Here is a 50326-nt window from a genome sequence, read left to right as displayed (position 1 = left end):
GGGGCCGTCGGGGGGGCGGCCGGTTTTTTTACCCACCCCCCCCGGCCTCGGCCCCCCCCCCCCCCCCGGGCCCCCCCCCCAACCCCCCCCCCCCCCCCGCCCCCCCCCCCGGCCCCCCCCCCCGCCACCCCACCCTCCCGAAAGCCCTCCCCCACCGAGCTCCCCCGCAAAGCCCGCTCCAGATCCCGCAGAGCCTGCCCCACCAACCGAACCCCCGCCCGCACCACATCCCGCTGCACCCCCGCCGGCGCCCCCGCCAACTCCCCCTCCAACCGCGCCTGCGCCTCCCGCACCGCCCCGAACTCCACCGGCTGCCCCGTCAGCAGCGCCGCCGCCGCCAGCGCCGTCGCCAGCCGCAGCTCCTCCGCGTACTCCCCCGTCCCCGGCACCGGTTCCGCGTCCCCCGCCGGCAGATGGGCCTCCAGCAGCACCGCCGCCCGCCCGAGGGCCCCGACCGCCGCCCTGGCCCGGTCGATCTGCCGCCGGCTCACCCCGGCCAGCCCCGACTCGTGCCGCCCCGGCTCCGCGTCGGCCCGCTGCATCGCCTGGAGCAGCTCCGACCGCGCCTCCCGCGAGTCCAGCAGCGCGCTCCGCACCGCCCGTCCGCGCGGCGCCGCCGGCTTCTCGTAGCAGGCGATCACCGCCCCCGCGTACCGTCCGGCCGCCGCCAGCCACTCGGCGAGCCGTTCGCCCAGCCTGGCGGTCTGCCAGGTCGGGAACAGCGCGTACGTGACGAGCGCGATCGACCCGCCGAGCAGTGTGAGCCCGACCCGCTCGAACGCCGTCACCAGCGGGTTCCCCTCCTGCAGCCCGAGCAGGAACACCACGTACGTGGAGATCCCGACGGTGGTCAGCGCGTACCCGGTGCGGAAGGCCAGGTACGACCCGCCGATGCAGAGCACCGCCAGCCCGGCCAGCACCCACTCCCCGGGATGGGCCAGTTGCACCACCAGCGTCGAGACGGCGACCCCGACCACCGTCCCCGCCAGCCGGGCCACGCCCCGGCTGTAGGTCTGGGCGAAGTCCGGCCGCATCACCATCGCGGCGGTCATCGGCGCCCAGTACCCGTGGTGGAACCCGACGAGCCTGGCCAGCAGGTAGGCGGCGGTGACCACGCCGGTGAGCCGGACGGCGTGCTGGAAGATCGCCGAGCGCGGCCGCAGCTGGCGCCGGACGGCCCGCGCCGCGACCGGCAGCATCCGGGCGATGGTCGGCTTGCGCAGCGACCCGCCGGCGCCGACCACGGGCGTGGTGATGGTGTCCTCGTCGTTGCGGTCCAGGGTGTCCGCGGCCTTCCGCAGCAGCCCGCCGAGCCGCCGGGCGGAACGCCTGGCCGCCCCCTGGAGCCGCGGCCCGTCGTCGGAGCCGACCAGGGTGAGCGAGGGCGCGGAGCGGGGGAGCCGGACCGGGTCGCCGGTGCGGACCGCCCGGGCGAGGGCGTCCATGACCTCGGCGGAGGCCGCCAGCACCTCCCGGGCCCGGTCCCGCCCTGGGCCTTCCTCGGGGGCGCCCACCTTGGGGTCGGCGAGCGCGGCGAGGGTGGGCCTGATCCGCTCGGCGATGCCGCGCAGGCCGCGCAGCTCGGGCGGCCGGTGCCGGTCCTGCCAGGGCGTGAGGGCGGCCGCGTGGCGGGCCGTCATGAACGGCTCCGGGTCCACGTGCGCGGTCGGGTCCTGCCGCAACCGCCGTGCGTAGTCGGCGAGTTCGGCGTAGGTGTCGGCGAGGGCCTCCCGCTGGGCGGTCCAACTCCCGATCGGCCAGACGGTGATGACGACGGCCTGGGCGACCCCGCCGAGGGCGGCGACCAGCCCGTGGCCGAGCGCGGTGGCCGTACTGACCGGGAGCTGTACGACGATCAGCATCACCGAGACGGTGTTGGTGGCGACCACTCCGGCGGTGGGCCCGATCGCCCAGGACAGTCCGGCCCCGAAGGCCCAGACCGCGAGCAGCACCGGGAACAGTCCGGGGACCCCGGCGGCCACGTAGCCGAGGAAGGTGCTGATGCCGAGTCCGGCCCCGGCCGCGACGGCCAGGCTGGCCCGGGGCCTGAAGCTCCGCTGGAAGGTGGCCGAGCCGGCGATGAAGGCGCCCATCGCGGCCGAGGTGGCGAGCGCGGGCCCGCCGAGGGCGAGGGTCGGGAAGAGCACCAGCGCCACCGCGACCGCCCCGCGCACCGCCCGCTTGGGGTCGGTGAGCGCCCGGTCCAGGGTGAGCCCGGTCCGCGCGGTGTCACGAAGTGCGGCGAACCAGGACATAGCGACATCCTAGGGGCCCCAGGCCGCCGACCGCCGCCGGATCCCGCTCAGCCGCGCCGCCGCCCACAGCAGCGCCCCGGTCGGCAGGAACACCGCGTCCGCCGCGATCATCGCCAGCGAGAACACCGGCAGCCCGAGCACCACCGCGACCCCCGCGTGCTCCAGCATCATGACGGCCACCAGCACGTTCTTGACCCGCCGGTTGAGCAGCGTGAACGGGAAGGCCACCTGGAGGATCACGGTCCCGTACGAGATCAGGAAGACCGGCAGCAGCGCCGAACCGACCAGCGCGGACAGTCCCGGCCAGGGGGCGAAGTAGTCCAGGTGCAGCGGGTAGTACAGCGCGGTACCGTCCTGCCAGCGCGAGCCCTGCACCTTGTACCAGCCCGCCGTGGCGTAGATCAGCACCACCTCGGCGGCGATCACCAGCATCGCGCAGTTGTGCACCATGTTCGCCAGCGCGTCGAGCACCGCCCGCACCTCGCCGTCCGGCCGGAGCCGGCCGAGCGTCCACCAGAGCCCGGCCACCGCCCAGAGCCCCCAGAACAGCGGCGACCAGCCGACGTACGGGAAGGTCCGGTCGGTCCAGGTCAGGCTGCCCCCGGCGAAGCCGCCGAACTGGCAGACCGCCAGGACGGCCCCGAGCACCACCCAGAGCACCACCCCGGTCCACCCGGGCCGCGGTCCGGCGGGGGGCGCCGCCCGGCCGGAGGCTCGGCGGGCATCCAGCGACCAGACCTCGGCGCAGCGGGTGAAGACCAGGTAGACCGCCATCAGGTGGACCACGTTGTCGCCGCCGTCGCCGAGGAAGACGTCGCGGTTCTGCAGCGACAGCACGGTGACCAGGAACAGCACCGTGGCCGCCCTGGTCCGCCAGCCCAGCAGCACCGCGAGGGCCGCCGGCAGCGCCAGCAGGTAGACCAGTTCGAACCAGGGCCGCCCGCCGAACCAGGGCAGCACGGTGAACGCCCCGCTGTCGTTCAGCAGCCGCTCGGCGAGATCCATCGACCAGGGGGAGCGGTCGCCGTACAGCACCCGCCGGTTGGGCCACTCACGCAGCAGGTGGGCCAGCCAGACCAGCCCGAAGCCGATCCGCACCACGGCCGCCTGGTGCCGGCCGAGCGCCCGTCCGGTGAAGGCCTCCATCGCCCGGCCGAGCGGTGCCCCCGCCCGGCGCGCCGTCACCGGCGCCCCGGCACCCGCCTGCCGCGGCACGCCGCCCGACGGCCCCACCACGTCCGGCAGCGCGGCCCGCACCGCCGCCTCGTCGTTCATCCGAGCAGCCCCCGGTAGTCCTCGTCCGCCACCGGCCACCACGGCAGTTCCCGCACCCGGGGCGCCGGCGGGGCGGTCTCGCCGCTCCAGGACGGCGGCGGGACGGTGGCCGCGGTCGACCGGAACTGGATCTCCAGGACCCGGTCGCCGTCCGCCTCCCGGCCGATCCGCTGGAGCGCGATCCGCTTGAGGTACTGCTCGGCGAGCTTGCCGCGCGGGGAGTTCGGCGTCTCGTCCTGCGGGTTGTGCGAGCCGTCGTAGAAGTCCCAGGCCCGCCGCAGCAGGTTCTGCTCGACGTGACTGGGCGCCGGGTTGCCCCGTATCGCGGCGATGTCCTGGGCGGTCAGCCCGATCCAGTCGTGGGTGCGGGTCGCCCCGCCGGGCGCGACGGTGCGGACCCGGGCGTCCACGCCCACGTTCTGCTGGAGCGGGTTGGGCGCGAACAGCTTCCAGTTCTGCTCGAACTCCGGGTACACCACGCCGTCGACCTCGTCCCGGTACTGCCGGGACACCGTGTTGGCGGGCGCGACGTGCAGGAACACCGCGGCGAGGAACAGACCGGTGCCGCCGGCCAGCAGCGCCCCGGCGAGGCCGAGGACCGACTGCGCGGGCCGCGACCAGACCCGCCCGCCGGCCGGCCGGTCCGCCGTCTCCGTCATGCCCTCCCCCGCCCCGTCCGCGGGCGCCGCCGGCCCGCTGCCGACGCGCTCGCGCGCGCCCATCCTGCCCTACCGGGCAACGGGCGCCGGGCCGGTCCTCAGAGGACGAAGGCCTCCTGGCCGGTGCTGCTCACCATCGGACGGCCCGCACCCTGCCAGGCGTGCATCCCGCCGTCCACGTTCACCGCGTCCCGGCCCTGCTGCACCAGGTACTGGACGACCTGCGCGGAGCGGCCGCCGACCCGGCAGAGCACGTACAGCTTCTCCTCCGGCAGCTCGCCGAGGCGGGCGATGACCTCGCCGATCGGGATGTGCAGCGCGCCGTCCACGTGGCCGGCGTCCCACTCGTCCTGCTCGCGCACGTCCAGCAGGGCGGCGTCGGCGGGCACGGCGGCGGCGTCGGCGGAGGGGATCTGCGGGAACATCGTGTGGCTCTCCTGATGGGGGTGCCTCCCAGCCGAAGGCCGGGGGACGGTCGGATGCGTGTCATTGTCGCCCACCGGCGCCCGGCCGCGGGCCCCGGTGGCCCGGCCGTCCGCCGGAGCCGGGCCGTCACCGAACAGCCGCTCCAGCTCGGCCTGCCGCTCGGCCGCCTTGGCCAGCAGCTCTTCGGCGAGCTGCTCCAGCAGCCGGTCCGGGTCCTGCGGGGCGAGGGCGAGCAACTGGCCCATCGGGGTCTGCTCCAGCCGGACCTGCTCGGTGGCGGTCTCGCCGATCTTGGCGGTCAGCCAGTCCAGCCGGCGGCGCAGCCAGTCCGACCGGTCGGGGGCGTCGGCGGCGGGCGCGGCCTCCGGCGCGGTGGACCACTCGGCGGCCAGGCCCTCCAGAGCGGCGGCGTCCCCGTACGCGTAGGCCTCGTTGACCCGGGCCAGGAAGGCGGCCCGGCGCTGCTGCTCGGCGGGTTCCGTGGTCAGGTCCGGGTGGGCACGGCGGACCAGCTCGCGGTAGATCCGCTGGGCCTCCTTGCCCGGCCGCACCCGTTCCGGCGCGGCGGGCGACGGCGGGGCCGCCTCCCCGTCCCGGCCGGACTGCTCGCGCACCGAGTCGAACAGCGCGTCCAGGTCCGGCAGTTCCTCGACCTGCCGACGCGCCTCGGCGGCCCGGCGCAGGTCCTCCGGCAGGCCGGTGCGGGCCGCGACGGCCTCGGCGACCAGCGCGTCCAGCTCGTCCAGCCGGGCGTAGAGCGGGCCGAGCAGCTGATGGTGGATCAGCGCGAAGTTGTCGATCTCGACCCGCAGCGTCTGCACGTCCACGTCCATGCTGAGCCAGGCCAGCTCGGCGGCGGCGACCCGCTCCTCCAGCTGCTGCTGCTCCGGGTCGGTCCAGCGGGCGGGGCTCTGCGCGCTCACTTCTCGCCTCTGTCTCGTCCGGCCGGCTGCGTCCTGCGGGACCACCCGTACGGGCGGTCCGGCCTGCCACCCTACCGCCGTGGCCACCGGCCCCGTCCGGATGAACCGGGGGTGCGGACCGGCGCGCGGCGCGTGACACGCAACCGATCCTGAGGAATCTCCCCGTTTCGGTGTCGGGTCCGGCCCGGTCCGTGCTTCGCTGGTACCCACACAGCGTGCCTTCCTCCGGAGAGACGGCCGCCCCCGGGCGCGGTGGCCAGGCGGGAGCAGAGCGGATCCATGGTGGCCGAGTCCAACCCCACACCGCGGCAGGCGGGCGACGGAACCACGCCGGGCGACCACCCGGCGGGCGTGGCCGCCCTGGTCCGGCTCGCCCCCGTCCTGGTCGACCGGTCCGGCCGGATCGCCCAGTGGGGGCGGGCCGCCGAGGAACTGTTCGGCCACCGCGCCGAGGTCGCCCACGACCGGCCGGCCGCCGGACTGCTGCCCGCCGTGGAGTCCCGGGTGCTCGACCGGTGTTCCGTCCGCCGCCACTGCGACGCCTTCGACACCCTCGCCGAGCGGACCGCCGACGGCCGCCCCTGGATCGGCCGGCTGACCGTCACCGACCGCGAGGAGCACCAGCGCGACGTGCTCTGGTGGGCCTACCCGCTGCCCGGCCCGTCCGGCGGACTGCTCGCGCTGGCCGCCGACGCCCGGCCGCTGCGCACCGCGGGGCCCCGGCTCGCGCTCGGCGAGCGGCTGCTCCCCTTCGCCGCCGCCCCCGGCACCAGGGGCGGCTTCCACACCGTGGCCCCCGCGCTCACCCCGGCCGGCCGGCCGGTGCCCGACCCACTGGCCCGGCTGCTGCCCGCCGCCCACCGCGCGGCGCTGCTGGCCGCCCTGGAGCGGGGCGGGCTGCCCGCCCTGCGGCTGGACCCGGCCACCGTGCTGCCGGTGCTGCCCTCCGAGGCCCAGACCGGTACGGCGCAGGCGGCCGCCGGCCTCGGCCGCCGCTACCCGACGCCCCAGCAGCGCGCCGCCAGGGTCGGCCCGCCGCCGCAGCCCGAGCAGGGCGCGCCCGGCCGCCGGGCGCCCGGACCGCTGCCGGTCCAGCGCGAGCCCGCCGAGCGTCCCGCCGCCGCCCGGCCCCCCGCGGCCCAGCCGGTGGCCGCCGGCGGCGCGCCCGTCCCGCCCCCGGCCGCCGGCCCCGAGGTGCCCCCACCCAGCGCAGGAGCCGTCGCCATCGAGCCGTCCGCCGTCGAGCCCGCCGCCAACGGCCACCCCCCGCTGTGCCCCGGCCAGGCCCCGCCCGCCGCCGTCCCCGTCCCGGTCCCGATCCCCGCCCCCGCGGGCGGCGACAACGCCTCCCGCGGACGGCTGGGCCCGTTCCTCACCAACGGGCAGGCCGGCGAGCAGCTGGCCCTGCTGAACGAGGTCGGCGGCAAGGTCGGCACCACGCTGGACCTCGGCTTCACCGCCCACGAGCTCTGCCAGGTGCTGGTCCCCCGGGTCGCCGACTTCGCCTGCGTGGACCTGGTGGACGGGCTGATCTCGGACTCCGAACTCCCGGCCGCCCGCCCGGACGACGACACCATGCTGCGCCGGGTCGCCCTGGTCTACAACGAGACCGGCGGCGCCTGGGACCACGTGCTCTCCGAGGGCTCGCTGGTCAGCATGCCCCGCCGCACCCCGCCCGGGATGGCCCTGCAACTGAACCAGCCGGTGCTGGTCCCCGTGGTCAGCCCGGACGTCGCGGTCGACTACGCGATCGCGCTCGGCGGCGCCCGGCTGGTCCCGGTGGTATCCGGCCGCTCGATGCTGGTCGTCCCGCTCTCAGCCCGCGGCACCGTGCTGGGCATCCTCAAGCTGCTCAGGCTGCCGGACCGCGCCCCCTTCGACGAGAGCGACGCGGCGACCCTCAAGGAGCTGGCCGTCCGCGCCGCGCTGTCGCTGGACAACGCCCGGCTGCACCGCGCCGAGGCGAGGGTCGCCACCACCCTGCAGCGCTCGATGATCCCGACCCGCCCGCCGCAGATCCCCGGCGTGCAGATCGCCCACCGCTACCTGCCGGGCGATCCCAAGGCCGAGGTCGGCGGCGACTGGTTCGACGCGATCCAGCTGCCCGGCAGCCGGGTCGCCCTGGTGGTCGGCGACGTGATGGGCCACGGCCTGCACTCGGCGGCCGCGATGGGCCGCTTCCGCACCGCCATGCAGACCCTCGCCGCCCTGGACCTGCCGCCCGGCCAGCTGCTGCGCCACCTGGACAACCTGGCCCACAAGCTCGGCGACGACCACCTCGCGACCTGCCTGTACGCGGTCTACGACCCGATCAACCGGACCTGCGAACTGGCCAGCGCCGGCCACGTCCCGCCCGTCCTGGTGCACCCGGACGGCACCGGCGAACTGCTGGAGATCCCGGCCGGCGCGCCGATCGGCGTCGGCGGGGTGCCGTTCGTCGCCAAGACCATCGACGTCTCGGACGGCTCGATGCTGGTGCTCTGCACCGACGGCCTGGTCGAGGTCAGGGGCGGGGACATAGGAGCCGGCCTGGCCGCGCTCTGCGGCAACCTGATCGACCCGCGGCAGAGCCCCGAGCAGGCCTGCGACGAGGTGCTGCGCCGGCTGCACACCGACGACCGCAAGGACGACGTCGCCCTGCTGGTGGCCCGCTTCGACGGGGTCGCCCCGTCCGAGGTGGCCACCTGGGACCTCACGGTGGACCACCGCGAGGTCCGCCGGGCCCGCTCGCTGGTCCGCGAGCAGCTGGCCGGCTGGCACCTGGAGGCGCTCAGCGACACCACCGAGCTACTGGTCAGCGAGCTGGTGACGAACGCCGTCCGGGTCGCCAGGGACACCGTGAAGCTCCAGCTGATCCGGGTGGACAAGCTGCTGGTCGAGGTCAGCGACGACAACCACAACCTGCCCTCGCTGGAGCCGGCCGAGCAGTTCGGCGAGACCGGCCGCGGCCTCACCCTGGTCACCAAGCTCGCCGAACGCTGGGGCACCGCCCGCAAGGCGGTGGGCAAGGTCGTCTGGTTCGAACTCCCGCTCCCGCACGCCTGACCGCCGGCCGGACGCCCCGGCACGCCGCCGCACGCCGAACGGCCGGGTACGGACACCCGTACCCGGCCGCCGAGGCGTGATCGTCACCCGTCAGGGGATGACGGCCCCCGCCGAACGGCGCCGCCGGGCCTCCGCCGCGACCTCCATGGAGGCGGCCGCGGCCACCGAGGCGGCGGCGCCGACCCCGGCCAGCACCCTCGGCCAGAAGTCCCCGAAGACCTCGACCGAGACCGCGATCAGCAGCGCGGTGATCACCGCGACCACGTGTTCCAGGCCTGCCAGGTTCGGCAGCACGACGGCCTCGCCGATCATCACCGCCACCACCAGGCCGCCGGTGAACCAGGCCCGGCAGCGGAACGCGATGCAGATCGCCAGCGCCACCACCGCGGCCGACGGCCCGGTGTCCCGCACGTAGGCGACCCACTTCGGGAAGCCGAACAGGTGGTGCGGCCCGATCGCCACGCCGACCCGGGCGAACAGCGTGCCCGCCAGGGTGCAGGTGTAGGCGACCACCAGGGTCAGCCGTCGGCCGAGCACGATCTCGGCGATCGCGAAGACCACGAACACCTGGGCCAGCGCCCCCCAGACCGGAAGGTCCAGCGCCGGTACGTACAGGGAGAGCGGAGTCCGCAGCAGCGAGACATCCAGCGGCAGCGCCGCCCGCACCACCCCGATGTTGTTGACGAAACGCTCGCCGCCCGGCAGGTGCTGGACGATGCTGAACAGCAGGATCAGAAACGTCGCCACGGTGGCCAGCGGAACGGCGGCGAACTTCTTTCGCACCACCGATTCCCTGACCGTCGCGAACAACGTTCCCCACTCCGCGACAGCGGCCGATCCGGCAATTGCCAGTGGCCCCTTTCGCACGCCCCCCGCGTGGGTCCTGTGAATCACAACCGGTTCTCCGAATCCCCGAACTCTCGACTACTCCAACACTAGAAGCCCGCCGACAGAGCCACATCGGTATGAATGGGGACCGGGGTCATCCTCAGGGGGGAGGGTGATCCCCCCGGTGGACCCCCGATCGGCCGACCGGCCCCCTCCGCCCCCCGACGGAGGGCTACCCCTTCCCGTCCCGTGCCGCCACCGGAACGCGGGGCGCCACCACGGCGGCCCCGGCGTGCCGGCGACGGAACAGGGCGGGCAGGCTCGGCGCGACGATGAAACCCTCGGCGCGCGCGCTCGCGAGGCCGATCCGCGGAATCTCGCTGCTCTTCTCGAAGAGCAGGTACCGCGGTTCCCAGATCGGCCGGTACTTGGCATTGGCCCGGTACAGCGATTCGATCTGCCACCAGCGCGAGAAGAACCCCAGGGTCGAACGCCACAGCCGCAGCACCGGCCCCGCGCCGAGACGCGAACCGCGCTCGAAGACCGAACGGAACATCGCGAAGTTCAGCGACACCCGCTTCAGCCCGATCTCCTCGGCGCGCTGCAACAGCTCGATGACCATGAACTCCATCAGGCCGTTCTCGGTGTCCCTGGCCCGGCGCATCAGGTCCAGCGAGAGCCCGTCCGGGCCCCACGGCACGAAGCTCAGCAGCGCCTTGAGCTCGCCGTCCCCGTCGTGGCACTCCAGCATCACGCAGCGGCCGTCCCCCGGGTCGCCGAGCCGGCCGAGCGCCATCGAGAAGCCGCGCTCGGTCGCCCCGTCGCGCCACTCGTCGGCCTTGGCCACCAGCTCGGCCATCTCCGCCTCCGAGATGTCCTCGTGGCGGCGGATCCGCACCGTGTACCCGGCCCGCTTGACCCGGTTGTAGGCCTGCCGGACCACCCGCATCGCGCGGCCGTCCAGCGAGAACTCGTCCAGCTCGACGATCGCCTCGTCGCCCAGCTCCAGCGCGTCCAGCCCGTGCCGGGCGTAGATCACCCCGGCCTCCTCGGAGGCACCCATCACGGCCGGCGCCCAGGCGTGCTCCCTGGCCTCGGACAGCCAGGCGTCGATCGCGCCCGGCCAGGCCTCCGGGTCGCCGATCGGGTCGCCCGAGGCGAGCGAGACGCCGCCGATCACCCGGTAGGTGACCGCCGCCTTGCCGCTGGGGGAGAAGACCACCGCCTTGTCCCGGCGCAGCGCGAAGTAGCCGAGCGAGTCCCGCTCGCCCTGCCTGTCCAGCAGGCAGCGCAGCTTCGCCTCGTCCTCCGGCGTCAGCAGCTCCTTGCCGCGCGGGCTGCGGAAGGCCACGTACAGCACCAGCAGGAAGAGCACCGCGCCCATCGCGTTGATCGCCGCGTTCACCCAGGTCGGGGCGGTGATCACCGAGCGCAGGTGCTCGGACGGGGTGATGGTGATCATCCGGCCGACCGAGTACCGGAAGAGGTCCCAGAAGCCCGCGCCGGACAGCTCGTTGGTCAGCCAGACCAGCAGGGCGCCGACCCCGCCGCCGAACACCAGGCCGCCGACGAAGGTGGCCGCCGCGGTCTTCGGGTTGGAGCTGTCGCCCTTGGAGGTGAACTCCCTCCGCCCGATCAGCAGCGCCAGCACGAACAGGCAGGTCAGGATGGTGGAGAAGTAGTTGAGCGGGTGGGTGTCGAAGCGCTCGCCCGGCACCAGCATGACCGCCGGGTACAGCAGCGCGAACATGCCGCCGAGCGCCGTGTTGAAGATCCACGCGGCCCGCTTGCGCCTGCGCATCGCGATCGCGAGGAACACCGACAGCACCGCGCTGGCCAGGCCCGCGGTCATCAGGTACGGGGTGAAGTACTCACCCTCGTTGTGCTCGCTGACCTGGACGCGGAAGGGCACCAGCAGCACCGTCGCCACGTTCAGCAGCGCGATCAGCCGCAGGTACCAGACGGAGGCCGCGGCGGCCCTCGGGCCCCAGCGGTCGAGCACGCCGCCGGGACGGGGCCCGGTGGACGTGGCGGACGGCTCCGGCTTCACAGTGGACGACACAGCTCAATTCCAAACGATCAGATGGTGGGGCGCATCCGCGAACGGCCCGGCGCCGGACGCCCGCACGGGCCCGACGGACTGACCGGCACACCTTCGCCCGGCCGGCCACCCGAAGGGAGAAGCGGCCGGAAAAGGGTCAGCCAACTCCATGGTTCCCCACCGAAGCTGAGAATTGCGTGAACCGGGTAGCCGATTCCCACCCCCGCCGAACGGCGGGGGTGAGCACCCCCCACGCGTTCGGCGCCCCACTCCCGCTGGCCCTACTCTCGAAACGACTCACGCGGACCGCCCCGACCCGGCCGCCCGAACCGAGGAGGCACCATCACCACCACCCGCGTGCTGATCGTCGACGACGAGATCCTGGTCCGCTCCGGCCTCGGCCTGATCGTCGGCTCCGCCGCCGACCTGGAGGTGGTCGGCGACTGCTCCGGCGGGCAGGCCGAGGACCACGTCCGACGACTGCGCCCGCACGTGGTGCTGCTCGACATCCGGATGCCCGACCTCGACGGCATCTCCGTGCTGCGCCGGCTGCGCGCCCTGCCCGACCCGCCCGCCGTGGCGATGCTCACCACCTTCGACACCGACGAGTACATCGGCACCGCGCTGCGGGCCGGCGCGGCCGGCTTCCTGCTCAAGGACACCGCACCCGAGCAGCTGGTGCACGCCGTCCGGGTGCTCGCGGCCGGCGGCAACATCCTCTCCCCGACCGTCACCCGCACCGTGATCGGCGGCTACGTGGACGGCGGCGGCCCGGACGCCGAGGCCACCGCGCTCGCCCGCACCCTCACCGGCCGCGAGCTCGACGTGCTCGCGCTGCTGGGCGAGGGCCTGTCCAACGCCGAGATCGCCGACCGGCTCTTCCTCGGCACCGGCACCGTCAAGGACCACATCAGCGCGATCCTCGGCAAGCTCGGCGCCGCCAACCGGGTCCAGGCCGCCGTCGTGGCCCACCGGGCCGGACTGGTCCGGCCGAAACCCGGCGACGGGGCATGACGACCGCCGACCACCTGCCGTCCAGACGGCTGCCGGCCTGGTGCACCGCCCCCTGGCTGATGCTGCTGCTGCCCGTCCTGTACTCCCTGCTGGACGCCGCCCTGGTGGCCAGGGAGGCCGCCTGGTGGCAGGTGGCCCTGTCCACGCTGGCCGCCGTCGCGCTGTTCTGGCGCCGCCGCTTCCCGGTGGCGGCGCTGCTGCTCACCATGCCGGGCAGCTGGGTGGACGAGATCTGGCTGGCCCCGATCACCGCCGTCTACTCGGTGGCCGCCGAGCGCCCCCGCCCCCGGGTCGTGATCCCCTGCGGCACCCTGTTCGCCCTGGTCGAGTTCTTCCACTGGCCGCTGCCCGAGAACGTCGTCGACCTCAGCCGCGCCACCGCGCTGGACGCCATCCAGGCCGTGATGCTGGCGGCCGGGCCGGCCGCCACCGGCCTGCTCGCCCGCACCCGGCGGGAGCTGGCCGCCCGGCTGGACGAGCTGACCCGCGGCCAGGAACGGGAGAGCCGGCTGCTGGCCGAGCGGGTGCTGATCAGCGAGCGCGGCCGGCTGGCCAGGGAGATGCACGACGTGGTCTCGCACCAGGTCAGCCTGATCAGCATCCAGGCCGGCGCGCTCCAGGTCAGCAGCGCCGACCCGGCCGCCGTGACGACCGCCAGGACCATCCGCGAACTGTCCGTGCGGACCCTCGACGAGCTGCGCCAGATGGTCGGGGTGCTGCGCGGCACCGGCGGGCTGCCGGACGCCCCGCTCGCCCCGCAGCCCCGGCTGGCCGACCTGCCCCGGCTGATCGAGGAGAGCGGCCTGGCGGCCGACTCCGAGCTGCACCCCGGTGACCGCCCGTGGCCGGAGGCCGTCGAGCGGGCCGCCTACCGCACCGTCCAGGAGGCGCTCACCAACATCACCAAGTACGCCCCGGAGGCGGCGGTGCACGTGAGGGTCCGGGCGAAGGGGCGCCGGCTGCGGGTCGAGATCCGCAACGAGGCCCCGCCGGTGCTCCCGGCCGAGACCCTGCCGGGCGGCGGCCACGGCCTGGTCGGTCTGCGCGAACGCGCCCAGCTGCTGGGCGGCAGCCTCACCGCGGGGCCGACCCCGGACGGCGGCTTCGAGGTCCGCGCCGAACTCCCGGCCGGCCACGGCTGACCCGGCCCCGCCGGGCCTCCGGAGAGCAAGGGCGGCAATGGCCGCAGGGAAACGAGAAAGCCCCGCAGATCCGTAGATCTGCGGGGCTTCGCTGTGCGCGAGGGGGGAGTTGAACCCCCACGCCCTTTCGGGCACTGGAACCTGAATCCAGCGCGTCTGCCTATTCCGCCACCCGCGCATGGGTGTTGTCCTCGTTGCCGACCGATCTCCCGAACCGCTCGGTACCATGGGTACTTCGCGCTTCCTTGGACCGGCCTCCCTTCCGGGCGGCCCTTCCGACATGGAAAACATTAGCACGACCTGGGGGGCGGCTCCGAATCCGTTGTCGGGCGGGGCCGACCGCAACCGAACGAATGCCCGGCGCACGCCCGTACGACTGCGGGGAGGGTGCTCCACCGGGCACACCTGGCGTGCCGTACCCGACATGCGTCACCCTGTGTGTCCGAGCCCACCCCCGGGCACCACACGGTCCGGGAACCGTACGGAAGGGCCCGGCGTGGATACGATCAGTACGGAAGTACCGCAAGTAGGAGGCGCGACCGGGTCCCGGGCGGGATCCGGCCGGCAGGCAGGCGAACGAACCCTGGAAGGGGGTGCCCCATGGGAGTGCTGAAGAAGTTCGAGCAGCGACTCGAGGGTCTCGTCAACGGCACCTTCGCCAAGGTGTTCAAGTCCGAGGTCCAGCCCGTGGAGATCGCCGGTGCGCTGCAGCGCGAGTGCGACAACAACGCGAGCATCTGGAACCGCGACCGCACCGTCGTGCCGAACGACTTCATCGTCGAGCTGAGCCCGCACGACCACGAGCGGCTCAGCCCCTACTCCGGGCAGCTCGGCACCGAACTGGCCGGGATGGTCCGCGAGTACGCGGAGGCCCAGCGGTACAGCTTCATGGGCCCGCTCCAGGTGAACCTGGAGAAGGCCGACGACCTGGACACCGGCCTGTACCGGGTGCGCAGCCGCACCCTCGCCGCCGAGGAGCCCCAGCAGCAGCAGTACGCGCCGCAGCAGCCCGGCTACGACCGGCCGCCGGCCGCTCCGGCGCCCGGCGCACCGTGGCAGCAGCCCGGCGCCGGCCAGTACGGCACGCCCCCGCCGCCGGCCGCGCCTCCCGCGATGCCCCCCGGCCCGCCCGCGCCGGCACCCGCCGGCGGCAACGTCCGGGCCTTCCCCGGCGCCGGCCACGGCGGCACCTCGATGCGCCGCTGGATCGAGGTCAACGGCTCCCGGCACCAGATCTCGGGTTCCGCCTGCGTGCTCGGCCGGTCCACCGAGGCGGACGTGCGGATCGACGACCCCGGAGTCTCCCGCAAGCACGCCGAGATCCGTCCCGGCACCCCTTCGATGGTGCTGGACCTGGGCTCCACCAACGGCATCGTGGTGGACGGACAGCACACCCAGCGCGCTACGCTCCGCGACGGCTCGCGAATCGTCGTGGGCTCCACCACCATCGTCTACCGGCAGGTCGAAGGGTAGTGTCCGAATTGTTCGCGCGCCTCGCTCACCGACTGGCGGGACGGTCATGTCAGAACTGACCCTCACGGTCATGCGGCTGGGCTTCCTGGCCGTGTTGTGGCTGTTCGTCATCGTCGCGATCCAGGTGATCCGCAGCGACCTGTTCGGCACCAAGGTGAACCCGCGGCCCTCCCGTCGCGGCGGGGCCGCCACGGTGGCCGGCGGCGCGGCCACCACGCCCGCGGCACGCACCGCGGCACCGGCCCAGGCCGGCCCGGCGGCGGGCCAGACCCAGGGCGGCGGCGGTCGCCGTCGCGGCGGCCCGACCCAGCTCGTCGTGGTGCAGGGCTCGCTGGCCGGCACCACGGTGGCGCTCCAGGGCCAGACCATCACGCTGGGCCGTGCCCACGACTCCACCATCGTCCTGGACGACGACTACGCGTCCTCCCGGCATGCCAGGATCTATCCGGATCAGACTGGGCAGTGGACGGTCGAGGATCTAGGCTCCACCAACGGCACCTATCTGGACCGGCAGCGCCTGACCGCGCCCACCCCGCTCCAGCCGGGCATGCCGATCCGTATCGGCAGGACCGTCATCGAACTGCGGAAGTAGTAGCGCATGAGGGACAGCATCCCGTCCATGACCCAGAGGGGGGCACAGGTCGCATGACCCTGGTGCTGCGCTTCGCCGCCGGCTCCCACAAGGGACTGATCCGGGAGGGGAACGAGGACTCCGGCTACGCCGGGCCGCGGCTGCTGGCCGTGGCCGACGGCATGGGCGGCGCCGCGGCCGGCGAGGTCGCTTCCGCCGAGGTGCTCGGCTCGATCGTCCGGCTGGACGAGGACGTGCCGGGCGCCGACCTGCTGACCCTGCTGGGCGACGCCGTCCAGGGCGCCAACGACCGGCTCCGGCAGATGGTCGAGGAAGACCCGCAGCTGGAGGGCATGGGCTGCACCCTGACCGCCATGCTGTGGACGGGCCAGCGGATGGGCATGGTGCACGTCGGCGACTCCCGCGCCTACCTGCTGCGGGACGGCTCGCTGGTGCAGATCACCCAGGACCACACCTGGGTGCAGCGCCTGGTCGACGAGGGCCGGATCACGCCCGAGGAGGCCGAGACCCACCCGCAGCGCTCGCTGCTGATGCGCGCGCTGGACGGCCGCGGCCAGGTCGAGCCCGACCTGTCGATCCGCGAGGTCCGGGCCGGCGACCGCTACCTGATCTGCTCCGACGGCCTCTCCGGCCCGGTCAGCCACCAGACCCTCCAGGACACCCTCGGCAGCTACTACGCGCCCGAGCAGACCGTGCAGGAGCTGATCCAGCTCGCGCTGCGCGGCGGCGGTCCCGACAACATCACCTGCATCGTGGCGGACGTCATCGACGTCGGCGCCACGGACACCACGAGCGGCCAGTTCAGCGACGTCCCGGTGGTGGTCGGCGCGGTCGCCGAGGCCCCGCCGTCCTCGGCCGCCGCCGACCGCTCGATCGCGGACACCCCGGCCGGCCGCGCCGCCGGACTCGGCCGCGGCCCGCAGGGCGCCTTCGGCCCGGCCGAGGGCTACGAGGGCGAGTACGGCGCCGCGCAGGGCGGCTTCGGCCCCGCCGAGGGGTACGAGGGCGAGTACGGCTACGGCTCCGGTGAGCCCTCGGTGTACGGCTCCGAGGACCTCGACGAGGAGCGGCCGGGGAGGCGCAGGCGCAAGGGCCTGACGCTCTCGCTGGCCGCCCTGGTCACGCTCGGCCTGCTCGGCGGCGCCGGCTGGTTCGGCTACCAGTGGACCCAGGACCAGTACTACGTCGGCACCCAGGACGACCACGTCGCGATCTACCAGGGGATCAACCAGAACCTGGCCGGGCTGAGCCTGTCCTCGGTGCACTCCTCGTACAGCAGGATCCAGCTGAAGTGGCTGCCCGAGGACCAGCAGGCCCACGTGAAGAAGACCATCTCGGTCGGCAGCATGAAGGACGCCCAGTCGACGGTCAACGAGCTCGACGGCTGGGTCCAGCTCTGCCAGCGGGCCGCCAGGCCGGCCGCTCCGGCCACGCCGCCGGCCACCCAGGCCGCGTACCTGGCCACCACGCCCACCCCGGCCGAGAAGAACCGCGGCACGACCGCCGCGACGCCGACCGCCGCGCCCTCGACCACACCGAGCCCGACCGCTCCCGGGGCACCCGCCCCGGCGCCGAACGCCACTCCTCCGGCCGCCGGCGCGCAGGGCGACCAGGCCCCGCTGACCGACGAGGAACTCAGCCGGGCCAACTCCTGCCCGAAGCAGTGACGACCGTGATCCGACATAGGACGGCCCCGAGCGGGCTTGCCGGCCGTCAGGGAGCGGTCACCACGTGAGCAGCTACGACGTGAGCGAAGAGACCACCCGGTCCGGCCGGCGCCGGGCGGCGGCCGGGCGGGCCGTCCCCCGTCGGCGGGACAACACCACGATCTCCCCGCAGGAGGCGCCCAACCGGCGCAACACCGAGCTGGCGATGCTGGCCTTCGCGGTGCTGCTGCCGGTCCTCGCGTACGCCAACGTGGGCCTCGCGATGGACGGCAAGCTGCCCGCGGGCATGCTCGGCTACGGGTTCGGCATGGGCGCCCTGGCGATGGTCGCGCACCTGCTGGTGCGCCGCTTCGCGCCGTACGCGGACCCGCTGATGCTGCCGATCGCCACCCTGCTGAACGGGCTCGGGGTGGTGATGATCTGGCGGCTGGACAAGGCCGGCAAGCTGCTCAAGAACAACTACCCGGCGGCCGAGAACCAGCTGATGTGGTCGGCCCTCGGGATCGCCGGCTTCATCGGGGTGATGGTCCTGCTGAAGGACCACCGGGTGCTCCAGCGCTACACCTACATCTCGATGGTGGTGGCCCTGGTCCTGCTCGCCGCCCCGGCCTTCTTCCCGTCCAGGGACGAGGACTTCGGCGCCAAGATCTGGATCCGGATGGGGAGCTTCTCCATCCAGCCGGGCGAGTTCGCCAAGATCATCCTGACCGTCTTCTTCGCCGGCTACCTGATGGTCAAGCGGGACGCCCTGGCGCTGGCCAGCCGCAGGTTCATGGGCCTGTACCTGCCGCGCGGCCGGGACCTCGGCCCGATCATCGTGATCTGGCTGCTCAGCCTGCTGATCCTGATCTTCGAGAACGACCTGGGCACGTCCTTCCTGTTCTTCGGCCTGTTCGTGGTGATGCTCTACGTCGCCACCGAGCGGACCAGCTGGATCCTGTTCGGCCTGCTGATGTCGGTCGGCGGCGCGGTCGCCGTCGCCTCGACCGCCAGTCACGTGAAGGTCCGCATCAACGCGTGGCTCGACCCGATGGCCGTCTTCGGCCCCAACCGGCCGGATGGCGCCACCGAGCAGATCGGTCAGTCGCTGATGGCGCTCGGCTCCGGCGGGGCCACCGGCTCCGGCCTGGGCCAGGGCCGTTCCTGGCTGATCGGCTTCGCCGCCAAGAGCGACTTCATCCTGGGCTCCTTCGGCGAGGAGCTCGGACTGGCCGGCCTGATGGCGATCTTCCTGCTGTACGCGCTGCTGGTGCAGCGCGGCCTGCGCACCGCGCTCGCCGCCCGCGACCCGTTCGGCAAGCTGTTCGCCGTCGGCCTCTCGTCGGCGATGGCGATCCAGGTGTTCGTCGTGGCCGGCGGTGTCACCGGGCTGATCCCGCTGACCGGTATGACCATGCCGTTCCTCGCCCAGGGCGGTTCGTCCGTGGTCGCCAACTGGGCGCTGGTCGCGATCCTTCTGAAGATCAGCGACAGCGCCCGCCGACCCGGGGCCGAACCGGCCCCGGCCACCGAGGGCCACGGAGGACCCGCCCGATGAACAAGCCGATCCGCCGGGTCTCGATCTTCTGCCTCGTCCTGATCCTGGCCCTGATGGTCCGCACCAACTGGGTGCAGGGCGTCCAGGCCGAGTCCTGGGCCACCAACAAGAACAACAAGCGCCAGCTGTACGACCGGTACGCCCACCCGCGCGGCAACATCATCGTCAGCGGCCAGCCGGTCACCAAGTCCGACTTCGTCGACGGCCTGCGCTACAAGTACAAGCGCTCCTGGGTCGACGGCCCGATGTACGCCCCGGTGACCGGCTACTCCTCCCAGGCCTACGGCTCCAACCAGCTGGAGAACCTGGAGGACGGCATCCTCTCCGGCACCGACGACCGGCTGTTCTTCCGCAACACCCTGGACATGCTGACGGGCGAGCAGAAGCGCGGCGGCGACGTCGTCACCACCATCAACGCCAAGGTCCAGAAGGCGGCCTTCGACGCGATGGGGAACAAGAAGGGCGCGGTGGTCGCCCTCGACCCGAAGACCGGCGCGATCCTCGGGCTGGTCTCCACCCCGTCCTACGACCCCGGCACCTTCGCCGGCGGCGAGGCTGCCGACACCAAGGCCTGGACGGACCTCAACGCGGACCCGAACAAGCCGATGCTCAACCGGGCGCTGAAGGAGACCTATCCGCCCGGCTCGACCTTCAAGCTGGTCACCGCGACCGCGGCGTTCGAGAACGGCCGGTACCAGGGCATCGACGACGCGACGGAGACCCCGGAGCCGTACATCCTGCCCAACACCACCACCCAGCTGAAGAACGAGAGCCCGAACGAGCGCTGCGAGAACGCGACCGTGAAGTCCGGGATGGACCAGTCCTGCAACACGGTCTTCGCCAAGATGGGCGCGGACCTGGGCAAGGAGCGGATGCGGGCGCAGGCCGAGAAGTTCGGCTTCAACAGCACGATCGACACGCCGGTCCGATCCGAGAAGAGCGTCTTCCCTGACAGCCCCGGCCTGGACGGCACCGCCCAGGACTCGATCGGCCAGCACGACACCCGCGCCACCCCGCTCCAGATGGCCATGGTCTCCGCCGCGATCGCCAACAACGGCAGCCTGATGCAGCCGTACCTGGTGGACCAGGAGCGCTCGGCCTCGCTGACCACCATCTCCAAGCACACCGAGAAGCAGTTCTCCCAGGCGATGAGCCCGGCCACCGCCCAGAAGATGCAGGACCTGATGGTCTCGGTGGTCGAGAACGGCACCGGCAAGAACGCCCAGATCCCCGGCCTCCAGGTCGGCGGCAAGACCGGCACCGCGCAGCACGGCGAGGACAACGCCGGGCTGCCGTTCGCCTGGTTCACCTCCTGGGCGAAGACCTCGGACGGCCAGTCGGTCGCGGTCGCGGTGGTGGTCGAGGACGGCTCCCAGAACCGCGACGGCATCAGCGGCGGCCGGCTCGCGGCCCCGATCGCCAAGGCGGTGATGCAGGCCGCGCTCGGCAAGTAGGAGGGCCGGTCCGGAGTGAGGGGAACGTCACGAACGCCAGTACCGTCCGGATACCGGTCTGATATCGGCCGACGGCTGACTCCGGTCCGATGCGGTACGACCGGTAGCGTATCCGCCAGCAGCGGGTGTGCCCGTTGCCGCCCGCGAGGCACCGCACGGCTCGGCCGGAGAACCGGTCGCGGACCGCGCGGCGTCTCCCAGAGCGTGCGGGGACACCTACGTCACAACCTCGCCCACGGGCGAGGGAGAGGGTCGGATCTATGGAAGAGCCTCGTCGCCTCGGCGGCAGGTACGAGCTCGGCGGCGTCCTCGGACGCGGCGGCATGGCCGAGGTGTACCTCGCCCATGACACCCGGCTCGGCCGCTCCGTCGCAGTGAAGACGCTCCGGGCCGACATGGCCCGGGATCCGTCGTTCCAGGCCCGCTTCCGCCGCGAGGCACAGTCGGCGGCGTCCCTGAACCACCCCGCGATCGTCGCCGTGTACGACACCGGCGAGGACTACATCGACGGCATCTCCATCCCGTACATCGTGATGGAGTACGTCGAGGGGTCCACGCTGCGGGAGCTGCTGCACTCCGGCCGCCGGCTGCTGCCCGAGCGCGCCCTGGAGATGACCATCGGCATCCTCCAGGCCCTGGAGTACTCGCACCGGGCCGGCATCGTGCACCGCGACATCAAGCCGGCCAACGTGATGCTGACCCGGCAGGGCAACGTCAAGGTCATGGACTTCGGCATCGCCCGCGCGATGGGTGACGCCGGAATGACCATGACGCAGACCTCCGCCGTCATCGGCACCGCCCAGTACCTCTCCCCCGAGCAGGCCAAGGGCGAGCAGGTCGACGCCAGGTCCGACCTCTACTCCACCGGCTGCCTGCTCTACGAGCTGCTGACCGTCCGCCCGCCGTTCGTCGGCGACTCGCCGGTCGCGGTGGCCTACCAGCACGTCAGGGAGGAGCCGCAGCCGCCGTCGGTCTTCGACCCCGAGGTGCGCCCCGAGATCGACGCGATCGTGCTGAAGGCCCTCGCCAAGGAGCGCGACTACCGCTACCAGAGCGCCGACGAGATGCGCGACGACATCGAGCGCTTCCTCGACGGCCTGCCGGTGGCCGCCGCCCAGCAGGCCGCCTACGGCATGGGCGCGGCCGGCTACGGCTACGACCAGAACGGCTACCCGCAGCAGCACGACCCGTACGGCCAGACCAACGTGCTGCCGCAGCAGCCCGGCGGCCCGACCACCGTCCTGCCGCAGGCCTCCGGGCAGCCCGGCTACGGGCAGCAGGGCGGCTACCAGGACGACGGCTACGGCCAGGGCTACGCCGGCGCCTCGGGCGGCGGCAACGACGACGGCTACGGCCGCGGCGGCCGCAGGGGCGACGACCGGCCGAAGAAGAGCAACACCTCCTGGATCGTGCTGGCGGTGGCCGCCGTGCTGGTCCTGGTCGGCACCTTCTTCGTCGCCCAGGCGATGTTCGGCGACAAGGGGACCAAGGAAACCCCGAAGGTCACCGCCCCGAACCTGGTCGGCAAGACCCTGGCCGAGGCCAGGACGGCCGCCACCGGGGCCGGTGCCAAGATCGTGCTGACCGAGGGCGAGAAGATCGCCTGCCCGGACACCACCATCAAGAAGGACCAGGTCTGCACCCAGAACCCGACGGCCGGCACCCAGGTCGCCGAGACCTCCACCATCACGGTGCAGATCTCCTCGGGCCCGGCCAAGACCCAGGTTCCCGGTGTGGTCGGCAAGCCCAAGGACCAGGCCACCAAGGCGCTGGCCGACGCCGGCTTCACCAACGTCACCACCGAGTACAAGGATGACGACAACGCCGCGCAGGACACCGTCACCGCCCAGGACCCGGCGGCCAACGCGGCGGTCGACCCGGGCGCCGCGATCAAGCTGACCGTGTCGCAGGGCAAGGCCAAGGTCACCGTCCCGAACGTGGTCGGCGCCCAGAAGGAGGACGCGCAGTCCACCCTCCAGGGCCTCGGCTTCCAGGTGGACGCCTCGAAGACCGTGGCGGCCCCCGACCCGAGCAAGGTCAACACCGTCGCCCAGCAGTCCGTCCCGGCGAACAACAAGGCCCCGGCCAACACCAAGATCACGCTGACCATCTACAAGGCGCAGGACAAGCCCCAGGTCCCGCCGCTGGCGAACGTCAAGCTGGGCCAGGCCGCCGACCAGCTGAAGGCGCTCGGCCTGACCTACACGGTGGTCAACGGTCCGGCGGACCCGAACGCCACGGTGCAGCAGAGCAACCCTCCGGCCGGCACCCCGGTCGACCCGAACACCCAGATCCAGCTGTACACCAAGGCGGCCGAGCCGCCCAAAGGGGGCGACCCCACCACCCCACCCGCCAAAGGGGACCACTAGGCCTCCGATATTCCCCTGGTTCGACTGAACCGGGGGCCGGAGCCCGGGTAACTCCCCAGCACGCCCGAGGGCCCGCCGCGAAACCCGCGGCGGGCCCTCGGGCCATTTCTCCCCCGTAGGGCCCCGTACGGCCCTGTACGGCCCTGTACGGCCCTCCAGGAGGGCCCTGCAGGGGCTTCAGGAGTGCCGCAGCTCCGGCGGCGGGGTGCGCTTGGCGTCCATGTCGTCCACCCGCACCAGGCTCCCCCAGACGGCCATCCGGTAGCGCGAGGTGTACACCGGCGTGCAGGTGGTCAGGGTGATGTAGCGGCCGGGGGCGGTGTAGCCGGAGCGGGCGGGGACGGGCGCCACGATGCCGGTGTCGTACTTGGTGGTCTCCGGCAGGGAGCCGTCGACCTTGTAGACGTACCACTTGTCCTTGGTCTCGACCACGACCGCGTCGCCCTTGTGGACGGCGTCCAGGTCGTGGAACTTGGCGCCGTGGCCGTCCCGGTGGGCGGCCAGCGCGAAGTTGCCCTCCGGGTCCCAGGGCATCGCGGCCTTGTACGGCTGCTCGTAGACGCCCGCCACGCCGTCGTCCAGGACCTCGGTCGAGGTGCCCATCCGGATCAGCACCTGGTAGTCCCTGCCCATCGCCGGGACGTGCAGGAAGCCCACGTCGTCCCCGGCGGCGAACTGCTTCGGCACGGCACCCGGGCTGCCCGGGGCACCGGTGGCACCCGCGGCACCGGGCCCGCCGGACGCACCGGGGGCCGGGGTGGCGCCGGGCTCCGCCGGGGGGCCGGGGGTCGGGCCGGCGGCCCAGCTGCTGCGCAGCCGGTCGCCCGCCGCCGAGGCCGCGCGGTCCGCCTGCACGTTGGTCCACCACAGCGAGTAGGCCACGAACAGGCCGAGCACCAGGCCCAGGGTGATCAGCAGCTCGCCGAGGACGCCGAGCGCGGCCAGCGCCCGGCGGCGCCCGCGCCCGGCCCTCGGCTCGGGCGGGGGAAAGGCCTCTTCCCCCGGTTCGGCCGACTGCGCGGTCTCGTCCTGCATCTGCGGTGCTCCCCCTCCGGGCCGGGCGGCCGGGCGGTCACCCGCCCGTGATCGCGGCCGGCTTGCCCTGGGCACGCGGCCGTTCCTCGATCATCTTGCCAAAGACGATGAGACGGAACTTGGAGGTGAACTCCGGGGTGCAGGTCGTCAACGTGATGTAGCGTCCGGGACCGGCGTACCCGGCGCCGTTCGGCACCGGCTTGATCACGCCCACGTTGTTGGGGGAAGTCTCCGGAATGGCCCCGGTGACCTCGTAGGTGTAGTAGCCGGCCGCGGTCTCCACCACGATCTTGTCGCCCTTGCCGAGCTGGTTGATGTACCGGAACGGCTCGCCGTGGGTGTTGCGGTGGGCGGCCAGCGCGAAGTTGCCCGCCTTGTCGCCCGGCATCCCGGTGCCCGCGTAGTGCCCGACCAGGCCCTTGTCGAGCACCGAGGACTTGGCGGTGCCCTCGGCGATCGGGAACTTCAGCCCGAGCTTGGGCATGTGGATGATGGCGAAGCCCTTGCCTGGCTCGAACACCTCGGGCTTGGCCGGGTCCGGGGCCGGCTGTCCCGGCTGCCCCTGCCTGGCGGGCGGCGGAGCCGCCTCGAACTGCTGCTCCAGCTGGTTGCGGGCCCCGTCGGCGGCCGCGTCGGCCTGCACGTTGGTCCACCAGAGCTGGTAGGCGACGAACAGCAGCATCACCACGCCGAGCGAGATGCACAGCTCGCCGACGCCCCTGGCGGCCACCACGAGCAGGGACTCCTTGGGGCGCGGCCGCCCGGCGGCGCGGCCGTTCGACCGGCGCCGTCCGCTGCCGGAGCGCAGCGCGGTGCGGCCCTGCGCGGCACGCCGGCGCTCGGCGCGGCCGCCGGTGGGCGGGGCCGGCTCGGCGTCCGGCGCGCCGATGTCGAGAGGCAGCCGCAGCTGGAGGGTCTGGTCGGGCAGCCAGGGGTACTCGGGCCCGTCCACGAGGGGCTCCTGGGCCTGCTCGTACACGCCCCAGCCGTCCTCGGGCACGGCCTGCGCCGGGTACCCCTGCCCGTACGGCGCGCCGGTGCCGTCGTCCGGGCCCTGGTGCTTGGGCCCGCCGTGCTGCCGCACGGCGCCGTGCGGGTCCGCCTCCGGCTGGTAACGCCCCTCCGGACGCACCGTGGTCATGCCGGTCAGCCCCGGCCGATCACCGGGGCGAGCCCGGCCGACCGGTCGACCGCCTGGGGGAAGCCGCACTCCGCGAGCCAGTTGGCGAGCATCCGGTGACCGCCCTCGGTGAGCACCGACTCGGGGTGGAACTGCACGCCCTCGACCGGCAGTTCACGGTGCCTCAGGCCCATGATCACGCCGCTCCCGGTGCGCGCGGTGACCACCAGCTCGGCCGGCACGGTGGCCGGTTCGACCGCGAGCGAGTGGTAGCGGGTCGCGGTCAGCGGCGAGGGCAGGCCCTCGAAGACCCCGCCGTCCTCGTGCTCGACCGGTGAGGTCTTGCCGTGCAGCAGTTCCGGCGCCCGGCCGACCACCGCGCCGTAGGCGGCCGCGATCGACTGGAGGCCCAGGCAGACGCCGAACACCGGCAGTCCGATCCGCGCGCAGTGGTGCACCATCTCGATGCAGACCCCGGCCTCCTCGGGGGCACCGGGCCCCGGGGAGAGCAGCACCCCGTCGAAGCCCTCCTCGCCGGAGCGGCGGACGGCGTGCTCGACGGTCACCTCGTCGTTGCGCACCACCTCGCAGGTGGCGCCGAGCTGGTACAGGTACTGGACCAGGTTGAAGACGAAGCTGTCGTAGTTGTCCACCACCAGGATGCGGGGCCGGGTGGTCGCCTGGGTCGTCATGCGCGCGTGGTCTCCGTGGGATGCGTGCTGGAAGGGGGATGCGGGCCCGGCCGGCTCAGCCGACCGCGGCGCCGTCGCCGCCGTCCACTGTGACGTCGCCGAAGGGGAGCAGCGGTTCCGCCCACGGGAAGACGTAGGTGAAGAGGAGGTAGACGATCCCCAGGACGAGGAGCAGCGAGATGACGGCCCGGACCAGGGTGGGCCCCGGGAGGTGACGCCAGATCCAGCCGTACATGGTGCTCCCTCGACGTAGCGGACTGGGTTAAAGAGTAGACCCGCCGTTCGCGGGCGCGGGCCGTTACGCCGGTCCGTCCGCCGACCGCAGCTCCGTGGTGCCGGAGTACCCGGGCAGGGCCAGGTCCCCGCTCTCCTGGACCTTCCAGCCGAGCCCGTACGCCTGTACGTACTGGAGGTAGTTGCGGATCGTCGGGTCCGCCTCCACGGCCGAGCGCAGCCCGTCGGTCCTCCCGACCGCCTTGACCACGTACGGCGGGGAGTAGACCCGGCCCTGGAGCAGCAGGGTGTTGCCGACGCAGCGCACGGCGCTGGTGGAGATCAGCCGCTGGTCCATCACCTGCACGCCCTCGGCGCCGCCCCGCCACAGCGCGTTGACCACGGCCTGGATGTCCTGCTGGTGGATGACCAGGTCGTTGACGCCGGGTTCGGGCACGCCGGGGATGCGCGCGGTGGCGTTCGGCGGGGCGTCGTTGAGGGTGACGGTCAGGCCGCCGCCCTGGAGCGGCTCCAGGGCGGCCCCGGAGCGCAGTCCGCCCAGCTGGGCGGCGTCGGCGGGGTCGTGGCCCTGCTGCTCGGTGAGCTGCTGGGCGCGGGCCTGGAGGTCGGCGAGCTGGGACTGCGCCTGCTGGTTCTGCGCGCTGCGCTGGCGGACCACGTCGCCGAGGCTCAGCAGCGAGTTGTCCGTCCGCAGGTCGGTGCCGCGGGCGGTCTGCGCGCTGATGTAGAAGAGCAGTCCGGCGAGCGCGAAGACGGCGCAGGTCAGGGCACGTCCGACAATTCGGGTGCCCGACCGGCGGGTAGGGACCGGCTCAGGGGGAATCGACAAATTAGTCACCGTACCCTTATCTCCTCAAGACCCGCCGAGCCACTACGCTAACGGACGCCGGTGGCACGTGGCGGGACGGTCCCCAGGGCCCTCTCCTCCGCCGACGCCGGCAGATTCCACCCGCTGCACCTCCGCGCGGCCTCACAGCGCATCGACAGGAGAGCTCCTCGTGCCGAAGTCCCGACTCCGCAAGAAGTCCGACTACACCCCGCCGACGGCGGCCGCGGTGAAGATCAGCTCGGGCCGTGGTTGGGTCGCGCCGCTGATGCTGGCACTGTTCCTGATCGGCCTGGTGTGGATCGTCACCTACTACGTGACCAGCGGCAACTACCCGGTCGAGAGCTGGCGGAACTGGAACATCCTGGTCGGCTTCGGCTTCATCGCCGCCGGCTTCGGTGTCTCCACCCAGTGGAAGTGACGGCCCGCCCGTCCTGAGGCCCGGTTCCGGGCCGTTCCCCGCCGCTCCGGACGCTCGACCCGGAGCGGCGATCAGTCGTGCCCGGACTCTGAGCGGTCAGCCGGTCGGTTATCCCCACGATCGGACTGTCACGCTTATCCACATGGTTATCCACACTGGGGAAAAGTCCCCCCGGGCTGTGGATAACTTTTCCGGAGCGGGCCGTCCACGACTGTGCGCAGCCCCGCGGAAACGCGAGAACCGCACAGCAGGACACGCGTAGAACAACAGTCCACAACTGTCCGGACGCACAGCCTGTGCACAACCCCGCACCCGCTGTGGACAAACGTGCGGGACGTCAGGCCCCGTAGAGCGCCATCCCGGTCAGCAGCATCCCCGCCTCGACCGCCACCGCGGCCGCCACCGCCAGCGCCTGGACGGCTCCGCGGCGCTCGCGCGGGGCGTACATCAGGCCGGCCGCGGTCAGCGCGCCGAGCACCAGGCCGCCGAGGTGCGCCCGCCAGTCGGTGTTGGGGCGGGAGAAGGTGACGATCAGGTTGAAGACCAGGAACGCCATCGCCGGGCCGAGCGGGCCCCGGCTCCGCAGCTGCATCACGATCGTGGCGCCGATCAGCCCGAAGATCGCCCCCGAGGCGCCCACCGAGTTCATCAGGTCGCCGGCCACCAGGAAGGCGAAGGTGCTGCCGCCCAGGCCGGAGACCAGGTAGAGGGCCAGGAAACGCAGCCTGCCGAGCGCCTCCTCCAGCGCCGGGCCGAGCCAGAACAGCACCAGCATGTTCGTCCCGATGTGCCACCACTCCAGGTGCAGGAAGGTGGCGGTCAGCAGCCGGTACCACTGGTCGGGGCCGTCGGCGACGCCCGCCGGACCGCCCTGGATGTCCCGTCCGGCGCTGAACAGCGACCAGGTCTGCCCCAGCCGCGGCGAGAGCACGTAGGCCGCCAGCACCCAGACCACGATGTTGAGCCCGATCAGCACCTTGGTGACCAGCCCGCCGTCGACGGCCGGGGCTCCACCGAACCTGGTGGTCGCCCGCCGCGTCCCGGCGTGGCCGTCGCCGACGCATTCGGGGCACTGGAAGCCCACCGAGGCGGCCACCATGCACTGCGGACAGATCGGCCGCTCGCAGCGGGTGCAGGAGACCCCGGTGGGGGTCTGCGGGTGCCGGTGGCAGCCGGGGAGTCCGGCCTCCGGGGACCGATCGGCCGACGGCCGCGGCTCGTCCTGGAGCATCAGCGGGTCCCCTTCCCGTACACGGCCTCCGGAACCGCCAGCCTACTGCCGCACACCCGTTCCCGGGCCCGCTCCCCCGCGGCCGCGTTCTCCGCCCGCTCTCCCTTCCACCCCGCGGGCCCCGCGTACGGCCCACCCCGACATGCCATCGGACAAATCAGGATGCATGATCAGCATTCAGGTGGATATGTGCATAAAGGACGCCACCCAGGAGGAGAGACTCGTGAGCTTTACGGATTCGGCCCGAGAGACGGCCACCAGGACCCGGGACACCGCCGCACAGTTCGCGGACGGCGCCAAGCAGCGCATGGGCCCCGCCTTGGACGCCGTCGGCCCGAAGGCCTCGCAGGCCGCCCACAACCTCCGCATCCAGTACGACAAGCACCTCGCCCCGCAGTTCGGCCAGGCCTTCGCCAGCCTGCCGCCGGAGGCCCAGCAGAACGCCCTGAAGGCCCTCCACCGGGCCCAGGAGGCCGCTCTGGCGGCCCGTCTGTCCGCCACCCGGGCCGCGGACCAGGCCCGCACCACGGTCGCCCCCAGGGTCGTCCAGGCGGTCGAGGAGGCCCGTGCCGCGGTGACCCCGGTCGCCCAGGAGGCCCAGTCCCGCGGCGCCGCCGCGCTGACCGCCCTCCACGGCAACGTCAGCTCGGCCGAGATCAGCGAGCTGGCCGCCAGGAACGCCAGGAAGGGGCACTGCAACCGGGCGGCCACCGGCCTGGCCGTGGCCGGCCTGCTGGCGGTCGGCGGCGGCATCGTGGCCTGGCAGTGGTGGCGCCGGCACAGCAACCCGGAGTGGCTGGTCGAGCCCCCGGCCACCCAGGAGCCCCGCCCGGCCGGCGCGCACGCCGCCTCCGCCCCGGTGAACGGCTCAGGACCGGACGCCACCGCGGGGCCCGCCGCCGAGGCCCCGGCCGCGGAGGACGGCGGCCCCGCCGCCGAGGACGGCCCCGGGCCGCGCTGACCGTCCGGGAGGCCCGGAGATCCCCGGGAAACGCCGATCGGCCGCCGACCAGGATCCTGGTCGGCGGCCGATCGGCTACCGCTGTGAACTGTGGAGCATAGGAGATTCGAACTCCTGACATCTGCCTTGCAAAGGCAGCGCTCTACCAACTGAGCTAATGCCCCTCGACGGCACCACGGGTGCCGACGGGCACCAGAGTACCGGTTTCCGGCGCGATTCCCAGCGCCGTCCCCCTGGAACGGTGCCGTCCAGTGGGGTCGGCCGGTCCGGTTCTTCGACCGGGCCGGCCGGCCCGGGAGGCGCCGAGGAGCGCCTCCGGAGTTCGTCGATCGTCAGATCGCCGGGGGTTCAGCGACCGGCCGGAACCGGGTCGGTGGCCTCGGTCCACAGGTCCTGCTCGGCACGGTCGGCCTGGACCTGACGGTAGACAAAGAAGCCGCCGAGGGCGACCAGGGCGACCAGGAGAAGCTTCTTCACCGCGGGACCTCGTCCTTCTTGCGTTGTTGGACTCAAGAGCCGGATCCGGCCGGACTGACCGGGCCGACGAGTCCAGTTGTGTTTCGAGCGCGAACGGGCTGCCGGGTGCCAGACTGCCCTTGCGGCCGATGATACACACCGGTGTCCCAATCGTGACCAGCCACCGGTGCGGCCAACCCGGCGGTCCGGTCCCAGGATTGACGCCGCACCTCCTGGCGGGTGGTCCGGCCGCCCCGTGGACCGTCCCGGGGCCCGCCGGGCCCGGCCCGCGGGTCCGTCCGCTGACCGTCCCGGCGCCGCCACCACGGCCGTGCCGTTCTCCGGGTCCGCGCCGGTCGGCGCCGGGAACGCCGAAGGGCCCGGAGTGGATCACTCCGGGCCCTTCGGGGAGGTGGGCCTAACAGGACTTGAACCTGTGGCCTCTTCCTTATCAGGGACGGTTGTTTCCCCAGGTCAGCAACATCGCGCTCCGCCGCAGGTCAGGGGCATCTACAGGTATCCGCCCCCGTCCACCCCCCTATAACGTCACCCTGAACCCCCTGGATTTCGGAAGACTTCTGGATGGGTCGGTGGGCTACGCCGCTACCGCCAGCCTGGGGCGATGCCGGTACACCGGGTCTCCGCGCGGCGGCTTCGGATCTGACCGGCCAGACCCGGCGCAGCCGTCCCTGTTCTCCTGGGTTCTGGATGAGTTCTGGATGAGCCGGTGGGCTACGCCGCTACCGCCAGCCTGGGGCGATGCCGGTACACGGGGTCTCCGCGCAGAGCGGCCAGGACCTGGCCGGCCAGGTCCGGTGCAGCATGGGTGTAGAGCCAGGTGATCTCTCCGCCGCGCTCGTGTCCGAGGATCTCCTGGACGATGGCCTCGGGGACGCCAGCGTCGTGGAGCCGTGAGGCGAGTGCGTGGCGCTGGTCGTGGAAGTCGGGCCAGTAGTCGGTGCGCGTGGTCTTGTCGGGGAGCTTCTTCACGGTCTTCCGCATGACTCCGGCCGCGTCGATCGCCTTGATCCAGTTGCGGCGGAACGCGCTGCGGCGCAGCGGTGCGCGGTGTGGCTCTCCCCTTCTGTTCTTGCGGTTGCGCCCGTGGAACACGAGTTCCTCGGGACACATGCCGTCGACCTCGGGGTCGGACACCGCGTACGAGGGCTGCTCGGCGGCGAGGTGCGCGCGCAGTACCCGCACAGCAAGGGGAGTGAGGGGGACGGTGCGCAGCGATGCGTTCTCCTTGGGGTACGCCTTGCGCTTCAGCTTCCCCGCGACCTCAGTGACCACCTCGCGGACCTGAAGCCGTGCGCCGTCGAGGTCAACCCAGCAGGCGCGCAAGCCGACCAGCTCGCCCCAGCGCAGCCCGGTCTCCTGGGCGACGATCTGAAGAGCGAAGTGGTAGCAGGGGAGAGCCTTCCGGATCCGGCGCAGCTGGGCGTAGGTGGGCGGTCGCCGGTCTTCGGGGTGCCGCTTTTTGATCTTGGGCAGTTTGACGCCGTCGGCCGGGTTGAAGTGGAGCCGTCTGTCCCGCAGCGCTGCGGCGAGCAAGCGGTCCAAGACCTGGAACACCTTGGTCGCGCTGCTCGGCGCCAGGCCGCCCGGGACGAGGCTGTTCACCCACTCCTGTACGTCGGCCCATCCGATCTCGCAGATCTTCCAGGTCCCGAAGCGCGGTTGTATGTGGAGGCGCCACAGCCGGTCGTCGCGGTCGAGGGTGGAGTCCTCGCCGGTCTGGAGTGGGCGCCAGGTCTCCGTGTACCAGGTGGTGAGGGTGATCTCTGCGCGCCGGGGGTCGATCCATCGGCGCTCGTGGATCTCGTTTCGGATCCGGTTCAGCTCGGTCTTGGCCTCGGTCTCGGTGTCGCAGGTACCGGACAGGGGCTCCCCTCCGGGACCGGTGTATCGGTACTGCCACGTGCCTATGCAGTCGCGGCGAGCCCGAACCTTCTTCTCGGGCCACTTCGCCCGGCACCTCTTACACCCGCATTTCATGCTGGGCAACTGGCGCGGGTTGTTGGTTTCCTTACGCCCCACGGAGCACCTGCCCGCCCTCGACGACGGCGCGCCCGTGCTGGGCGGCAAGCAGCGGGGGCGGCAGGGTGATGGGCTCCCCGCAGAAGCAGAGTGCCGCGCCGAGCCCGGCCGGAGCGTCGAGGTCGGACAGGATGGCGTGGATTTCGGCCACCGCGGCAACAGGCTGGGCGTCACGCCGAACATGGATCGTGATGGTGGCCGGGTCGTACGCGATGGCCTCGGCGGCCAGGTCGACGGTTTCAATACGCAGGCACACGGGCGTCCCCCAGGACTCGGCACATGGGCATGGATGACCTACGTGCCGCAGCTGGAGGACTACGGCCGACTACTCGCCGGGTTGGAGGTCCGCGGCCCGTCGACCGTACCCCTACGAAGGTAGAAGTGCACAGTGCGTTAGTAGAAAAAGTGGGGGCGTGTCGCTCCGGTTCCGGTCGCCTCGGGCGTGCACGGTCAGGAGGCCCTGGCGATCCTCACCATCGCCTCGGCCTGCTGGACAAGCAGGCGCTGCTGAGCGGTGGGCAGCTCTCGGAAGAGCCTGAGCATCTTCTTCTCCCGCTCCTCGTTCAGGGCTGCGGGAACCCGGCGCCCTGCGGCCGCGAACACGGCGGCGGGCGTGAGGCCCAGAGCGTCGGCGAGGCGGCGGAGGACGTCAGGATCGATCCCGGCCGTACCTCGGGCGCGGCGGACCCACGCATTCAGAGAGGCCAGGGGGATATCCGCCCGGCCGGCGAGCCAAGTCTGGCTCCGCCCCGTCTCGGCGAGGACGCGCAGGATCAGCGCGGACAGGTCCTCGCCCGCGGTCTCGTCTCTCGCTTCTCCCTGCATGTGTAGAAAGACTGCCGTCGCCAGCAGCGGTGCGCAAGCCCGCCACCTGCACTGTCGTGATTTTGACCTCGGCTTTGGGCGCCCTTAATCCGGAATGAAGCCTCACACATCCCCATCCGGCCCCATTGACGTGCCTCTACATCTACGTGTAGATGTAGAGACCTGCCAGGGCGGCAGCGCCCCAGCCACCCAGAACCAGCCAGAGAGCGGGATGCGAGATGCGACGACGCAGCGGAGGAGCCGAGATCCGGCAGGCCATGACCGCCGCCGGGCTCACCATCGCAGGCCTGGCCGCCGCGACCCGCGCCGCGGACCCCACGGCGGTCGGCATCTCGCAGTCGATGGTCGGCTTCGTGACCAGCCGCGGACGGTCAGCCCGCGAGGAATGCAGCAGGCACGTAGCTGAGCTGATCGCCACCGCGCTCGGCCGACCGATCGGCGAGCTGTTCATCGACGAGGTCCCCATGCCCGCGCAATCTACATCTACACGCGGAAGCGAGAAAGTCCCCAACGCTGTCGAACCGCTCATGACCTCGGTGGAACTGCTGGCGTACCTGCGCAAATCACCGAGCTGGCTGGACCGGGAGATCAAGGCAGGCCGCATCACGCCCATCTACGCCGGCCGCTCCAGGCGGTTCGACCGCCACCAGGTGCTTGCCGAGCTGGCGGTCCCTGCCGCCGCATAAGCCCCCAGAAACGGCTCGGGGCCGCCCCCGGCTCCACACCAGGACGGCCCCAGCCCTCACCCCTCGCTACGACGAAGGAGAGAACGACATGTACCAGGGTACCAACCCTGCTGCTGCACCCCTGTTGGACGCCGACGCCGCGCTCGACGCCGCCGTCCCCGCGGACGTGGACGTGCCCGCGCTGCCGGCCGAGGTGCTCCTGGAGGTCCACGACCTGGACCTCGACGTCCTGGTCCCGGCCGCCGAGTGGTGGCGGACCGCGACCCGCCGTGCCGCGCGCCGGCTGATTGGCCAGATGGGCCCGATGCTGCGCCATCTGGTCGCCGAGATCGTCACGCTGGACCGCCAGCTCGCCGAGACCGACAACGAGGTCGAGCAGCTGCGTGCCGAGCTGGCGGAACTGCGTGCCGAGGTCAAGGAGCTGCGCGCGGCGAAGGAATCGGCGCCGGCGCCGGACCCGGATCCGCTGGTCGCCGCGCACGGCATGGCCCTGCGCTTGTCGCAGGCTCTGACGCCGTCTCCGGTTTCGGTCAGTGTGGACCGCTACTCGTGGGAGGACGCGCCGCGGGTGACGGTCCACGCGGACGATGCCGTCTCCATCGAGGCCTGGGGCGTCGAGCTGTGCACCGCCATCCAGTGGACGGAGTCGTCCTCCGGCCGGTCCCGGATGGCGCACGGCGAGTGCACGATCGACGGCATCCTGGTCTCGCTGACCGGGTCCGTGTACCTGGGACTCGCGGCGGTGGCGTCGTGACTCAGCCGCACATCGCGCACACCGCCGAACTGGTCGTCCGGGCAGTGATGGGCCGTCCAGACTTCACGCCAGCCGCGGTCGTCCAGGCCCTCGCGGACGCAGCCTTGCTGCGCACCGCCCCGCCGGAGGTCTACCGGGCGTCCTGGGACGACCAGTCCCTCGGGCTGTACGCCTCCCGGGACGCCGCCCGGGGCCGGTGTCTGCTGGCCGCCGCCATCGCCCGTCCCGAGGCCCGGATGTCCTGGCACCCGACGAACGGGGACGACGACGCCGAAGAGTTCCTGGCCGACGGCGGGGAGAACACGGAGTACTACATCACCACGGTGCCGGTCCGGATGACGGCGGGTGAGATCTGATGACCACCCGCCGCAGTCTCGGCCCCATCGACCACGGCACCCTCACGGGCTACACCCAGCACCGCAACCGCCGGATCCCCATCCCCAAGACCGACGAGTGCGGGTGCCGCGCGGCCTACAACGCCGAGCGCCGGGGGCAGGCCGCCGAACGGGCGCCCCGATCCGCGCACGAGTGGAACCAGGGCCTGACCGGCGAGCGGCCGCCAGTCGCCGAGCGGCCGCTGTCCGCCCGCTGCCCCACCGAGGGCTGCGGCCAGGACGGCACCGACCCGCGCGTCGGCGGCCCCGGCTGGACCTACATCCGAGTGGTCGGCTCCGCCGTGGGCGGCCGCTGGTACTGCTCGGGCGGCTGCGCCACGGTCGGCATCGCGCTCGCCGAGCTGCGCCCGGCCGACGCCGAGGCCGGTGGTGTCCGGTGACCAGCAGCCTTCTTCTCGCGCTGTGCATCATCGCCGCGCTGTGCTGGCTCGCCGCCTGGACCGAGCAACTGGTCTACGAGCGTCGCCAGTCCCAGACCGAGCGCTCTCACCGGCGCCCGCGCCCGGGGCCGGCCTCCGCAGCGCCGAGACCGGCCCCGGCGCACCTGCCGTGAGCAGCGTCCCGGCCGAACCGTCCGGGCCCCGGCTCGTCGGGTTGCACGTCGTGTTCGGGACCCGGACCCGTGCCCCGTACGCGGACTACGAGTGCCCGTGCGGCCACCGGGACGCCGCCCTTGGCGCGGCCGCCGTGATCCGGCTCGTCCGGGTCACGGGGCCCGCCCACCTCGCCGTCTGCCCCCTCCGCCCCCGAGAGGAATCCCATGCCTCCCATCCGTATCCACCTCGCCGCCGCCGGTGAGGTCCGGTCCCTCACGGGGCCCGAGCACTACCGCGAGGCGCAGCAGCGTCTGCTGATGGCTTGGGAGGACGACCGGTCGCCCGAGAACTCGGCGCACTTGGTCGCCGAGGCCGGCGTCCACGCCACCCTCGCCGTCGCGGCCGCGGTCGCGCTCGGCAGCCCGGCCACCTCGGGCATGGACCTGGCCGACTACGACGCCTGGGTCCAGGTCGCCTCCGAGACCCGCCGCCCGGCCCCCGCCGTCCCGACCTGCGGCCTGCACGCCGTGCTGATGGACGCCATGCGCGAGTACCAGCGGACCGCGTGCACCTCGACGCTGCGCGAGCACTCCCAGCGGGACTACCTCGCCGAACACCTCGTCACCGCCCTGACCGCCGCCGGATACAAGGACCACAGCTGATGAGCACCACCACCGCGCACGTCGACCTCGTCACCGGCGTCGTGTCCACCGATCCCGAGCCCGTCCCGTTCGCCGAGGTCGTGGCCGAGCACATGGGCGGACGCGTCCACGACGCCGCGTCCGCCGAGCTGCACCAACTGCTCGGCGCCGTCGCCAAGCACGGCAAGAAGGGGACGCTGGCACTGGTCATCAGCGTCGAACCGCCCCAGGGCCACGTCGAGGGCGGCCCGCTCAACATCGCGATGTCGACCATCCTCAAGGCCCCCAAGGGCATCGTGCCCGCCTCGACCTACTACCTCGACCGGCAGGGCAACCCCTCCAGGCAGGACCCGCGCCAGCCCGGCCTGTTCGGCGACGACGCGCCGGTCGAGGCCCGGCAGGCCGGCCTGCGCACGGTCCTCGCCCGGGCGGGCGTGGATGCGGACGAGGTCGACGGCCTGGCCGCGGCGCTCGATGCCGAGGGCTACCGCCGCCCGTAGCCCGCTCCCCCCTTGTACGGCCCGAGGGGCGCGGCGCGCACCGACCCGCGCCCCTCGGGCACCAGCACCACGACCAGACTGGAGCCCCCCGATGCAGCAGCGGCCCGCCGTCGCCGCCGCCGCGCCCGCCGCCACCGCCGGGCAGCGGCCGCCCCGGCGCAGCAGCGCGCCGTTCTGGACCCGCTTCCCGTCCATGTGGCTGCCGCTGCTCACCGGCGACCACCTGCGCTCCGTCACCGCGGCCGGTGACTACGCGCGCGGCGCCGACGGCTACTGCTGGGCGGCGGACCGCACGCTCGCCGGCGGCCTGGGGCTGCACCCGGACACCGTCGGCGCCGGGCTGCGCGCCGCCGAGGCCGCCGACATCGTCCGCGCCGTCCGCCGGCCCGGCGGCACCTCCGCGCGCGTCCTCGTCCTGCCCGAGACGGACGACGACACCGTCCTGTGGGTGTGCGTCAGCTCCTACGCCCGCAACGTCCTGACCGCCTACGACTTCCTGGCGTACTGCGCGCTCAGCGTGCGGCAGCACCTGGACGAGCCGACGAGCATGGACCTCATAGCCAGGCTGACCGGGATGAGCCCGGCCCGGGCCCGCACGGCCGTCGCCGAGCTGCTCGCCGCCGGCTGGATCACCAGCCGGGACGCCCCCGGCCGCGCCGCCCGCTACACCGTCCACCCCGCCCCGCTCGCCGGCGTCGCCACCCAGCTGGTGCTCGACTTCCCGCGCCCGCGGCCCGTCAAGGTCGACCGGCCGGCCCCGGCCGAGCCCGCCCACCGGGGCGAGACCGACGGCCAGCTCGCCCTGTTCGACCCCGCAGACCCGGACACGACCCCTCACGGATCGACCGTCACCACCCCTCACGGATCGACCGCGACCACCCCTCACGGATCGACCGCGACCACCCCTCACGGATCGACCGCGACCACCCCTCACGGATCGACCGGACGAACAAGATCACCCCAACAAGATCTCTCCAACAGGCCTGCCGCCGTGGGCGGTTGCGGTTCCGCCGTAGGCGATACCGCCGTACCGCGCGACACGGGCGCACCCGCGAGCACCCGCGACGCCGCCGTCCGGCCAGCCGCCGCATCGGCTGCGCCGGAACCGCGAACCCTGCCCCCGCTGCTCATCACCCCCGCCGCCTACCGCGTCCTCGCCGAGGTACCCGCCCTGGTCGCCCGGATGAGCCGCTGGGAGCAGCGGCAGGCCGCCCGCGCCGTCGGTGCCGCCATCGAGACCGCCGCGGGCGACGCCGACCGGGTGGCCGACCGGCTGCGCCGCCGCTACGCCTCGGCCGACCCGGACGACGTGCGCCGCCCGTACGGGTGGCTCGCCGAGCGGGGCCTGACCCGGCGCGGCTGCTCCGCCCCGGCCTGCGAGTCCGGGTGGGACCTGGTCCGCGACGACAGCTGCCGCTCCTGTGCCACCCGCATCGAGGAGGCCCGTGCCGTCGAGACGGCCCGCCGGGCGCAGCACCACCCCGCGCCCGCCTCCGAGCCCGCCCCGGCCGCCGCCCGCTCCCGGACCTGGGTCTGTGCCCTCCACCCCTCGACCTCGCTGCCGTGCGGCATGTGTGCAGCCGAACCCGCCCGTACCTGGGCGCCCGTGTCGGACACGACGGCCGGCCGCCAGTTCCGCGAGCAGCGCGCCGCCCGCCGCCTGGCCCGCGAGACCGCCGCGGCCGCGGCCGCGGCCTGACCTTCCCCGACCTCCCCGAACGAAAGGACCGCCGTGACCATCCAGCCCGCCTACGCCATCGGCGACCGCGTCCGCACGAACATCGACCTCGCCGCCGCCGACTGGGCCCCCGAGCAACCCGACTTCCCCGCCGGTGCGCTCGGCACCGTCGACAGCGTCGACACCGGCCGGTGCGGCGGCCTCGGCGTCCTGCTGGACGACGACCCGGTCCGCATGCCGCTGTCGATGACCGCCGACGAGGTCGAGGCCGTCGGGAGCGCCCGGTGAAGCCCGCTCGCCGCCCGACACTCCTGCCGCTCACCGCCACCGAGCTGGCCCAGCTTGACCACCTCGTCCGCCGGGCCGCCGACCGCCTCGGCCCGGACGAGGCCGGCATCCTGCTGCGGCTCTGGGAGCACGACCGCACCGACCGCGCCCAGGAGCAGCGCAGCGCCGGTGGCACCCGGGCCGCTGCGCGCCGCAGCGCCGAGCAGCTGCGCACCGCCGAGCATCGACTCACGGTCTACCGGGTCGTGTTCGCCGACGCCGGGCCCGACGCCCTCGACCGCCTGAGCGCCGCGCTCGCCGACGCCGGCCTCGACCTGGCCGCCGAGCTGGACCGGATCGCCGACGACTACCCCGCCCAGGAGGCCTGAACATGGCCCCCTGTCAGCTCTGCACCACCCACGACACCCCCGGCCGACTCTGCACCCCGTGTGCCGAGCGCCTCGGCCGCCACCTGGTCGACCTTCCGCATCTCTACACCGCCCTCGGCGCGTACCTGCGCCCCTCCTCCCAGGTACGCGACCGCCTCGGCACCGTCCCGGCCGGACCCGACGCCCCGCTGCCGGTGGCCGAGGACGTCCTGGACCTGATCGGCCCCGGCGGCATCGTGAGCGATCTGGAAACGTGGCGCGAGGCCCTCCACCAGGACGCCGACATCCCATGGCCGGCACCGTGGGGCGACCTCGCCGGCCGAGTCCGCCGCGCCGCCGTCGGTCTGCGCGACCACCTCGCCTACATCCAGCTCGACTGGCCGGTCGCCGGCCAGTTTGCCTTCGAGGTCGCCCAGCTTCACCAGGCCGCCGCCCGCCACATCGCCCCGACCGACCGGCCCACCGACATCGGCGACCACCCGGCCGACCCCGGCCGCCCGGCCGCCGAGGCCTGCGGCGGCCGCCTCCAACTGCCGCACGGCGGCACCACCGTCCGCTGCGCCCGGTGCGGCACCACCTGGGACCAGCTCCAGTGGCTTCAGCTGCGCCGTCGCATGCATCACGCCACAGCCGGCACCACCGCAGCCGCGTGACTCCCGCCCGCGTCCCCGGCCGGGCGCAGCAGCACCGACGGCGCCACATCGTCCGGGCCCAGCACGGTCCACTCCACCGCTTCCACGGTCAGGCAGACGCGGTCCGCGTCTTCACCCGCCATCCAGACCACGACGTCGCCCGCCCGCGGTACCGCCGGCATCTCGACGCACCGCTCCGTGTCGTCCGGGAACCACAGTCCGACCTGCACAACCGCCTCCGTTCGTTGGTGATGGCCACATCCTTCCAGGGCCTCCCCGACCCCCGTTAACGATCAATTAACGCCCCTGGCTTGACAGTTAGAGGAAATTCATGCCTCCGTCCCGTGCCGACTTGGCCGCCAAGCACCGCCAGGCCCGCCGCCTGCTGCGCGCCGGCCGATCCACGACCTCCGTCGCCACCGAACTGCACATGGACCGCCGCGCCGTCCGCCAACTGCGCATCGACGCCGGCATCCCGTCCCTGCCCGGCGGCACCCCGCAAACGCGCACCGTCGAAGAGAAATGGCGCAGCCACACCCGCCCAGACGAGGGCGGCCACCTGACGTGGACCGGCGAGCACACCAGCGGCGGCGGCCGCGTGATGCGGCACTCCGGCACCGCCTACAGCGCCCACCGCGTCGCCTACCGAATCCACCACGGCACCGACCCCAAGGGCTACGCCAAGGCCGGCTGCGGCCTTCCGGGCTGCGTCGCCCCCGAGCACCAGGTCGACACCGCCGACCACCGCGTCGCCCGCACCCCGCGCGCCGTGTTCGACAGCCCCGAGGCGAAGCTGACCGCCCTCACCCGCCCGGCCACCGGCGGGCACCTGACGTGGACCGGCCCCTCCGACTCCCGCGGCCGCCCGCTGCTCAACCACCGCGGCCACCACCTGGTCCCCGCCCGCGTCGTGTTCGCGCAGCACTACGGACGCCCGCCCGAGGGCCACGTCACCACCGCGTGCGACCACCCCGAGTGCCTGACCGGTGCGCACCTCGACGACCGCCGCACCCGCGCCGCCCACGCCCGCGCCTACGCCGCCCTCGGACTCTGACCCCCCTCGACCGCACCGCGCTCACCCCGCCCCGGTGAGCGCTCTCACCCCACCCGGAGACTCCCGTGAGCCCGCTCACCCCTCCCGCCGACTGGACCATCGGCACCGTCTTCACCGCGCAGCTGCACGGCCTGGCCGGCGCCTGGGCACTGACCGGCACCGTGACCGTCTGGGGCGTCGAGACCGCCCCGGACAGCGCCACCACCCTGACCGTGCAGCTCGGTGACCAGCCCGACCACCGCCGCGCACCCACCCACACCACCTACGCCCGCGGCGAGGTGAGCGTCCACACCACCGGCCGCCGACAGCTCGTCAGCCCGATCACCCCGCAGCCCGGCCCCACCCTCATCACCATCGGCTGGATACCTCTCGCCCAGCGCCCGGCCGACGACGCCGCCCACCACCTGGAGCAAGCCGACAAGGAGCTGGGGGGCTGGGAGCCGATCCCGAACGACGGCTCGGCGCTGGGGGTGAGTGCGCTCGCTCAGCTCCAGCGCGCCGCCGCCGCGGCCAGAACCCGCGATGACCTCATCCGGCGGTTGCGCGCCGGTGATGTGCCGCGCCAGCTCGTCGCCGACGCCGCCAGCCTCCACCCGACCCGGGTCACGCAGTTGTGCTGCTCCAGCCCCACCGACCGTGTCAAGGTGACGGCATGAGCAGCACCGACCTCGCCGAATTCCTCCGCGCCCGGATCTCCGACGACGAGCGGATCGTCCAGGCTGCCGCCGCACACATCGCCCGCCACGACCCGGCCCGCGCACTCGCCGGCGTTGCCGCCACACGGCGCATCCTCGACCTGCACACAGTCGAGCGCGACCCGAGGGCGCTGCGCTTCCTCCGTGAGGGCCCGGCCGACGGCCCGTACTGCACCGCCTGCTTCGGGCAGTACCACCCGTGCGAGACGCTCCGCCTCCTGGCCTTGCCGTACCAGGACCACCCCGACTACCGGCCCGACTGGGCACCCGATCCCGAATGACCAGCCCCCGTGACCGCGTACCGCCCACCGGCAGGGTGACCAGATCCGACCTCGGGCGTCTCGGCGTACCCGCCGCGACCGTCCGCGGCTGGGTCCACCGCGGCCACCTCACCCGAATCGGTGGCACCTCGCACAACCCCGAGTACTCCGCCGAGACCGCGCTGGCCCTGGTCGAACGCTGGAAGCCCCGCGGCGATCCCGCTTGACCAGGGGCGCAACACGGTGCAACGATCTGGCCACCACCCGTGTGTCCTGATCCGGGTGACGCAGACGATCACGAAGGGCTCCGACGGCGACTGCCGCGGGGCCCTTCGTCGTCCCCACACCCCGGAGGTACCGTGCAGCGCACCCCCACTCCGCGCGACCTCGACCGCCGCCCCCGCGTCATCGCCCCCGGCGCTCCAACAGGCACCCCCCTCCGGGAAAAACACCCCCCCTCCCTCCGAAAACAGGCACCCCCCTCCCGAAGAGGAGCAGCATGTCCCGAGGCCGGCACCGGTCCGGCCGCCCGTACCAGCGCGCACGCCGCGAGATGTTCGCGATCTACGGCACGGTCTGCCACATCTGCGGACACGACGGGGCGGGCGAGGCGGACCACCTCACTCCGGTGAGCGTCGACCCGGGCCAGCCCCTCGACCCGCACGGCATGCGCCCGGCGCACGGGGCCAACGCGCCGTGCCCGGTGTGCGGCCGGCTGTGCAACACCGAGAGGGGCGCACGACCGATCACGCGCGCGGTGCGCACGTCCCGTGACTGGTGATCACAAAATTGTGACCTGGGGTGATGTCCGTTTTTGGGTGGGGCGGCCGGACGGCCCCGCGCCCAGCCTTCCGTATCTCTCCCCGCGCATCCGAGGGGGTGTCGATCATGGTCGGACCGGTGTCCTCGGCGGTGTCGGGCGGCGACCGGCGGGCCGCGCTGGAAGCGGTCCGGGACAAGCTGGCCGCAGAGTTGGAGTCCCTCGAAGGTCCGGCCGTCGCCGTGGTGTCCAAGGAGCTGCGGGCGACGCTCGCCGAGCTGGAGTCGCTTCCGGGCGGCTGGGAGGTGAGCCCCGTTGACGACCTCTCCGCTCGCCGTGCGGCTCGGCGCGCAGGTGCCCAGGGTGGCGACCTACCCGCCGGCGGCGGCCAGCGCGGCACCTGAGTTCATCGACCTCGCCGCGACGGCAGGCCTGTACCTGGACCCGTGGCAGCAGTTCGTGCTGACGCACGGCCTGGGCGAGCGCGCCGACGGGTCGTGGGCGTCGTTCAAGAATTCGGTGTGGGTGCCGCGGCAGAACGGCAAGGGCGGCATCATCGAGGCCCTGGAACTGGGCTGGCTGTTCCTCACCCGAGAGCGGCTGATCCTGCACTCGGCGCACGAGTACAAGACCGCCCAGGAGGGCTTTCTTCGGATCAAGGAGTTGGTCCAGTCCACGCCGGACCTGGACCGGCGGGTGAACCGGTACTGGCAGGCCAACGGCGAGCAGGGCATCGAGCTGACCCGCTCGGCGGGCGGCGGGCGGCTGCGCTTCATCGCCCGCAGCAGGGGAAGCGGCCGCGGCTTCTCCGGCGACAAGAACATCATGGACGAGGCGCAGGAGATCGTCCCGGAGCAGATGGCCGCCCAGCTGCCCACCATGTCGGCCCGGCCGGATCCGCAACTGTGGTTCTTCGGCACGCCGCCGCTCACCCCGGATGCGTGGTGCTACGGGCTGCGCGAGGACGGTGAATCCGGCGCGGACCCGCGCATGATGCACATGGACTGGGGCACCGATCTCGACCCCACCGACCCCGAGCACCGGCGCCGCGCCGCCCAGGACGTCGACCTGTGGCTCGCCTGCAACCCGGCGATGGGCAGGCGCATGACCGAGGAGTTCGTCCGGGGCGAGTCCCTGCCCTCGGGCCTCGGCGAGCGCTTCATGATTGAGCGCCTCGGCGCCTGGCTGCCCCGGCTCACCGAGGGCGGCGGCGTGATCGACCCGGCCGTGTGGGACGACCTCGCCGACGAACAGTCCCAGCCGGTCGGCGACGTCGCGTTCGCACTCGACGTCACCCCGTCCCGGGACTGGGCGAGCATCGCCGCGTACGGGCTGCGGGCCGACGGCACCGGCCACCTGGAAGTGATCGACCGCCGTCCCGGGACCGAGTGGATCGTCGACCGCCTGGTGCAGCTCGCCGACCGCTGGGACCCGGTGGCCATCGCTCTCGACGCCAAGGGGCCCGCGGGAAGCCTGCTGGTCGACCTCGACAAAGCCGGCATCGGCCGCCCCGATGACCCGGAGCGGCCCGCCCGCGGCGACCTCGCCGTCCCGGCCGCGCCGGACGTCGCCGCCGCGTGCGGCCAGCTCGTCGACGCGATCACCCAGCGCACCGTACGGCACACCGCACAGCCCGAGGTCGCCGAGGCGATCCGCGGCGCCAAGACCCGCCCGCTCGGCGACGCCTGGGCCTGGGGCCGACGCATCTCCACCGTCGACATCTCCCCCCTCGTCGCCGTCACCCTCGCCCGCTGGGCCTGGGAGACCCGGACCCACCTCGTCCACGGCGTCGACTACGACGTCCTCGACTCCGTCCTGTGAAGGAGGTGACGATGTCCAGCCGCATGGGCCGCTTCGGCCGCGCGCTGGCGACGCCGTTCCGGTGGATCGCCGGCGCGACGTCGCGGGCGATCACCGCCCTTCCCTGGAGCGCGGGCGGTCCCGCCCAGTCCCAGGTGTCCACCGAGCGAGCGCTGTCCCTGATCCCGCTGTGGGCGTGCGTGCGCCTGATCTCCGAACAGGTCGCCTCGCTGCCGCTCCAGCTGTACCGGCGCGACGGCGCAAGCCGCGAACCCCTGTCCTACGTACCCCAGTTGCTCTGGGCGCCGGCCGCCCGCGACGACCTGTTCACCTGGCTCCAGAAGTGCGTACTGTCGCTGTGCCTGCGCGGCAACGCCTACGGGCTGATCACCCAGCGGGACGACCTCGGCTTCCCCACCATGATCGAGTGGCTCAACCCCGACGACGTCTACGTCGACGAGACCGACCCCGTCCGACCCGTCTTCTACTGGCAGGGCCGCCGCGTGCCGGACGCCGACATCGTCCACATCCCCTGGATGGTGCTCCCCGGCCACGTCAAGGGCCTCTCCCCCGTCCAGATCTTCGCCCGCACCATCGGGGTGGGCCTGGAGACCACCGACTACGGCCTGTCCTGGTTCCGCAACGGCGGCACGCCACCGGGCGTGCTGAAGAACGGCAGCAGGACGATCACCCGGGACGAGTCCGAGGAGATCAGCGACCGCATCTCCGCCCGGATCCGCTCCCGAAAGCCCTTGGTGCTCGGTTCGGACTGGGACTTCACCGCGCTCCAAGTCTCGCCCGAGGAAAGCCAGTTCATCGAGACGATGAGGCTGAACGCGAGCCAGGTCGCCGCGATCTACGGCGTCCCGCCCACCATGGTCGGAGGCGACTCCGGCGGCTCCATGACCTACACCAACGTCGAGGCCGCCGCCAACGAGCTGGTCGTCCTCACGCTGCGCCCGTGGCTGGTCCGGCTGGAGAACAAGTTCTCCACCCTGATGCCCGGGCATGAGGCCGTGCGCTTCAACGTGGACGCCATGGTCCGCACCACGATCATCGAGCGCTACCGGGCGCACGGCCTGGCCCTGGCACAGGGCTGGCGCAACCTCGACGAGATCCGCGCGCTGGAGAACCTCGGCCCGCTGCCCCCGGGCGCCGGCGGCGACCTGTACGGGCCGCAGCGCGCTGCCGCCAACCCACAACCCCCGGCCCTGGAGGCCTGATGAGCACGGCAGAGCGCCGCTCGGCGCGCGGCCTGGTCGAGGTCCGCGCGGACACCGGCCAGGGCAAGATGACCATCGGCGGGTACGCCGCCAAGTTCAACAAGCTCTCGCGGAACCTCGGCGGCTTCGTCGAACGCATCGACCCCGGCTTCTTCGCCAAGTCTGAGGGCGACGGCTGGCCCGAGGCGCTGGCCCGCTACAACCACGACGACGACTTCCTGTTGGGCACCATCGCGGGCGGCACGCTGCGCCTGGCCGTGGACGGCACCGGCCTCGACTACACCGCCGACCTGCCGTCCGCCCGCGCCGACGTCTACGAGCTGGTCCAGCGCGGCGACGTCACCCGATCCTCGTTCGCCTTCTTCACCTTCGAAGACGACTGGAGCATGACCGACCAGGGCTTCCCGCTGCGCACCCTGCTGTCCGGCCAGCTGGTCGACGTCGCCCCCGTCAACAGCCCGGCCTACCTCGACACCGACACCGGGCTGCGCTCGCTCGCCGAGCGCGCCGGCGCCACCGTCGAGGAAGTCCGGGCCGCCGCCGCGGGCGACGGCCTGGCCCCCTTCCTCAGCCGCACCCCCGCGGCCACCGTCATCGACACGGTTCCGACCGGGCAGGGCGACCCCCACCCGCTCGTGAGCCTGCGGCAGCGGCGCGCCGAGCTTCTCCGGCGCCGCACCCCCTGAGGCAGGGCGCACCCCACCTCGACACCCACATCCACCACGCCCCCGGCCCGGCCGGCGGGCGACACCGTCATGCCCAGGGAGGGCACGTGAGCGACTTCATCAAGCGGCTCCAGGAGCGCCGCGCCGGCATCTGGGAGCAGGCCAAGGCCCTGCTGGACACCGCCGAGGCGGACAAGCGCGAGCTGTCCGGCGAGGAGGAGCAGACCTACCAGCGTCTGAACGCCGACCTCGACCGGATCGACGAGCGCGTCAAGGACATGGCTGCGGCCGAGCAGCGCGCGGCCGACGCGGAGGCCGCTTTCGCGGAGCTGCTCAAGCGGCCGGCCGAGCGCGACGCCCCGAAGGCCTCGGGCGAGGCCGAGCAGGTCCGGTCCTGGCTGACCGGCCAGTCCGGTTCCCGGGCCTTCGAGATCCGGCCCGACGGGCCGATGCCGATGGACCTGCGGACCCTGTCCAAGCTGACCGCGGGGGCCGGCGCGAACACGGTTCCGGTCAGCTTCTACCGGCGACTGGTCCAGCACATGATCGAGGTGTCCGGTGTCCTCGCCGCCGGGCCCACGGTCCTGACCACGACGACCGGCGAGCAGATGCAGGTCCCCAGGACCACCGCCCACTCCTCCAACGCCGCGATCGTCGCCGAGGCCGGCACCCTGCCCGCCAACGACCCGGCTTTCGGCCAGGTCCCGCTCGACGCCTACAAGTACGGCCTGCTGCTCCAGGTCTCGCACGAGCTGGCCAACGACACCGCCGTCGACCTCATCGGCTACCTCGCCACCCAGGCCGGCCGCGCGCTCGGCAACGGATTCGGTGCGCACCTCGTCGCCGGCACCGGCGCCTCGCAGCCCAACGGCGTCCTCACCGCGGCCTCGCTCGGCAAGACCGGGGCGACCGGCGTCGCCGGCGTCCCGTCCGCGGACGACCTGATCGACCTGTTCTACGCGGTCATCGCGCCGTACCGGGCCAGCGCCTCGTGCGGCTGGATGATGCGCGACGCCACCGTCGCCGCCGTCCGCAAGCTCAAGGACAGCACGGGCGCCTACCTGTGGACCCCGGGCCTGTCCGGCTCGCCGGACACCATCCTCGGCAAGCCCCTGTACACCGACCCGAACATGCCCGCCGCCGCAGTCACCGCGAAGTCGATCCTGTTCGGCGATTTCTCGACCTACTTCGTCCGGCAGGTCGAGAGCATCCGGTTCGAACGCTCGGACGACTACGCGTTCAACAGCGACCTGATCACCTACCGCGCGATCCTGCGCGGCGACGGCGACCAGGTCGACACCACCGGCGCCATCAAGCACTTCGCCGGCGCCGCGACCTGACCGGCCCGCGCTGGCGCGCACCCGCGCGCCGGCGCACCACCACAGTGAGGAGTTAACCCGTGCGCGTGCGCATGCTCGTCCAGATGTCCGGCACCCGCGACGGCCAGGACTGGCCGCCGCCCGGCACCGTCCTCGACCTGCCCGAGGCCGAAGCCCTCCAGCTCGCCGCCCACCGCAACGCCGTCGTCGTCGTCGAGGAACAGGACGATCCCGAGGACGAGCAGGACAACCCCGAGGACACCGATCCCGAGGACGACCCGGACGACGCCGAGCCCGAGGACGAGGCCGCCGAGGACGGCACCGGCGCGCGCCGCCGCGGCCGCCCGCGTCTGCCCCGGGACGCCCAGGGCAACATCGTCCGGACGTGACCGTGGTGGCCACCGACTACGCCACCCTGGACGCGCTGAAGCTGGCGCTTCAGATCGACCCCGGCGACTTCACCCGGGACCAGCTGCTCACCACCGCGCTGAGCGCGGCCGCGCGCGGCATCGACTCCGCGACGGGCCGGCGCTTCTGGCTCGACAACATGGCATCGGCCCGCGTCTACAACCCCAACGGCCGGACCCTGGCCGCCGACGGCGGCGAGCGCCTGGTCGTGGACGACATCGGCGACTCGGCCGGCCTGCTCGTCGAGACCGGCGCCGCCGGCACCTGGACGGCCGTCACCGGGTACGAGACCGGACCGGACAACGCGCTCGTACGCGGCCGCCCGGTCGCCGCGCTCGTCCTCCCGGCCGGGACCTGGGGCTACGGCATCACCCGCGTGCGGGTCACCGCCCGCTGGGGCTGGCCCGCCGTCCCCGACGACATCGTCCAGGCCACCCTCATCCAGGCCGCCCGCCTCTACCGGCGCAAGGACTCCCCCGAGGGCGTCACAGGCTCCGCCGAGTGGGGCGTCGTCCGGCTCTCCCGCCGCGACCCCGACGTCTGGAACTTGCTCGAACATTTCATCCTGCCAGGCTTCGGATAGGAGGCCCCAGTGCAGTTCGCCGCCGTGCGCGCCGCCATCGCCGACGCCGCCCGCGCCGTCACCCTCCCCGCCGGCGCCGCCAAGCTCACCAGCACCGGCTACACCCCCGACAGCGTGTCCGCCCCCCACTTCTTCGTCGGCGAGTACACCGTCGACTACGACCGCACGTTCGGGCGCGGCCGGGACGAAGCCGAGTTCACCTGCCGCATCCTCGTCGGCCGCCAGGACGACCGCGCCGCCCAGCTCATCCTCGACGCCACACTGTCCGGCGCCGGCCCCGCCTCCCTCAAGCAGGCCATCGAGGCCGCCCGCGGCGCCCCCGGCGAGCCCGCCCTCGGCGGCCTGGCCCACGACCTGAGGGTCGAGCGGGTGCAGGGCTACCGCTGGTACGAGCACGCCGGCACCCAGTACGTCGGCGCCGAGATCATCATCCGCGTCATCGGCGACGGAAGGACGTGACCCATGCCCGCCCAAGTCCTCACCGACGTCCGCCTGTTCACCGGCGGCGCCGACCTGACCGGCGTCTCCAACAAGGCCGAACTGTCGGCAGAGGTCGAGGTCAAGGACCGCACCGTCTTCGGCTCCGGAGGCTGGTCACGGGTCCAGGGCGGCCTCGGCAGCAGCAAGCTCTCCGCTGAAGGATTCTGGGAGGCCGGCGACCCGGGCATGATCGACGACGCCACGTGGGCCCAGCTGGGCGGCGTCGTCCCCTGGACCGTCGCCCCGCACCTCGCCGCCGTCGGCTCCCTCGCCTACCTCACCCAGGCGCTGCGCACCGACTACACCCTCGGCGGCGCCGTCGGCGACCTCGCTCCCTGGACCGCCGGCGCGTCCGGCACCGGCGTGATCGCCCGCGGCCGGATCGCCCACCCGCCCGGCACCGCGCGCTCCAGTGCGGGCGCCGGCACCGCCCTCCAGCTCGGCCCCGTGCCGGACGGGCGGGCCCTGTACGCCACCCTCCACGTCCTGTCCGCCGCCGGGACCACCCCGACGCTGACCGTCCGCATCGAATCCGCCGCCGACCAGGCGTTCACCGACCCGACCGTCCGGGCGACGTTCGCCGCCGCCACCGGCCTCGGCGGCCAGGCCCTCGCCGTCCCGGCCCCGGGCACCGACACGTGGTGGCGCCTCGCCTGGACCATATCCGGGACCACCCCCTCGTTCACGTTCGTCGGCGCCGTCGGCGTCCAGTAGAAGGGAGCGCACCATGCCCACCATGGTCCTCACCGCCCAGTATCTGAACATCGCCGGGAACGTCCTCGCCGAGTTCGCGAAGAAAGCGGAACTGGCCGTCGAGGTCGAAGAGAAGGACGTCACCACGTTCGTCTCCAACGGCTGGAAAGTGTCCATCGGCGGCCTCAAGTCCGGCACCCTGGCCTGCGAGTTCCTCCAGGACTACGCCGCCGGGAAGCTGGACAGCATCATGTGGCCGCTGCTCGGCCAGGTCGTGCCCTTCGAGGTCCGGCCCACCCAGGCCGCCGTCGGCCTCTCCAACCCGAAGTACTCCGGGCAGGTGCTGGTGAAGGAGTGGGCCCCAGTCTCCGGCAGCGTCGGCGACGAGGCCACCGCTGGCGTCAGCTACCCGACGTCGGGCGAAGTCGTCCGCGCCACCAGCTGATGGCCGGACAGAACCCGGTCGACCTCTCGGTCAGTTTCGAGGGCTTCGACGCGCTCACCGCCGCGCTGCGCGCCGAGGAGGACGGCAAGCAGCTGCGCGCGGAGCTGGCCAAGAACATGCGCGACGCGCTCAAGCCCGCGGCCGAACAGGCCAAGAGCGGCATCATGTCGATGGCCGCCAGCAGCACCGCCGCCCCCGCCCTGCGCTCGGCGATCGCCAAGAAGATCCGCCCCGAGGTCAAGTTGGGCGGGCGCTGGACCGGCGCCCGCGTCAAGAGCCGCAAGATCCAGGGCATCCGCGGTTTCGCGAACGCGCCCAAGCGCACCCAGCGCGCCAGCGGCTGGCGCACCCAGACGTTCGGGCGCGGCGTCTGGCGCGTCCAGCACGGCAAGGTCAACTGGTTCGACCGCGCCATGACCCCGAACGCCGACACCTACCGCCAGGCCGTCGCCGACGCGATGGAGAGCATGGCCCGCCGGATCGCCGACCGGGCCCGATAGGAGAACACCGTGTACCTCGTCTACCACCCCGAGGGCAGCGACGAGCCCCAGCGCTTCCCGTACCAGCCGACCAAGCTCATGAGCGCCGAGCGCGAGAAGCTGGAGAAGCTCAGCGGCCGGGACTTCTCCGACTTCACCCAGTCCGTCATCAAGGGCAATGGCCTGTGCCGGCGTGCGCTGCTGTTCGTGTTCCTGAAGCGCGCCCACCCCACCCTGCGCTTCGACGACGTCGACTTCGCCTGGGACGAACTGACGCTGGAGCACAGCCGGGCGGAGCTGGAGCTGATCCGTGCCGAGGCCGCCGAGAGCGTTCCGGCCGACCAGCGGGCGGCCGTCCTCGCCCAGCTCGACCGGGAGATCGCCGAGGCCTACGAGGAGCCCGAGGGAAAAGTCCTGCCGCCGATCGCCGGATGAGGCGGATC

Annotated in this window: 56 protein-coding genes and 2 tRNA genes; 39 read left to right on the top strand and 19 right to left on the bottom strand. The window is 73.1% G+C overall.

Translation table 11 applies throughout. The features are described 5' to 3' along the window. The 4 genes from ACIQOW_RS08695 to ACIQOW_RS08680 form a co-directional block, all read right to left on the bottom strand. On the bottom strand, nucleotides 1-2255 hold a 2255-nt coding region (locus ACIQOW_RS08695), incomplete at its 3' end, for an FUSC family protein (protein WP_401081291.1). A gap of 9 nt (nucleotides 2256-2264) precedes the next feature. Further along, nucleotides 2265-3530, bottom strand: coding sequence for an HTTM domain-containing protein (locus tag ACIQOW_RS08690; RefSeq protein ID WP_401081288.1), 1266 nt, complete (start codon nucleotides 3528-3530; stop codon nucleotides 2265-2267). Beyond that, the gene (locus ACIQOW_RS08685; RefSeq protein WP_401081285.1) at nucleotides 3527-4189 is read right to left on the bottom strand and encodes a DUF5819 family protein; all 663 of its coding nucleotides are present in this window, start codon (nucleotides 4187-4189) and stop codon (nucleotides 3527-3529) included. The genes ACIQOW_RS08690 and ACIQOW_RS08685 overlap by 4 nt, the downstream gene beginning before the upstream one ends. Nucleotides 4190-4287: 98 nt before the next feature. Beyond that, nucleotides 4288-5538, bottom strand: a complete 1251-nt coding sequence (locus tag ACIQOW_RS08680; protein ID WP_401081282.1) for a rhodanese-like domain-containing protein — start codon at nucleotides 5536-5538, stop codon at nucleotides 4288-4290. A 279-nt stretch (nucleotides 5539-5817) separates the two neighbouring features. On the opposite strand from ACIQOW_RS08680, the gene ACIQOW_RS08675 reads away from it, so the two are divergent. Continuing rightward, nucleotides 5818-8583 (top strand): SpoIIE family protein phosphatase, encoded by a 2766-nt coding sequence (locus tag ACIQOW_RS08675; RefSeq protein ID WP_401081279.1) that lies wholly within the window; start codon nucleotides 5818-5820, stop codon nucleotides 8581-8583. Nucleotides 8584-8673: 90 nt separating this feature from the next. Here ACIQOW_RS08675 and ACIQOW_RS08670 read toward each other — a convergent pair whose 3' ends face one another. Next, a complete protein-coding gene (locus ACIQOW_RS08670; RefSeq protein WP_317620028.1) occupies nucleotides 8674-9366 on the bottom strand; it encodes a hypothetical protein in 693 nt (230 codons plus the stop codon). A gap of 277 nt (nucleotides 9367-9643) precedes the next feature. Next, nucleotides 9644-11413, bottom strand: a complete 1770-nt coding sequence (locus tag ACIQOW_RS08665; protein ID WP_401081378.1) for a phosphatidylglycerol lysyltransferase domain-containing protein — start codon at nucleotides 11411-11413, stop codon at nucleotides 9644-9646. A 399-nt stretch (nucleotides 11414-11812) separates the two neighbouring features. Here ACIQOW_RS08665 and ACIQOW_RS08660 point away from each other — a divergent pair, with 399 nt between their 5' ends. Further along, complete coding sequence (locus ACIQOW_RS08660; protein ID WP_223244124.1) at nucleotides 11813-12466, top strand: response regulator transcription factor; 654 nt, start codon at nucleotides 11813-11815, stop codon at nucleotides 12464-12466. Beyond that, a complete protein-coding gene (locus ACIQOW_RS08655; RefSeq protein WP_401081276.1) occupies nucleotides 12463-13608 on the top strand; it encodes a sensor histidine kinase in 1146 nt (381 codons plus the stop codon). Before ACIQOW_RS08660 ends, ACIQOW_RS08655 begins: the two co-directional genes overlap by 4 nt. Nucleotides 13609-13702: 94 nt before the next feature. Here the strand turns inward: ACIQOW_RS08655 and ACIQOW_RS08650 are convergent. Next, nucleotides 13703-13786: transfer RNA gene (locus ACIQOW_RS08650), tRNA-Leu, on the bottom strand. 422 nt (nucleotides 13787-14208) lie between these two features. On the opposite strand from ACIQOW_RS08650, the gene ACIQOW_RS08645 reads away from it, so the two are divergent. From ACIQOW_RS08645 to pknB, 6 genes are all read left to right on the top strand, one after another. Then, nucleotides 14209-15081, top strand: a complete 873-nt coding sequence (locus ACIQOW_RS08645; protein WP_401081273.1) for an FhaA domain-containing protein — start codon at nucleotides 14209-14211, stop codon at nucleotides 15079-15081. Nucleotides 15082-15127: 46 nt separating this feature from the next. Next, nucleotides 15128-15673 carry an FHA domain-containing protein gene (locus tag ACIQOW_RS08640; protein ID WP_401081270.1) on the top strand — a complete coding sequence of 182 codons (546 nt, stop codon included), beginning with the start codon at nucleotides 15128-15130 and terminating at the stop codon, nucleotides 15671-15673. 53 nt (nucleotides 15674-15726) lie between these two features. Then, on the top strand, nucleotides 15727-17340 hold the full coding sequence (locus ACIQOW_RS08635; protein ID WP_401081267.1) for a PP2C family protein-serine/threonine phosphatase: 1614 nt from the start codon (nucleotides 15727-15729) through the stop codon (nucleotides 17338-17340). 160 nt (nucleotides 17341-17500) lie between these two features. Next, on the top strand, nucleotides 17501-18877 hold the full coding sequence (locus tag ACIQOW_RS08630; RefSeq protein WP_401081374.1) for an FtsW/RodA/SpoVE family cell cycle protein: 1377 nt from the start codon (nucleotides 17501-17503) through the stop codon (nucleotides 18875-18877). Further along, nucleotides 18874-20331 carry a peptidoglycan D,D-transpeptidase FtsI family protein gene (locus tag ACIQOW_RS08625; protein ID WP_401081264.1) on the top strand — a complete coding sequence of 486 codons (1458 nt, stop codon included), beginning with the start codon at nucleotides 18874-18876 and terminating at the stop codon, nucleotides 20329-20331. The genes ACIQOW_RS08630 and ACIQOW_RS08625 overlap by 4 nt, the downstream gene beginning before the upstream one ends. A 260-nt stretch (nucleotides 20332-20591) precedes the next feature. Further along, the gene (gene pknB / locus ACIQOW_RS08620; RefSeq protein ID WP_401081261.1) at nucleotides 20592-22700 is read left to right on the top strand and encodes a Stk1 family PASTA domain-containing Ser/Thr kinase; all 2109 of its coding nucleotides are present in this window, start codon (nucleotides 20592-20594) and stop codon (nucleotides 22698-22700) included. A 177-nt stretch (nucleotides 22701-22877) separates the two neighbouring features. On the opposite strand, the gene ACIQOW_RS08615 is transcribed toward pknB, so the two are convergent. From ACIQOW_RS08615 to ACIQOW_RS08595, 5 genes are all read right to left on the bottom strand, one after another. Further along, on the bottom strand, nucleotides 22878-23735 hold the full coding sequence (locus ACIQOW_RS08615) for a class E sortase (protein ID WP_401081258.1): 858 nt from the start codon (nucleotides 23733-23735) through the stop codon (nucleotides 22878-22880). A gap of 37 nt (nucleotides 23736-23772) precedes the next feature. Further along, nucleotides 23773-24876, bottom strand: a complete 1104-nt coding sequence (locus ACIQOW_RS08610; protein WP_401081255.1) for a class E sortase — start codon at nucleotides 24874-24876, stop codon at nucleotides 23773-23775. 5 nt (nucleotides 24877-24881) lie between these two features. Continuing rightward, nucleotides 24882-25547 (bottom strand): aminodeoxychorismate/anthranilate synthase component II, encoded by a 666-nt coding sequence (locus ACIQOW_RS08605; protein ID WP_188297677.1) that lies wholly within the window; start codon nucleotides 25545-25547, stop codon nucleotides 24882-24884. A 55-nt stretch (nucleotides 25548-25602) separates the two neighbouring features. Beyond that, nucleotides 25603-25782: a hypothetical protein gene (locus ACIQOW_RS08600; protein ID WP_188297678.1), complete on the bottom strand. Its 180-nt coding sequence runs from the start codon at nucleotides 25780-25782 to the stop codon at nucleotides 25603-25605. 63 nt (nucleotides 25783-25845) lie between these two features. Next, nucleotides 25846-26610 carry a DUF881 domain-containing protein gene (locus ACIQOW_RS08595; protein ID WP_401081250.1) on the bottom strand — a complete coding sequence of 255 codons (765 nt, stop codon included), beginning with the start codon at nucleotides 26608-26610 and terminating at the stop codon, nucleotides 25846-25848. Nucleotides 26611-26779: 169 nt separating this feature from the next. Between ACIQOW_RS08595 and crgA the strand changes: the two genes are divergently transcribed. Further along, on the top strand, nucleotides 26780-27028 hold the full coding sequence (gene crgA / locus ACIQOW_RS08590; protein WP_188297680.1) for a cell division protein CrgA: 249 nt from the start codon (nucleotides 26780-26782) through the stop codon (nucleotides 27026-27028). A 337-nt stretch (nucleotides 27029-27365) separates the two neighbouring features. On the opposite strand, the gene ACIQOW_RS08585 is transcribed toward crgA, so the two are convergent. Beyond that, nucleotides 27366-28259: a rhomboid family intramembrane serine protease gene (locus ACIQOW_RS08585; protein ID WP_401081246.1), complete on the bottom strand. Its 894-nt coding sequence runs from the start codon at nucleotides 28257-28259 to the stop codon at nucleotides 27366-27368. Between the two features lie 223 nt (nucleotides 28260-28482). Between ACIQOW_RS08585 and ACIQOW_RS08580 the strand changes: the two genes are divergently transcribed. Then, nucleotides 28483-29220 (top strand): DUF5324 family protein, encoded by a 738-nt coding sequence (locus ACIQOW_RS08580; protein ID WP_401081243.1) that lies wholly within the window; start codon nucleotides 28483-28485, stop codon nucleotides 29218-29220. Between the two features lie 91 nt (nucleotides 29221-29311). On the opposite strand, the gene ACIQOW_RS08575 is transcribed toward ACIQOW_RS08580, so the two are convergent. From ACIQOW_RS08575 to ACIQOW_RS08555, 5 genes are all read right to left on the bottom strand, one after another. After that, nucleotides 29312-29384 (bottom strand) — tRNA-Ala (locus tag ACIQOW_RS08575). Between the two features lie 184 nt (nucleotides 29385-29568). After that, on the bottom strand, nucleotides 29569-29697 hold the full coding sequence (locus ACIQOW_RS08570) for a DLW-39 family protein (protein ID WP_014137031.1): 129 nt from the start codon (nucleotides 29695-29697) through the stop codon (nucleotides 29569-29571). Between the two features lie 711 nt (nucleotides 29698-30408). Further along, nucleotides 30409-31716 carry a tyrosine-type recombinase/integrase gene (locus tag ACIQOW_RS08565; protein WP_401081240.1) on the bottom strand — a complete coding sequence of 436 codons (1308 nt, stop codon included), beginning with the start codon at nucleotides 31714-31716 and terminating at the stop codon, nucleotides 30409-30411. Then, nucleotides 31706-31972: a hypothetical protein gene (locus ACIQOW_RS08560; RefSeq protein ID WP_401081237.1), complete on the bottom strand. Its 267-nt coding sequence runs from the start codon at nucleotides 31970-31972 to the stop codon at nucleotides 31706-31708. Before ACIQOW_RS08560 ends, ACIQOW_RS08565 begins: the two co-directional genes overlap by 11 nt. A 194-nt stretch (nucleotides 31973-32166) precedes the next feature. Then, entirely contained in the window at nucleotides 32167-32541 is a 375-nt protein-coding gene (locus tag ACIQOW_RS08555) for a transcriptional regulator (protein ID WP_401081234.1), read from the bottom strand. Between the two features lie 218 nt (nucleotides 32542-32759). On the opposite strand from ACIQOW_RS08555, the gene ACIQOW_RS08550 reads away from it, so the two are divergent. From ACIQOW_RS08550 to ACIQOW_RS08500, 11 genes are all read left to right on the top strand, one after another. Beyond that, the gene (locus ACIQOW_RS08550; RefSeq protein WP_401081231.1) at nucleotides 32760-33227 is read left to right on the top strand and encodes a hypothetical protein; all 468 of its coding nucleotides are present in this window, start codon (nucleotides 32760-32762) and stop codon (nucleotides 33225-33227) included. Nucleotides 33228-33315: 88 nt separating this feature from the next. Further along, nucleotides 33316-33981: a hypothetical protein gene (locus tag ACIQOW_RS08545; RefSeq protein ID WP_401081228.1), complete on the top strand. Its 666-nt coding sequence runs from the start codon at nucleotides 33316-33318 to the stop codon at nucleotides 33979-33981. Beyond that, complete coding sequence (locus ACIQOW_RS08540) at nucleotides 33978-34337, top strand: hypothetical protein (RefSeq protein WP_401081225.1); 360 nt, start codon at nucleotides 33978-33980, stop codon at nucleotides 34335-34337. The genes ACIQOW_RS08545 and ACIQOW_RS08540 overlap by 4 nt, the downstream gene beginning before the upstream one ends. Continuing rightward, a complete protein-coding gene (locus ACIQOW_RS08535; protein WP_401081222.1) occupies nucleotides 34337-34756 on the top strand; it encodes a hypothetical protein in 420 nt (139 codons plus the stop codon). The genes ACIQOW_RS08540 and ACIQOW_RS08535 overlap by 1 nt, the downstream gene beginning before the upstream one ends. After that, nucleotides 34753-34929, top strand: a complete 177-nt coding sequence (locus tag ACIQOW_RS08530) for a hypothetical protein (RefSeq protein WP_401081219.1) — start codon at nucleotides 34753-34755, stop codon at nucleotides 34927-34929. Before ACIQOW_RS08535 ends, ACIQOW_RS08530 begins: the two co-directional genes overlap by 4 nt. Before the next feature lie 207 nt (nucleotides 34930-35136). After that, complete coding sequence (locus ACIQOW_RS08525) at nucleotides 35137-35574, top strand: hypothetical protein (protein ID WP_401081216.1); 438 nt, start codon at nucleotides 35137-35139, stop codon at nucleotides 35572-35574. Beyond that, nucleotides 35574-36053, top strand: coding sequence for a hypothetical protein (locus tag ACIQOW_RS08520; protein WP_401081213.1), 480 nt, complete (start codon nucleotides 35574-35576; stop codon nucleotides 36051-36053). Before ACIQOW_RS08525 ends, ACIQOW_RS08520 begins: the two co-directional genes overlap by 1 nt. A gap of 91 nt (nucleotides 36054-36144) precedes the next feature. Then, nucleotides 36145-37752, top strand: a complete 1608-nt coding sequence (locus tag ACIQOW_RS08515; protein ID WP_401081210.1) for a hypothetical protein — start codon at nucleotides 36145-36147, stop codon at nucleotides 37750-37752. Between the two features lie 33 nt (nucleotides 37753-37785). Beyond that, nucleotides 37786-38019 (top strand): hypothetical protein, encoded by a 234-nt coding sequence (locus tag ACIQOW_RS08510; RefSeq protein ID WP_401081207.1) that lies wholly within the window; start codon nucleotides 37786-37788, stop codon nucleotides 38017-38019. Beyond that, nucleotides 38016-38387, top strand: coding sequence for a hypothetical protein (locus tag ACIQOW_RS08505; RefSeq protein WP_401081204.1), 372 nt, complete (start codon nucleotides 38016-38018; stop codon nucleotides 38385-38387). Before ACIQOW_RS08510 ends, ACIQOW_RS08505 begins: the two co-directional genes overlap by 4 nt. Nucleotides 38388-38389: 2 nt before the next feature. After that, the gene (locus ACIQOW_RS08500; RefSeq protein ID WP_401081201.1) at nucleotides 38390-39040 is read left to right on the top strand and encodes an MJ0042-type zinc finger domain-containing protein; all 651 of its coding nucleotides are present in this window, start codon (nucleotides 38390-38392) and stop codon (nucleotides 39038-39040) included. Here ACIQOW_RS08500 and ACIQOW_RS08495 read toward each other — a convergent pair. Further along, entirely contained in the window at nucleotides 39007-39249 is a 243-nt protein-coding gene (locus ACIQOW_RS08495; RefSeq protein ID WP_401081198.1) for a hypothetical protein, read from the bottom strand. The two genes, ACIQOW_RS08500 and ACIQOW_RS08495, sit on opposite strands and share 34 nt — an antisense overlap. Nucleotides 39250-39350: 101 nt before the next feature. Here ACIQOW_RS08495 and ACIQOW_RS08490 point away from each other — a divergent pair, with 101 nt between their 5' ends. From ACIQOW_RS08490 to ACIQOW_RS08410, 17 genes are all read left to right on the top strand, one after another. Then, nucleotides 39351-40073 carry a hypothetical protein gene (locus tag ACIQOW_RS08490; protein ID WP_401081195.1) on the top strand — a complete coding sequence of 241 codons (723 nt, stop codon included), beginning with the start codon at nucleotides 39351-39353 and terminating at the stop codon, nucleotides 40071-40073. A gap of 65 nt (nucleotides 40074-40138) precedes the next feature. Beyond that, entirely contained in the window at nucleotides 40139-40729 is a 591-nt protein-coding gene (locus tag ACIQOW_RS08485) for a hypothetical protein (protein WP_401081192.1), read from the top strand. Continuing rightward, nucleotides 40726-41049 (top strand): DUF6221 family protein, encoded by a 324-nt coding sequence (locus ACIQOW_RS08480; RefSeq protein WP_401081189.1) that lies wholly within the window; start codon nucleotides 40726-40728, stop codon nucleotides 41047-41049. Before ACIQOW_RS08485 ends, ACIQOW_RS08480 begins: the two co-directional genes overlap by 4 nt. Nucleotides 41050-41084: 35 nt before the next feature. Further along, complete coding sequence (locus ACIQOW_RS08475) at nucleotides 41085-41255, top strand: hypothetical protein (protein ID WP_401081186.1); 171 nt, start codon at nucleotides 41085-41087, stop codon at nucleotides 41253-41255. Nucleotides 41256-41527: 272 nt separating this feature from the next. Beyond that, on the top strand, nucleotides 41528-41809 hold the full coding sequence (locus tag ACIQOW_RS08470; RefSeq protein WP_401081183.1) for an HNH endonuclease: 282 nt from the start codon (nucleotides 41528-41530) through the stop codon (nucleotides 41807-41809). A gap of 107 nt (nucleotides 41810-41916) precedes the next feature. Beyond that, the gene (locus ACIQOW_RS08465; protein ID WP_401081180.1) at nucleotides 41917-42192 is read left to right on the top strand and encodes a hypothetical protein; all 276 of its coding nucleotides are present in this window, start codon (nucleotides 41917-41919) and stop codon (nucleotides 42190-42192) included. Next, nucleotides 42104-43609, top strand: a complete 1506-nt coding sequence (locus ACIQOW_RS08460; protein WP_401081178.1) for a terminase — start codon at nucleotides 42104-42106, stop codon at nucleotides 43607-43609. Before ACIQOW_RS08465 ends, ACIQOW_RS08460 begins: the two co-directional genes overlap by 89 nt. An 11-nt stretch (nucleotides 43610-43620) precedes the next feature. After that, on the top strand, nucleotides 43621-44811 hold the full coding sequence (locus tag ACIQOW_RS08455; RefSeq protein ID WP_401081175.1) for a phage portal protein: 1191 nt from the start codon (nucleotides 43621-43623) through the stop codon (nucleotides 44809-44811). Next, a complete protein-coding gene (locus tag ACIQOW_RS08450; protein WP_401081169.1) occupies nucleotides 44811-45497 on the top strand; it encodes an HK97 family phage prohead protease in 687 nt (228 codons plus the stop codon). Before ACIQOW_RS08455 ends, ACIQOW_RS08450 begins: the two co-directional genes overlap by 1 nt. 86 nt (nucleotides 45498-45583) lie before the next feature. Next, on the top strand, nucleotides 45584-46816 hold the full coding sequence (locus ACIQOW_RS08445; RefSeq protein ID WP_401081166.1) for a phage major capsid protein: 1233 nt from the start codon (nucleotides 45584-45586) through the stop codon (nucleotides 46814-46816). Nucleotides 46817-46875: 59 nt separating this feature from the next. Then, nucleotides 46876-47184, top strand: coding sequence for a hypothetical protein (locus tag ACIQOW_RS08440; RefSeq protein WP_401081163.1), 309 nt, complete (start codon nucleotides 46876-46878; stop codon nucleotides 47182-47184). Beyond that, nucleotides 47181-47786 (top strand): phage gp6-like head-tail connector protein, encoded by a 606-nt coding sequence (locus tag ACIQOW_RS08435; RefSeq protein WP_401081160.1) that lies wholly within the window; start codon nucleotides 47181-47183, stop codon nucleotides 47784-47786. The genes ACIQOW_RS08440 and ACIQOW_RS08435 overlap by 4 nt, the downstream gene beginning before the upstream one ends. 9 nt (nucleotides 47787-47795) lie before the next feature. Further along, nucleotides 47796-48245 (top strand): hypothetical protein, encoded by a 450-nt coding sequence (locus ACIQOW_RS08430; RefSeq protein WP_401081157.1) that lies wholly within the window; start codon nucleotides 47796-47798, stop codon nucleotides 48243-48245. A 3-nt stretch (nucleotides 48246-48248) separates the two neighbouring features. Then, nucleotides 48249-48980 carry a hypothetical protein gene (locus ACIQOW_RS08425; protein ID WP_401081154.1) on the top strand — a complete coding sequence of 244 codons (732 nt, stop codon included), beginning with the start codon at nucleotides 48249-48251 and terminating at the stop codon, nucleotides 48978-48980. A 13-nt stretch (nucleotides 48981-48993) separates the two neighbouring features. Continuing rightward, complete coding sequence (locus ACIQOW_RS08420) at nucleotides 48994-49404, top strand: hypothetical protein (protein WP_401081151.1); 411 nt, start codon at nucleotides 48994-48996, stop codon at nucleotides 49402-49404. Further along, nucleotides 49404-49904 (top strand): hypothetical protein, encoded by a 501-nt coding sequence (locus ACIQOW_RS08415; protein ID WP_401081148.1) that lies wholly within the window; start codon nucleotides 49404-49406, stop codon nucleotides 49902-49904. Before ACIQOW_RS08420 ends, ACIQOW_RS08415 begins: the two co-directional genes overlap by 1 nt. 9 nt (nucleotides 49905-49913) lie before the next feature. Beyond that, a complete protein-coding gene (locus ACIQOW_RS08410) occupies nucleotides 49914-50318 on the top strand; it encodes a hypothetical protein (protein WP_401081145.1) in 405 nt (134 codons plus the stop codon). Nucleotides 50319-50326: the final 8 nt, after the last annotated feature.

Source organism: Kitasatospora sp. NPDC091335 (assembly GCF_044757205.1).
Classification (GTDB): Bacteria; Actinomycetota; Actinomycetes; order Streptomycetales; family Streptomycetaceae; genus Kitasatospora.
The sequence above is the reverse complement of the archived record's forward strand: the minus strand, read 5'-3'. Positions and strand labels throughout refer to the sequence as shown.

Excerpts from the sequence above, each read along its gene's own strand:
- ACIQOW_RS08690 (WP_401081288.1), bottom strand. The coding sequence starts at position 3,530 with ATGAACGACGAGGCGGCGGTGCGGGCCGCGCTGCCGGACGTGGTGGGG.
- ACIQOW_RS08685 (WP_401081285.1), bottom strand. The coding sequence starts at position 4,189 with ATGACGGAGACGGCGGACCGGCCGGCCGGCGGGCGGGTCTGGTCGCGG.
- ACIQOW_RS08675 (WP_401081279.1), top strand. The coding sequence starts at position 5,818 with ATGGTGGCCGAGTCCAACCCCACACCGCGGCAGGCGGGCGACGGAACC.
- ACIQOW_RS08655 (WP_401081276.1), top strand. The coding sequence starts at position 12,463 with ATGACGACCGCCGACCACCTGCCGTCCAGACGGCTGCCGGCCTGGTGC.
- ACIQOW_RS08645 (WP_401081273.1), top strand. The coding sequence starts at position 14,209 with ATGGGAGTGCTGAAGAAGTTCGAGCAGCGACTCGAGGGTCTCGTCAAC.
- ACIQOW_RS08640 (WP_401081270.1), top strand. The coding sequence starts at position 15,128 with ATGTCAGAACTGACCCTCACGGTCATGCGGCTGGGCTTCCTGGCCGTG.
- ACIQOW_RS08635 (WP_401081267.1), top strand. The coding sequence starts at position 15,727 with ATGACCCTGGTGCTGCGCTTCGCCGCCGGCTCCCACAAGGGACTGATC.
- ACIQOW_RS08625 (WP_401081264.1), top strand. The coding sequence starts at position 18,874 with ATGAACAAGCCGATCCGCCGGGTCTCGATCTTCTGCCTCGTCCTGATC.
- pknB (WP_401081261.1), top strand. The coding sequence starts at position 20,592 with ATGGAAGAGCCTCGTCGCCTCGGCGGCAGGTACGAGCTCGGCGGCGTC.
- ACIQOW_RS08615 (WP_401081258.1), bottom strand. The coding sequence starts at position 23,735 with ATGCAGGACGAGACCGCGCAGTCGGCCGAACCGGGGGAAGAGGCCTTT.
- ACIQOW_RS08610 (WP_401081255.1), bottom strand. The coding sequence starts at position 24,876 with ATGACCACGGTGCGTCCGGAGGGGCGTTACCAGCCGGAGGCGGACCCG.
- ACIQOW_RS08605 (WP_188297677.1), bottom strand. The coding sequence starts at position 25,547 with ATGACGACCCAGGCGACCACCCGGCCCCGCATCCTGGTGGTGGACAAC.
- ACIQOW_RS08600 (WP_188297678.1), bottom strand. The coding sequence starts at position 25,782 with ATGTACGGCTGGATCTGGCGTCACCTCCCGGGGCCCACCCTGGTCCGG.
- ACIQOW_RS08585 (WP_401081246.1), bottom strand. The coding sequence starts at position 28,259 with ATGCTCCAGGACGAGCCGCGGCCGTCGGCCGATCGGTCCCCGGAGGCC.
- ACIQOW_RS08555 (WP_401081234.1), bottom strand. The coding sequence starts at position 32,541 with ATGCAGGGAGAAGCGAGAGACGAGACCGCGGGCGAGGACCTGTCCGCG.
- ACIQOW_RS08550 (WP_401081231.1), top strand. The coding sequence starts at position 32,760 with ATGCGACGACGCAGCGGAGGAGCCGAGATCCGGCAGGCCATGACCGCC.
- ACIQOW_RS08545 (WP_401081228.1), top strand. The coding sequence starts at position 33,316 with ATGTACCAGGGTACCAACCCTGCTGCTGCACCCCTGTTGGACGCCGAC.
- ACIQOW_RS08535 (WP_401081222.1), top strand. The coding sequence starts at position 34,337 with ATGACCACCCGCCGCAGTCTCGGCCCCATCGACCACGGCACCCTCACG.
- ACIQOW_RS08525 (WP_401081216.1), top strand. The coding sequence starts at position 35,137 with ATGCCTCCCATCCGTATCCACCTCGCCGCCGCCGGTGAGGTCCGGTCC.
- ACIQOW_RS08520 (WP_401081213.1), top strand. The coding sequence starts at position 35,574 with ATGAGCACCACCACCGCGCACGTCGACCTCGTCACCGGCGTCGTGTCC.
- ACIQOW_RS08515 (WP_401081210.1), top strand. The coding sequence starts at position 36,145 with ATGCAGCAGCGGCCCGCCGTCGCCGCCGCCGCGCCCGCCGCCACCGCC.
- ACIQOW_RS08500 (WP_401081201.1), top strand. The coding sequence starts at position 38,390 with ATGGCCCCCTGTCAGCTCTGCACCACCCACGACACCCCCGGCCGACTC.
- ACIQOW_RS08490 (WP_401081195.1), top strand. The coding sequence starts at position 39,351 with ATGCCTCCGTCCCGTGCCGACTTGGCCGCCAAGCACCGCCAGGCCCGC.
- ACIQOW_RS08480 (WP_401081189.1), top strand. The coding sequence starts at position 40,726 with ATGAGCAGCACCGACCTCGCCGAATTCCTCCGCGCCCGGATCTCCGAC.
- ACIQOW_RS08470 (WP_401081183.1), top strand. The coding sequence starts at position 41,528 with ATGTCCCGAGGCCGGCACCGGTCCGGCCGCCCGTACCAGCGCGCACGC.
- ACIQOW_RS08465 (WP_401081180.1), top strand. The coding sequence starts at position 41,917 with ATGGTCGGACCGGTGTCCTCGGCGGTGTCGGGCGGCGACCGGCGGGCC.
- ACIQOW_RS08455 (WP_401081175.1), top strand. The coding sequence starts at position 43,621 with ATGTCCAGCCGCATGGGCCGCTTCGGCCGCGCGCTGGCGACGCCGTTC.
- ACIQOW_RS08450 (WP_401081169.1), top strand. The coding sequence starts at position 44,811 with ATGAGCACGGCAGAGCGCCGCTCGGCGCGCGGCCTGGTCGAGGTCCGC.
- ACIQOW_RS08425 (WP_401081154.1), top strand. The coding sequence starts at position 48,249 with ATGCCCGCCCAAGTCCTCACCGACGTCCGCCTGTTCACCGGCGGCGCC.
- ACIQOW_RS08420 (WP_401081151.1), top strand. The coding sequence starts at position 48,994 with ATGCCCACCATGGTCCTCACCGCCCAGTATCTGAACATCGCCGGGAAC.
- ACIQOW_RS08415 (WP_401081148.1), top strand. The coding sequence starts at position 49,404 with ATGGCCGGACAGAACCCGGTCGACCTCTCGGTCAGTTTCGAGGGCTTC.